The organism is Acinetobacter sp. YH12099, from assembly GCF_013419195.1.
GTDB classification, from domain to species: Bacteria; Pseudomonadota; Gammaproteobacteria; order Pseudomonadales; family Moraxellaceae; genus Acinetobacter; species Acinetobacter towneri.
The window spans coordinates 57,672-115,342 of record NZ_VPAP01000007.1 but is presented as its reverse complement, the minus strand read 5'-3'; the positions used below and the strand labels follow the sequence as shown (position 1 = coordinate 115,342).

Genomic DNA, 57,671 nt, shown 5'->3' with positions numbered 1-57,671 from the left:
ACCAATAAACCACAACCGTTTAAGCCCACAGGAGTATCGTCAGGCCACACACAAATTTCACAAATGAGTTGACGGCGAATACCTGTTTTAAACATTTTCTTTTCAAAACGTTCAATCATGGCGCGGTCTTTAATTGGATACCACACCGCAAATACGCCTGTTGGCCATTTTTTATGTGCAGCTGCCAATAATTCAACCAACTGAGGGAAATCTTTACGTTCCAATTCATACGGTGGATCAATCATCACCAAACCGCGTTTTTCTTTTGGTGGAATGACGCCCAATAAACCTTCGTAAGCATCACGCTCATGTAAACCTGCGCGTTTATCACGAATGTTATGACGCAATTGCTGGAATACATCGCGCTGCATTTCAAAAATAGTTGCTTTGTCGATGTCACGCATACCTTGTAAAGCAAACCATGGCGAACCGGGATATGCACCTTGCCCATCCGTTTCACGCATTGCTTCAACCAGTTTTAAATACTGCTGTACGCCTTCTGGTGCCTGACGTTTGATTGAATCATCTAGTTTCACTAAACGATGAATACCATTTAAAAATTCGCCCGATTTTTGTGCAGGTGCTAAAGATAAGTCATATTTACCCGCACCGCCATGTGTATCGACATAGCGATAAGGTTTATCTTTGGCATTTAAACGTGTCAGAATTTGCAGCAATAAAACATGCTTCATGACATCGGCAAAGTTGCCCGCATGGAAATGGTGACGATAATTCATGTTTGGTTCATTCCTAAAATCAACCGACATTTTAGCATGAAAAAAAGTTTCATTCAGGAGCTTGTATTCCTCTAAAATAATCAGCTTGTCTTGCATTTTGTCTGAGTATCTATTTTATGGACGCCACACTGCTTCCAAAATCTTGGAATATTGATCAAATTCTTGAAGATTTAGATTTGCATGGTTTTGCTATGCTGGATGATGCCTATTCACCTGAATATCAACAACAGGTTCTAGCAGAGTGTAGTCAAAATTTAGATCAATTTCGTGAAGCAGCCATACAAAATGGTGTGATCAGCAAAATTCGCAGTGATCATATTTTATGGATTCACGAAGATTTAAGCTTTGCCCAACAACATACCCAAACCCTTTTGGCTTTGGCTGAACAATTCAATCAGGCATTTTATTTAGGGATTCGTGAGGTCGAAGCACATTTTGCCAGCTACCAAGCAGGTTCTTTTTATGCCTTGCACCGCGATAACCCACAACAAAAAAATGATCGGGTGATTTCTGCTGTCTATTATTTACACCCTGAATGGCAGACAGATTGGGGTGGACAACTACGTTTACAAGACAAACATGGAGCATGGCAAATTATAGAACCACGCCCAAATCGGATTGCAATTTTCCAAAGTGATTTATTGCACGAAGTTTTGCCTGCGACACAGCAACGTCTTTCCATTACCGCATGGCTACGCAGCGGCAATCAACTTTGGTAAAAACAGACCGCATTTTTCAGACTATTGGCTTTAAAACTGTAAATTTGCCCCGATGTAGAGCAAATATTGCTATCAGGAATTCACCCATGCGCAACTCGACTCAACAGCTTATTCAACGTATTGGGGAAACCGACCAACTTTTTTTACAAGGCAATACGCCTGAATTGGCATTAGAACGTGCCGATTTACGCTTACAATTGGTGAGTTTGAGCGAGTTACGCCAAGAACAGATTTACTTTTTGCAAGAAGCCATTGTGCTGTTGGAACAAGGTCGGATTGAATTTGAAGAAATACCGTTGACGCTGTATATCAACTTGTCTTTGCATTTAGCCAAAGCCTATATGATGTATTTTGAGCTGACCCGCGATGCAAAATACGCCTTAATTACTCAACAAGTTTTAAAAGCCATGACTCATTATGCACATGGAGATATTTTCTTTTTCTTGGCCTATGCCAGTGCCAGTAAAAATGAAAGCGCACTGTGTCGCCACTGGTTAGGTAAGTACAGTAAAACTGCCGAATTTGATTTGGAACTCTTACAAATTCACCCTGCTTTTAACGCCTATCAAACAGAAGTCTGGTTTAAACAAATTCTCAAAAGCAGAATGCATTAAAAAAACGCCTCGTTCTGAGGCGTTTTTAATGAAAACATATTAAATATGACGATGACTTAAACCTAAACAGCTTGTAAACGATAAGCATCTAAATGCAATTGTTGATTGAGTTCATCAATCCAAATGGCCCAATCATCGTCTTGTACCAAATGACTGATTAAAAATTCACGTTGTGATTTATTCCAAAACGGCGCTTCATGTAAATTAATATGTGCAGGTAATTGATGCGTACGTACATACAATTCAATGGCTGCAGGGCTGCTGGCTAAACCGAGTTGGCTGAATAACATGGCTAATGATGGAGTATTTTGCATGAGCACCTTGCCCCCTTTTATTAGTTTCGTTGTAATTCCTTATTCAACCAACTTATAACACTTTGTATAAAAAACCCAGTCTTCCGACTGGGTTTGTTGTATCTTTTTGTGAGCACGCAGTTTACTGGCGCTTTTTAGATGAAAAGTATTTGATTTAACTTAAAAACTTTTAACTTAAATACCGATTAAACACTCGGATGTTGATCACTATGTAATTGCTCATTTAAGGTTTCAATCACAATGGCCCAATCATCATCTTTTTTCCAATGGCTTTGCAAAAATTGGCGCTGCCCTTCCGTCCAAAACTCGGCACAGTGTAATTTGGTTTCTGCAGGTAATTGATGCTCACGAATAAATTGATCAATTGCTGCATCGTCAGCATCTAGACCCAATTGTTGAAATAACAGTTCTAAAGTCGGTTGTTGGTCAAACATGGCATCCTCCTTTGATTCGTCTTGTACTTTTAATGACCTTAACCTGCTTCGAGCCGCAATTCAGCAGCAGCCGAGTTGCAGCATGTTATTTTTTGTACGATGCGATATACCTAAAGCATCCCACTCAATATTCTTAACACGATGACAGGCAACAAAAAAGCCAGTCAATGTAAACCGACTGGCTTTCATCTACTTAAATTAAAAGTTAGCAACCTGTTAGTTTTTCAGGCTGTGGCTTTTCATTTGGAAAGAAGATTGGGCGCAATTTCACACCAATGGCATTCCCCATAAATGCAAATACTAGCCATAACCAACCATGCACACTGCCCGAAGCAATTCCGCTAAAGTATGCGCCAATGTTACAACCGTAGGCCAAACGTGCACCATAACCAAGTAATAAGCCACCTATAACAGCCGCAACCAGTGAACGGCGTGGAATATTAAAGTTCGGGGCAAATTTTCCAGCCAAACTTGCAGCAAGCAATGCACCCAACATAATGCCAAAATTCATCATAGAGGTGATGTCATGCCACAATGAATTTGCCAATGCTTTAGCATTGCCTGACTGCTGCCAATAATCCCAAGCGCTTACATCTACACCCGCAAAAACAGCAACTTTTGCAGCCCAAACTGCAAGCGCAGAAGTCACGCCCCACGGACGACCAGCCAATACCAAGGTAGCAAAATTCAGCAGCGTTAAAATAAGCCCACCCCAAATTAACGGCCAAGGACCTTTGAGGAAACGCTTCCAACCATGGTACTGACTTTGCGGCTCGACTTCTAAACTGCCATGACGTTTCTTTTCAAAAAACACGGTTGCGGCAGCAATCACAGCAAAAATAACAAAGCTTAGAATAAGTGCAGGAATCACCCCAAAACTTTCGACAATCGAGATTGGCGCCAAATGCGGCAGATTAAACCACCAATCTAAATGCGAAGTGGCAATCAGTGAACCTAAGCAGAAGAAAAATAGCGTAACCAACATACGCGCACTGCCACCGCCTACCGTGTATAGCGTACCCGATGCACAGCCACCCCCCAACTGCATGCCAATACCAAAAATAAAAGCACCAATCATGACCGACATCGACACAGGATTGACATTGCCCTTGACGGGATTGCCAAACAACTCACCTGCACCTAAAGCAGGAAAGAACAACAACACCGCCAAGCCCAGCATAATCATTTGAGCCCGCAAACCACGACCACGACGTTCTTTAATAAACACACGCCAGCTAGAAGTAAAACCAAAAGAGGCGTGATACAACGTCATCCCCAAAGCACCGCCAATCAAAAATAACAGCGCTTGATTCAGACCAACAATTTGATAGGCACCCAAGGTACCCACAATTAACAAGATAAAAGCCACCCAAACCGAAACATTCGATCTTTGGGAAGCTGCAACAATAACAGACATGGAAGAGAGAATTTGAAAAAGGAAACCCGCGTATTCTACGCAATTTCCCCTACGCTGTAGGACTGACTGCTTATTTTATCGCAGATAATTCATTCTTATATCTGATAATAAATATAAGTAAGTTTGATTTATAAGTCTTATTTTTATAAGAAATATGAACATAGAAAACAAAAGGCCAGTCAATAAAATTGACTGGCCTAACTCGTAACCGAGTTTTTAATTTAATCTAGAAGATTAAATTATTTAAGCATGTCAGCAATTGCTGCGCGCTCTTCTTCAAGTTCGTTTAACGTGAAGTTGATACGCTCACGGCTGAACTCGTCGATTTCAAGACCTTGAACGATTTTGTACTCGCCATTTTCGCAAGTTACAGGGAAACCGAACATTACGCCTTCAGGAATACCGTAAGAACCATCAGAAGGGATACCCATAGTTACCCATTCGCCGTTTGTGCCAAGCGCCCAGTCACGCATGTGGTCAATTGCAGCGTTTGCAGCAGAAGCAGCAGAAGATAAACCACGCGCTTCAATGATCGCAGCACCACGTTTACCAACTGTTGGAAGAAATACGTCTTTGTTCCATTCTGCATCGTTGATTTTGTCTTTTAAGCTTTCGCCGTTTACATTTGCAAAACGGTAGTCAGCATACATTGTTGGAGAGTGGTTACCCCAAACTGTCATGTTTTTGATGTCAGAAACTGCAACACCCGCTTTTTGAGCAAGTTGAGTTAACGCACGGTTGTGGTCAAGACGTAACATTGCTGTGAAGTTTTTCGCAGGAAGGTCTGCAGCAGATTTCATTGCAATGTAAGCATTCGTGTTCGCAGGGTTACCTACAACAAGAACTTTAACGTCACGGCTCGCAACTTCGTTCAATGCTTGACCTTGACCAATGAAGATTTCGCCGTTCACTTTTAACAAGTCAGCACGTTCCATACCAGGACCACGTGGACGTGAACCAACTAATAAAGCGTAGTCAGCATCTTTAAATGCAACTTTAGGATCATCAGTACCGATCATGCCTGCCAATAATGGGAAAGCACAGTCGTCAAGTTCCATCATTACGCCTTTAAGCGCTTGTTGAGCTTTCTCAACAGGAATTTCTAACAATTGAAGAATAACTGGTTGGTCTTTACCCAACATTTCACCGCTAGCGATACGGAATAATAAGCTGTAACCAATTTGACCTGCAGCGCCAGTCACGGCAACACGAACGGGTTGCTTCATGTAATTATCTCCAGTTGAGGATAGTCAATGCGATTAAATAGTCAGTCCATTTAATCTAATAATCATAAACGCGAAAGATTGTACTCCAATCATTCAGCGGATGCATGCAAAAGCGCATCAAATTCCACAAAAGTCTGATAGAAAATATAAATAAAATATTTCCAAAAGACTCTAAACCACAAATTTAATGCGCTCAAAAACCTAGTAAGAACCTTTAATCACAAACTGACTTGGGCAATTTGACCCAATGTTGGCAGCACACTGCTTATAGTGCCCTGCACTGTTATAGCAAATTTTGATTTCGGTTAAATAACTGCTGCCCTGATGATTCGAGCATTGAAAATGAATGCTTTTGGATGACATACCTGAGTTGGATTTTAAGAACAGGCTACGCAACTGACCCAGTTGTACGGTTTGAGTGTCTTGGCCCGTCAATACCGCAGGCACGTTAATCCGATCTGCATTGTTAATGATCATGCGGAAATACTGACTGGCATTCATAGGTACACACCCACCTATACCCTGCCAAAGCTGTACTCGCGCAGCATCATCGGGCATGACTCGCGCCACTACCTTCGCTTGTAGCGGCGGCAACTTTGCCGATGAATGGGTACTACATTCACGCGTCGCGACTTCAGGATATAAACCCTCAATATTCAGTGAGTAACCTTCCAAACATTTACGCTTTTTGCTTTTGGTAGAATCAATTAAACATACGGCTGGAGTCATTTGAACCGACATCACATAGCCTTGTACAGGAGCTGAAAATGCGTTTTGTGTACACATGACCAAAGCTGCACCACCCAAACTGAGCAATGCAAAATGAATTGGCTGCAAAATGGTACCCATCCTCATTTTCAATGATTCTGCCCCCTTAACAGTGATTCGATGACAAATGGCATGCTTGAGTATTCCACTAACTATGGTGTATTGCGTGATGGAATACTTTGCATACGACTACTCATAGATTGTCCGCCTTGACCTAACATCAATCCATAATGTGTAGCATTGGTCATGACGTGTTTTACATAGTCACGTGTTTCCAACAAAGGAATACTTTCCGTATATTGGTCTGCCGCAATTTGCTGAAACTCTGGCTGCCAACGGCGTGCGCGGTTTGGCCCCGCATTGTACCCTGCTGTGGCCAGCACAGGACTATTGCTTAATTGTCGCTGAATGGTCGACAAATAAAATGTACCGTAGCGGATATTGGTATTCATATCACTGAGTGCAGCAGGATTATAAGTTTCACCCATTTGTCGTGCAACCAAACGTGCCGTGTCTGGCATAATTTGCATGAGTCCACCCGCACCGACATGCGAACGTGCCGTAGTATTGAAACGGCTTTCTTGACGCATCAAACCATAAGCCCAAGCAGGGTCAATACCTGCATTTTGACTGTGGCTCACAACATAATTACGATGTGGCATCGCATAACGGTAACTATAGTTGTGCTTATTCACAGTACGATCTGCTGCATAAATGGCACGATCATACCAACCCATATCGGTTGCACGCTTAGCCGCTGCTAAAATCAAACCATCATCCTGTCTTAAATACGCCTGACGTACCGCCCAGTTCCATTCACGGTTGATATAATTGGCAGGTGCATTAATTTCACGCAAGGCAAAGGCACGGTTAAAGTGAATATCCTGATTTAAACGCTGTAAATCATTGCTTGTCGGCTGGCTATTTACTGGAATGGCATTGTAACGCTGCCCAAGACGATCTTTTGCTAATAAGTTGTGATAATCATCGCCCTGTGCCAACTGTTTATAAATATTTTGCGCGCTGCGTTTCGATGCTGCATCACCACGTTGTTCTGAGGCACGAGCCAACCAGTATTGCCAACGGTCTTCTTGTTTCTGAGTCACACTCATGCTGTCTACTGCACGAATCACACTTTCCCATGCACCAAAGCGGATGGCCTGTCGGGCATAGATTTCTGCTTCTTCGGGGCTAAATGGCAAGCCATAACTGGCATCTAAGGCGCTTAACACTTCACGGTTGAAATTATTTTTCATCACCGTGGTGCCACCAATATAGCCTACTGCACGGTGCAACGCTTTTTGTACGGCATCGGGTGTACCCTCTGCGCTCCGTTTTAGTGAAGACAAGGCCGAATCCAGATCACTGTCAGCCAAACGACCTATGGCATAAATTAAATAAGCGTGATCTTCATTGCTGGCTTTTGGGGCCGACCACAAATAATTCAGTGGATTGGCTTGAATGCTGTTCAATTGTGCCAAACTGATATTCATACCTAAACTTTGCGCAGTCGCTAAAGCGAGTCCTGACTGCCCTGCACGCAATTGTGCCCATAAGCGTTGCTGCTTATCTTGCTGAGTCATTAACGGACTCGACAGCATCATTCGTCCCAAACCTGTACAAGATTCAGGTTGCGTATTGGTATTCAGCCACACATCCTTAAACTCTGCGACCACCAAAGGATCACCCGAACGGATACGGACTTGTGCTATGGCACAGCTTTCGGCCTGATCGGCATTACTCACATAGGCAAGCACAGGTTGGGCACTGCTAAAATCGGCCTGCTTCACTTTTTCTTCGATGTAATCGGCTGCGAGTTTTTCTGCCATCGCCGATTGTGGATGACGCTGTGCAAACTGCACAATAGCACTGGCAGGTTGCATACCCAAATTGGTGTTCAATGCCCAGTATTCAGGATAGTAACCCAAGACATCATTTTGCATGGCATGCTGATACTGCTGCAATAAATCGACATCGCCTGAATTGGCTGCGCGCAGTGCATCATTAAACTGTTCATTTGCGGCATGCGTACCTGTCATTACGGCAAGCGAAACCAGACTTAATACAAGCTTTTTCGTTAATTTATTATTTTGTTTCATCATTTGCAGCATTCGCTTGCCTTCAGTCATTTACTTTTGCCTCGAGGTCCGCATCTCATCTTTAGGTTTAGTTTAATTAGTCTAGAACCGCAGTTGTGTTCTGTTATGTAACCTTCTGATTAGACACTATTAATCTTACAACTCATGTTCAAACAAATTTCTTCATATTTCAATCAGCTGTTGTGCTGATTTAAGGCTGTCAGTTTAGCGTGAATTCCTGCTAAAATATGCGCCTTTCTTTTGTCTAATGACGTTTATTTTTTATAAACGATTTAGTGAACTATCTCTTAGGAGCCTACATGACGGTTCAAACCTTCATCCCCAATGGTGCCCAAGCTGCCTCAGAAAACACTGTTACCCAGCCACAGCACACCCCAGCCGACGGTTCAGTCAAAAAACTGTATATCGAAACGCAAGGGTGTCAGATGAATGAGTATGACAGTCACCGTATGGCAGACCTTTTAGGCGATTCTCACGGCTATGTACTGACCAGCAACCCTGCTGATGCCGATATTCTGCTCATGAATACCTGTTCGATTCGTGAAAAAGCGCAGGAAAAGGTGTTTTCTGAATTAGGTCGCTGGCGTAAGCTGAAAGAAAAAAATCCTGATTTGGTGATTGGCGTAGGCGGTTGCGTCGCTTCTCAGGAAGGCGACAATATTCAAAAGCGTGCCCCGTATGTGGATATGATTTTTGGTCCACAAACCTTACACCGTTTACCGCAAATGCTTGATCAACACCACGATCAGGTCGAAAAACCAAAGAAAGAAAAAATCAAACTGGTGGATATTTCTTTCCCAGACATCGAAAAGTTCGACTTCCTACCTGAGCCGCGAGTTGAAGGCTTTAAGGCCTTTGTATCGATTATGGAAGGCTGTTCAAAATACTGCTCATTCTGTGTCGTGCCATATACCCGTGGTGAAGAAGTGTCACGTCCTTTAGATGACGTCTTAGCTGAAATTGCGACTTTGGCTGAAAAAGGTGTACGTGAAATTAGCTTGCTCGGTCAAAACGTGAATGGCTACCGTGGTGAAACTTTTGACGGCAAAATTTGTACTTTTGCCGATTTACTGCGTTTGGTTGCCGAAGTACCTGGTATTGGACGAATTCGCTACACCACATCACACCCTCTAGAATTTAATGATGATTTGATTCAATGCTACCGTGATTTACCGCAAATGGTGTCGCATTTACACTTGCCTGTGCAAAGTGGTTCGAATGATGTGTTACAAGCCATGAAACGTAACCACACTATTGATGTGTATATCGATAAGATTGCCAAATTACGTAAAGTACGCCCAGACATGCACTTATCTAGCGATTTTATTATTGGCTTCCCTGGTGAAACCGATCAAAACTTTGAAGAAACTTATCAGTTTATTCAAGAGATGGATTTTGACCACTCGTACAGTTTCATCTATTCAAAACGTCCAGGTACGCCTGCATCTGAACTTGAAGACACCACACCTGAAGATGTGAAAAAAGAGCGTTTGGCCAAAGTCCAACAATGGATCAAACAATCGAGTATTGATAAGACCGATGCCATGCTGGGTACGGTGCAACGTGTCCTGATTGAAAATGTTTCTGATAAAGATCCGAACATTTTGGTCGGCACAGCAGACAATACACGTTTAGTAACATTTATTGGTGACCCTGCTTGGGTCGGACGCTTTGCGGAGATTGAGATTACCGAGATTAAAACTTTGAATTTAGTTTATGGTGAGCTCTTGAATCTTGAGCCTGACGTGGCGTAATGTAGGAGCTAAAGTCCAATAACAGATTAAGGAATTCTCTTGACTGCAGCGATTCGACGTACAGTAACTTTTCCTGGTATTTCAATGGAACGTTTAAAAAGCATGCTCGGTGCTTATAACGGACATTTGAAACAAATCGAACAACGCCTAGACGTCCAAATTTCCCATCGTGGTGACGCCTTTTTTATAGATGGGGAAATTGATGCAGTTGAGCGAGCCGAAACGCTCTTGCAACGCCTGCATGAAGAAGCGGAAAGTTCTGCACAAATCAGTGCAGACACGCTCCACATGATGATTCAAGGCAGTCAGACTGACCGTGAATTACAATCGGATGATGGGCAAGAGCATACTGGATTGGATGCTGTTTGGTTACAAACCCGCAAAGGCCGTATTAACCCACGCGGTGCCAACCAAAAGCGTTATGTTCAGCGTATTTTGCAAAGCGATATTTCATTTGGTATTGGCCCTGCAGGTACGGGTAAAACCTATTTGGCTGTTGCCGCTGCCGTAGATATGTTGGAACGCAATGAAATCCAGCGGATTCTATTGGTGCGCCCTGCGGTTGAAGCGGGTGAAAAACTGGGCTTCTTACCGGGTGATTTAACCCAGAAAATTGACCCGTATTTGCGTCCCCTTTATGATGCCCTGTATGAAATGCTCGGCTTTGAAAAAGTTGCTAAGCTGATTGAACGTCAAGTGATTGAAGTTGCACCACTGGCGTATATGCGTGGTCGTACCCTCAACCACTCTTTTGTGATTTTGGATGAAGCCCAGAACACCACGCCTGAACAGATGAAGATGTTCCTGACCCGTTTAGGGTTTGGTTCACGTGCAGTGATTACCGGTGATGTGACTCAGGTGGATTTACCACGTGGTCAGCAGTCTGGTCTGGCACATGCCTTACGTGTGATTGATAAAATCCCTGAAATTCATATTACTCGTTTCCATTCTCGTGATGTCGTGCGTCACCAGCTGGTTCAGAAAATTGTTGAAGCCTATGAAGGCTGGGACAGTGAGCAACAGCGTTTAAGTGCCGAAGCGCGTGCAGAACGTAAAGCGCGCCAGGAAGCATTAATTGCGGAAAATGATGCCGCAGCAGATGCACAGTACTAATCGCTGTGCGCTCTGCAACCTACTGAAGTATTAAGGATTCATTTTGAAATTAAGTCTCAGCCTGCAACAGGATATTCAAGCGCCTGAGCTGGTGTTAAAACGTGCCTATCTGAAAAAAGTAGTCGAAACCACTTTAAGACATATAGACACCCAAAGTGATTGTGAAATTGGAATTGCCTGTGTCGATCATGCCGAAAGTCACAAGCTCAATCTGGAATATCGCAAAAAAGACAAATCTACCAACGTCTTGTCTTTCCCAAGCGATTTACCCGATGAAATGGCACAAGTTTTGCCGAGCTTCCCTATTGGGGATTTGGTAATTTGTATTCCTGTGGTTTTACAGGAAGCTGCAGAACAAGCCAAAACACCATTAGCGCATTTCACTCACATGCTAGTACATGGCACGCTGCACCTTATGGGCTATGATCATGAAACCTCAGATGAGGATGCCGAAGAAATGGAAGCTTTAGAAGTTGAGATTCTTGCCAAGTTGGGTTTGGATAATCCATACATGGAAAGAGATTGAATTTTAAGTTTTAGAAAATCATAAAAATAGCGGGCTAAGGCTCGCTTTTTTGTTTAAAACTACTCCCTCCCAATGGGAGGGAGAACATTCATTAGAGTCCCATGATTGCTAAATACCAGAAGAACATTGCTGCGTAAAGCAGAGAGTAGATTCTTGTTACTTGTCCACAAAGTCCTCTCTCCCTTTGGGAGAGAGCCAGAGAGAGGGAAAAACTAGCGCACCTCAAACTCAGCTTCAGCAGGGTCAAAACGCCACGTCCGTACAATCCGCAATTCAGAAATATCTTTCATTTTGGCATCAAATGCACCAAAAGGTGCGGCTTTACGCACCGAAGCTTTGGCTGCTTCATCTAGCATGGCATGTCCTGAACTTTCAATTAAACGAATGGCACGAATCCCACCATTGTTGTTCAAAATCACCATTAAACGTACTTCGCCTGCCAAATTCTGTGCTTTGGCTTGTTCTGGATAATAACGGTTACCATAAAATTCGACTTTTTGACGGAATTTTTCCATATAACCAGCGGTGTTGTCTTGCTTGGCCTGAATCCCATCGATGGTTTTAATTTTTTGCTGACGGCTAAAATTTTGTTGGCGTTGTAAATATTGCGCTTCAATACTGGCGACCATGGCAGCCTTAGCTTGGAATTGGCTATTCAACTCCTGCATGGCTTTTTTGCGCTGATTTTCTGCAGCCTGTTTTTGCCAACTGAGCGTGGTCATCAATACTTTTTCTTCAAAGTTTAATTCACGCTGTTGCTGCATACGCTCTAAACTTTCCAATTGCTGCTCCCCTGCACTTTGTTCAGTCATGGGTGCAGGCATATCACTCGACATGCGATGTTCTTCACGAAACGTACCTGAACCTTGCTGATCGGCTTGGGCTAAGAAATCTGCATCTTCAACTTTTGCATCGCTCATGCGTACCGATACCGCAATCTCTTTGACCGCAGCATCGCTTTGTTGCGGTGCAGCAAACTGCACGGCCAAAATTAATGCGTGCAATACAGCAGCCACCAGCAACGCTGCAGCAAAAATAGGATCTTTCCACCAATCTTGCGTAGAAGGCATCAATTGAATTTTTTTTAGCATCACATTAATCCGACAAAACGTCTGATTCCCCAAGCCGCCAAATGCGGTATAAACTAAAGAGCATATTACTTTGCTCAGTTTTTGCTTTTCTGCAAAACTGCGAAGTTCATCAAAAAGCTGACTACTGAGCCTTAAAATCTTAAAAATGGTGCAACTTATTTTGCTAAACTGCAAGCTTCTATGCCTGTATTTTTAATACAATTCGACAAAATATTTGTATCTGTAAAGAATGAATGAACGACTTGGACGGCCGTATGCAAACCCTGATCACCAATATCTCTCAACGTATCCGTCAAGTGTACCAAAAAGCGGAAGGATTTATTGAGGATGAACGTGAATTTCCATTATCTCAGGTCTTCTTAAATGCGACTTTTCAGCGCTTTGTGACCGATAATGTGAAAATGTTGCAAGATCTGCACGCAGACTTACACGACGACTGGTTACGTCTTTATGCAACCCTAGATTACAACGGCTTGAACATCACTCTGTCTGTCGATTTAAAATTAGTACAGATGGAATTGAATAAAGATACTCAGCTGATTGTGTTTGAACAAATTAGTGACACGCAGGTGATTGAAGCAAGTTATCCAAGTTTTTTGCATAAAATCGCTGTGAAGTGCGCTTTATTTTACTATCAAAAAATACGCAATGATGACCCTTTAGGCATGATTTTAGAAAAACTCAAAGTCATTAAAGTCAAAGATGATTTGCTGCATTTAGATTTAAATCGCTGGTTGGGCAAAAGCCGCTCTATCATTGACACACTCAGCAAAGTTCATGTGAATCATGCGGTATTACGTGAAGCGGAATTGGTGCTCACTGGCAACGTCAATTTAACGGCGTTGTTCCGCAAAATGTCTGAAGAAAGACTAGAAGATGTGGAAGAATCTCTTGCAGATACGCAAGTCACACCGCTGAAACAAAAATAAAGCTAAGCTGAAACTTTAGAAGAGAATACATACAGGAAAACTACACAAGCCGCATAATTCCTAATTTTCTCTTCATATTCAACGCGTATAATGGCAACAAGCAAGTAAATTGCATCTCCCTACATACAGAGGAAATATCTCAGCAATGGCAAATCATGTATTGAAAAAAATGGGTATGGCAGCCGGTGTGTCTACAGCACTGTTTTTGGCTGGTTTCTCTAGCCAAACATTTGCCATGAGTCCTTTCCAAGCCAGTTATCAATTTAACTACAATGGTAAAAACTTAGGTTCTGCAACACGTACTTTAAGCCAAACAGGTAACCAATGGAGTTATGTGTTTGCTGCCAAAGCAGGCGTGATTGCCTCTGCTACAGAAACTAGCCGTTTTAGTTTTAATAATGGCAAAATTGGCTCATCTAGCTTTAGCCGCAGCAGTAAGATTTTGGTGCATAACAACACCATGAGTATTAACTTCAATCCTTCGGCGAAAACCATTAACACCAAAAAGGACAGCGACACCCGTTCTTTTGCGTGGAAAGCGGGCGTGTTGGATGAGTTGAATGCGGAACTGCAAATCCGTGAAGACTTAAAAAGTGGCGGTTTAAAATCGAGCTACTATATTGCCGATAATAAAGAGGTGGAATCACGTCGCTTTATTAAGCAAGGTTCAGAAAAAATCAAAACCAGTTATGGTACTTTTGATACCATTAAAGTGGTGCTGAAACACAACAAACCAAACCGTGATACGATTTTCTGGTTGGCACCAAAACTTGACTACTTGCCTGTCAAAGTTACCCACCAAGACAAAGACAAGTCTTATGGATTATTACTCACAGGCTATAAAGGCCCGACCAACTAATTTAGAATATAACTACTGAGCAAAGCTTGGCAGTTATTCACCATTTGGTAAATTGTTCTTGCATTTTTTCAAGTGCTTTTTAAAATACGCTTTTGCTTTGAAAAGCACCTGCTCTTGAGGATTCTCCCGTGCATGCACTAGAACAGAAAATTTTAGCCGAAGGTATCGTTCTATCTGAAGCGGTTCTAAAAGTCGACTCTTTCTTAAACCATCAAATTGACCCTGTGATGATGCAGCAAATTGGTCAAGAATTTGCGCGTTTGTTTAAAGATGCAGGCATCACCAAAATTATTACCATCGAAGCTTCTGGCATTGCACCAGCTGTGATGGCAGGTTTAGAGCTTGGTGTACCTGTAATTTTTGCACGTAAATATCAATCTTTAACCTTAAAAGATGATTTATACCGCTCTAAAGTATTTTCATTTACCAAGCAAACTGAAAGCACGATTGCCATTTCAAACAAACATATTAGCGCTAGCGACAAAGTCTTGGTGATTGATGACTTTTTGGCAAATGGTCAAGCTGCACTCGGTTTAGCAGATTTAATCCATCAAGCCAATGCAGAAGTCGTGGGTATTGGGATTGTGATTGAAAAGTCATTCCAGCCGGGTCGTGAATTATTGCTTGAAAAAGGCTATCGCGTTGAATCATTGGCACGAGTAAAGTCTTTGGCAAACGGTACAGTTGAATTTGTACGCGATTAAGGTCGATTAAAACTGATGTTGGTTCATCATTTAAACCCGATGATCAAAGAGTGCTTAGGCGCTCTTTTTTTTATGCTTTTTTTAAACTTAAACAACTCATTTACATATATTGAATTTACAAAATAGCCGCGCTACGCCATTCTGCACTTGAAATAACAGTGATTCAGCAGTCTAGTTTTTCTGATTGCAGCTCTAGACAGCACTTTTTAGATCGTCTGCGTGCATTGATGCATGCGGCATGAGCATAAGGCAATTTACAGTCATGACACAAGACAATCCGTTGATGCAACACAGTATCACCTGTCCGAAATGTGGTTCAACTCAAGTTGAAAAACGCAACCATCAACAAAACTTACAAAAAATTGGTGGCGTGTTATTAGGCTCTGCAGGTACAGCAGCAGGTACTGTGGGCGGCGCAGCTTCGGGAGCTTCTATTGGTGCGGCAATTGGTACAGCCGCAGGGCCATTGGGCGTGATTATGGGCGGCACCATTGGAACATTTGTCGGGGCAATTAGCGTGGGAATCACAGGCGGTTTTCTTGGGCATCGCTTTGGTAAAAAAGCAGGTGTAATTGTCGATCAGAATATTTTTCTAGATTTTCAATGCCTCAAGTGCAAACACCGCTTTAAAGAAAAAGTTGAAACAGCCAAGCAGCTCTAAATAGCCCTAAATCAATTTCAAAAAAGTGCTGCACATTGCAGCACTTTTTTGATTACATCTTTTTTTATTTTGCAGTACTGCTTGCAGAAGTCATCACAGGCTTTTGTGCCGCTAAATACTGTGCTTCCGCAGGTTGTTTTTCAATACGTTGTTCTTCTGGAAAGCTCAGACTATGCACAATTTCAGTCGCTGCAACACTCGACAATGAATATCCTAAACTCAATAGACTTAACCCAATCAGCATCCACTTATTCATTTTCACTTTTCCTCACTCTCTCATTTTTACAGCAGTCCATTGTGCTCAATACATTAGGGTCTGTTGACAATTCGTCTATGTTTGCGGCATGAGAGATATATCTCGCAAGGTTTTTTAGCTGATATAAGGCATGGGACAGGAAATTTAGTCATTCTAAATGACTGGCACATAACGCAATAGCAGCAAAAAATATGCTCGCCCCGAAAGGCTGTGGCTAAAACTTTCTCAGATTGCGTTATGAAACTTAGCAATAATCTCGCTATTCCTTGCGTTTCATGCCTGATCTGCTCAGTTTTAGCCTACAGCGCAAGCCATTTATGAAATGTCAACAGACCCTAGCCTGCAAAAAAAATGCTGCGTGAACCGTGACAGAAAACTCTGCTTTTAAAGCGGTTATTAGACGTGAAAAGAGAAAAACTGAATATCACTGCAAATGGTGATTTTAGGTGAAAAGTGAACTTATTTTTTAGCACGCTCAATGCTACATAAGCCAATCGAATTCAAGTACAAAAGATAAAAGCGTAAAACGATATCCACATTTTACGCTTCATCTTAATTAAAGAAAGAATCTCACATGCCCTGTAATTTTTTTACCATTTCACCTAGGCGTTGTCCTTGCGCTTCACAAAGGATTTTTTCATCCTGACTCAAAGCCTGATCGTGGCGCGGGCCGCTCACATGCGTTGCACCATACGGCGTACCGCCCGTTTTGGTATTTGATAAAGCAGGATGCGCATTATGCAATCCCATAATCATCATTCCGTGGTGAAACAATGGCGGCAACATGGTCAATAAGGTACTTTCCTGTCCACCATGCATCGAACCCGATGAGGTAAAAACGCAGGCAGGTTTATTGTGCAATGCGCCATTCAGCCACAGACTAGTGGTTTGATCCCAGAAATATTTCATTTCAGATGCCATATTGCCAAAACGTGTAGGTGAACCTAAAGCCAAACCTGCACAATTGGCCAAGTCATCCAAAGTACAATAAATATCACCTTCGGCAGGAATACTTGGCTCGGCTTGTTGCACCACGGTCGAGATATTTGGCACAGTTCTAATTTTAACGGGCATGCCACTAGCCTCTACCCCGTTGGCAATTAAATGTGCCATTTCTTTGGTAGAACCATATTTACTAAAGTACAAAACCAGAATATATGCTTGCATCATGCTAAGAAATCAGACTAAAAATGAAAACTATACGGTATTTTGCTGCTTTTTTGGTTAAGCTTAACCATGAAAACAGATAAAGATGATTAAAAAAGTTGAGACAGCCACTGTATGATCGTTGAGTATTTAAAGAAACTGCCTTTTTATGACAAACAATGGTTTCAATTTGTCTTATTTGTGCTGCGTCGCTTTGAAGCAGATCGCTGCCGTGAACAAGCAGGCTCTTTAACCTACACTACCCTGTTTGCCGTTGTACCTATGCTCACCGTATTTTTGGTGATCATCTCATCCATTAAGGCACTCGAACCTGCACGGCAACAATTACAACAACTGATTTACAGCAACTTTTTACCTAAAACCACCATCGCCTTTGATAAAGCCTTAAATGCCTTTACCGACAAATCTAGCAACTTAACCGTCATCGGGATTTTGTTTTTATTCGTGACCACGGTGATGATGCTGACCAGTATTGAAACTGTGTTTAACCGAATTTGGCGGGTTAAGGAAACCCGTGGCGGCATTATGGGTTTTATGCGTTACTGGACCATTATCTCATTAGGCCCTATTTTACTGGGCAGTGCTTTTGTCATTTCCTCAACTTTGGCATCTATGAATGTGCTGAGTAATAACTTTGCAGGTTATGAACTCAATGGCGCATTTATTTTATGGCTGATTTCATTTGCCCTAACCATTTTAGGTTTTTTTATTCTGAATTGGACCATTCCCAACCGCAGTGTACCTATTAAAGCCGCATTAATTGCGGGGGTTTTCAGTGCTGTTGTATTTGAATTTTTGAAAAACCTGTTTGGTTTTATTATGTCCAACTTCACCAGTTATGAAATTATTTATGGTGCTTTTGCTGCCGTACCTATTTTCTTACTGTGGATTTTCCTGTCTTGGAATATTGTGCTGTTAGGTGTTGAAATTAGTTATGCGTTGACCGCTTTTGAAGCCAGTCGCGAAAAAAAATGCCATCCGCTGCTCATGCTATTGGACTTACTGGAATTGTTTTACAAAAAACAAATGCGCGGAGAAAGTGTCACTGAAGCTGAAGCCTTAGATGTATTGGGACGTAATGAAATTGGGCGCTGGCCGTCTTATGTGCTGATGCTAGAACAACAAAATTTAATTAAACGTACTGAAAATGATGAATTTGTTTTGGTGCGCAATTTATCTCAGGTAGATTTTTGGAGTTTTTATTCACAGCTACCGTATTCATTGCCACGTCGTCAGGACTTGGCCAATGTCTATCCTGATGATGAATGGATGCAAAAACTTGGCCCCGTACTCAGTGAAACCGATGACTATTTGGCTGCCAAATTGTCGATTCCGCTCTCTAAGATTTTTGAAGAAAAATAATCTTGTACGCGCTCGCTAGATTTTAAATATCACCCATCTTCAAATTTAAACCCGTATTGAGCTACTAGGTTATTTGAAGATGATTTTTACATGACAACATTGCTGATGTTGAGTCTTGCTCAAGTTCATGGAAAAGCTGCAAATACTTATTTTCTTTTTAGTACTTGGGTTTTATGTTTAAACCAACATTGAGCATTCACCATCAACACCCCCAGCATGACCAAAACAGCCCCAATCATAAAACTTTGGCTCAAGCTTTCATTCAACAACCATACACCAAACAATACGCCAAATAATGGCGTTAAAAATGAAAACACGCCTAAACTGGATGCTAAATATTGTTTCAGCAACCAAAACCAAGCGAGATAGCTAATAAACGAAATCAATACCGCATGAAAAATCAAACTGCCTATGGCTAAGGCTGTCCAATGAATTTCAGCCTGTCCCATCCACCATGCCATCGGCAGTAAAATCAAAAAACCACCCATCAATTGGTAAAACAAAGTTTGTGTTGCAGGGGCTTCCGATAAACGACTTAGACGTACCGCAACAGTTGTGGCAGCCCAAAGTATGCCTGCACTCAGCGCAAGTAAATCGCCAAAAAGCATCTGGCTGAAGTTTTGGTGGCTCTCTTGTTGCACAGTATCACGCCATAAAAAAGTCACCGCTATGCCAGCAAAAGACAACAGAATCCCGCCCCATTGCAAGCGAGATAAACGCTCTGCAGGTAGTTTCCAATGCAACGCTAAAGCCACAAAAATAGGCGCGGTATATAGTAAAACCACCACATGCGACGCAGAAGTATATTGAATCGCCTGCCCTAACATAAAAAATTCTGCGGCAAATAAAATACCCACCAATATGCCTGCAGGCAGATATTCAGTCGAAGCCCATTGTGTATTTCTTGCAAGCAATAACAAAGGCAACACCATCACAGCAGACAAGCCTGAACGCAGTGCCAATTGCATCAAGGGTGAAATATCTGCCGCAGCAACTTTTAGCACCACTTGTTGCAGACCCCAAAAAACACACAAAATTAGCATCATACTGCTGGCTTTTGCATCAAGTGCTTGGCGTGAACTCATGGCTGAACCTGATCTGAGATAAAAAATAGACTTTAAAGTAAGCAGCGGACTCAACCTAAATCTTTTGGATATTCAACATCATTGAGTACTTGAGGAGTTTTGGCATTATGCGCGACTTTGCATAAAAAAAGCGACCTAAATAGATCGCTAATTTTTAAGGATTAACTTAATCATCTGTTGCGAAAGCAATATCACTGAGTCCGGCTTCACTCGCACGTGACATCACTTGCGCCACAGTATCATAACGCGCATCTTTATCTGCTCTTAACACCACGGTTGGCTGTTGAGCTTGCTGACTAGCATCATTAAAGCGGGTTTGCAACTCATCTAAACTAATGATTTGATCATCCCACGCCACTTCACCATTGGCATTGATACTGACCTGAATTTGCTCAGGCGGTAAATCAACAATTTCTGCGCTGGTTTGCGGTAAGGTTAATGGTATAGATGGGTTGGCAACGGTCGCTGTCACCAAAAAGATGATCATCAATACCAACATAATGTCGATCAGGGGAATAAGGTTCATCTCATTCATGCCTGAATCGTTGTCTTCACCCAATTGAAAAGCCATTAAACCTGACCTCCCACTAAACTTTGTTGTGTTGCATTCACTTCAGTTCTTTGAACAGAAGAATCTTGTTGCAACATGGTGTCAATCAACAAACTATGTGCATGATCTTGCAAATTTGTAGATAAGGTACGGTTCACACGCGAACAAATGTTGTAAGCAATCACGGCAGGAATCGCCACCGCCAAACCGAAGCCCGTCATAATCAACGCTTCACCAACAGGCGTTGCCACTTGAGCCAATCCCGCCTGACCGCTTTTTCCAACCGCAACGAGTGCATGGAAAATACCCCAAACTGTACCAAACAAACCCACAAACGGTGCTAATGACGCAATTGTACCCAGTACCGATACGCCTTTTTCTGCCGATGCTTTTTCTACCGAAATTTGACGCAATAAGGCTTGCTCAGCAACCGCTTTACGCTGCTCAAAATTTAAAGGCACCAGTTTTGCTTTAAGCTGATTTAAAGCCTGTGACAGTTGAGCATAAGCTTGTTGCTTCAATTGGCGCGTGCCTATCAAACGTAATGCGAAGATGGTCCATGTCGCAATCGACATCGCCAATAACACGAAATACAGCGTTTTGCTGACTGCATCTGCGTGTTGCCAATAGACGGAAAAGTTCATACTCGAACTCCTGTTGAAGGTTAGCCGTTAGGGTTCAATGTCAATTCAAAAGGCTGCTCAGCACGAATTGGATAAGCCACGCCATTTTCTTTGTACGGTTTGAATTTTGCACTACGCACTGCGCGTAAAATCTTTTGATCTAAAGCAGGTACACCACTAGAACGCGTAATTTGAGCATCGGTGATCACGCCTTTTTCATTTGCTTCAATCCGAACCACCACGTTACGGGTTTCTCCCTGTAAATCACGATTGGTATAAGAAGGTTTTGGAGAACGACTCCATTGCACGCCTGAGCCGCCAATCGACACTGTTTTTGGAGCAGAAGGTGCGACAGGAGCAGGTGCTGGCGCAACAGGTGCAACTGTCGGTTTCGGTGCAGGCTGTACCACTTTAGTTTCAGTCACCGTTGCTACAGGTGCAGGTTGCACCACACGTTCGACTGGTTTTTCTACGGGCTTCGCCACGGGTTTAGGGGCTTCTGCTTTTTTAACTTGCTGTACTTTTTCTACTTTTTTCGGTGGCGGTGGCAACGGTTTTTCTACTACAGGCACTTCTTTTACAGGCTGAGGCTTGGGTTTTTCAGGCTGTGGTTCAGCCTTAGGTTGCGGTGGTAACGGTTTAGGCTGTTCTTGAATTTTTACAAAGCGTACTTTTAAAGGTTCTTTTTCTATGGGCTTTAAGGTCGGAGTTTGCATTTGCCCCAATGCCCACAACACACCGACATGACCTAATGCAACCACAGCTAAAGCCGTCACAACTTTCTTTTTCATGGCATTGGGCATTTGTAGCATAGCGTTGGGAGATTGGTTCATTAAAGTCAGCGACCTTCAAAAGCAATTGCCAAACCATCACAGTTCCGAACGATCAAACTGATCGGTTAGCACAATTAAAGTAACGCAATAATAAATGAGAAGTGTTTTCATTTGCAACTATTTTTTAATAACAAACGTGAATCATCCAATAAATTTGCTATTTTAAAAACAGTTTAAATAAATGTTATAACATTACAATTTTAGCATAAAAAAACATGCCATGTCGGCATGTTTTAATTCGATTTTTAGATAGCTTTTACCCTATTGAAATACAACAGTTTTGTTGCCATCTACAATAATACGGTCTTCCAAATGCCATTTAACTGCACGTGCCAGTACATTACGTTCCACATCCTGACCCAATTCACGCAGTTGATCTACCGTAAAGTCGTGGTTTACACGCTCTACATCTTGCTCAATGATCGGACCTTGATCTAGGTCTGCTGTTACATAGTGTGCAGTTGCACCAATCAGTTTTACACCTTTTTCATAAGCTTGTTTATATGGATTTGCGCCCACGAAAGCAGGCAGGAATGAATGGTGAATATTGATCACTTTCATTTCCCACTTAGAGACAAACTCTTCATCCAAAATTTGCATATAACGCGCCAATACCAACAAATCATTGCCTTGCATCAATTCATCAATTTTAGCGTAAGCTTCACGTTTATTTTCTTTATTAACAGGCACTACTTCAAACGGAATACCAAAGTTTTCTACCGCTTCACGCAAGGTGTCATGGTTCGACACCACTTTGGTAATTTCACATGGTAAACCACCACGTGAATGACGCCATAATAGTTCGAGCAAAGCATGATCAACTTTAGACACCAAAATGCCGACTTTTTTCACATCGCTGACCAAAGCCAAACGCCATTGCATTTCATAACGCTCTGCCACGTTAGAAGCAAAGGTTTGCAATAAGCTTTCTTTACGGCTTTGCAAGTGATCCAGTTCAAACTCAACCCGCATGAAATAACGCCCGCCCTGAGCTTCTGTTGCGTATTGATCAAGCGCGGTAATGTTGGCTCCTTGATGATACAAAAAGCTCGATACAGCCTGCACAATACCTGGCTTATCTTCACAGGTAATCAGTAAACGTGCAGTATTCGCAGTCGTCATATTCATGTTGTTTTTAGTCACTACTTGGTTAAATTGAAAAACAAGCCGAGTATTCTAGCGCGTTTCTCAGACATTCTAAATAGCCATTCTCAGTCTCTTAGTCGGCTTGAGTATTTTTACTGGATGATAAACTCTCAAACAGTTCAGATGTGCCTAGTGTTTCTAGTAAACGCTCATAGGTTGCACGACTTTCACCCCGTAAATATGCCCCTTCAAGGAACAGCATTTGACGTAAAGCCTGCCAAATCCATTTTTCTTCCAAATGGTTTGAATCGGTAATGTGACCCGACATATATAAGAAGTTCGTCCAGTTGGTCAGCACAATCCAAATATTGATAATCAAGGCTTCAATTTCTGACTCAGTCATTTGCATCAGACCCGCATCCACAAAGGCCTGATAAATTTTTTGTCCCTGCTGCATGACCTGTCCTGCAAAACGTGGATACATTTTGCGGAAATCTTCATTGGTTTCGACCAGGTGATAGACATCACGATGCAAAAAACGATAAGCCCACAGCTGACTACTGAGAACCTGAAAATAACGAATTTTGTCATTGGCATCTAAGCCACGATTTTCAGGCAAAGCCAGCATTTCTAAAGTTTCTTGCTGATATTGTTCCATCAGCTCTTTAATAATTTCGTTCTTATTGCGGAAGTGGTAATACAAGTTTCCTGGGCTCATGCCCAGTTCTGCCGCAATATGATTGGTTGTTACCGAACGCTCACCACGCTCGTTAAACAATTGCAAACTCAATTGCAAAATACGTTCTTTGGTTTTCAACGTTTTGGTTTGAGACATCCTAAAAACAACCATTCTTTAAAATTTGAGGGGCATGAAAACATAAAGTCACTTGACTGATTAGAGTAAATACTCTAAAAATTAACTTATATTGCTTTTATTGAATGGTAACATGCCATGAACAGTCAAACAAAAACAACTTCAATGACCCCACATTCACCCGATTTACAACGTCTGGATGATATTTTGGCATTGCAGAAATATGCCTATCAGCGTCATCCTGTCCCAAGTGCCAAAGAACGCATTGAACGCTTAGCCCGCTTAAAACGTGTGATTGTGAAATATCAGGATCAATTTGCCGAAGCCATTAACCGTGACTATGGCAACCGCGCCATTGCAGAAACCAAAATTGGTGAATTACTTACCTGCTTGGAACATATCAAATATTACAGCAAAAACCTGACCGACTGGATGAAGCCATCTAAACGTCAGGTTGGTATTATCCACCAACCTGCAAAAGCATGGGTACAGTATCAACCTTTAGGGGTAATTGGCATTATTGCACCTTGGAACTATCCGCTGCTGTTGTCTTTAGGCCCACTGATCTGTGCTTTGGCTGCAGGCAACCATGCCATGATCAAAATTTCCAGTGCTTCTGCGCATTTTGGTAAAGTACTGGAAAACGCCATGAGCGAAGCATTTCCACAGGAATTGGTGGCAGTAATTAATGGCGGCGGTATTATTTCCGATGCGTTCTGTCATTTGCCTTTTGACAAAATTATTTTCACAGGCTCTACCGAAGTCGGCAAAACTGTAATGGCTGCCGCGTCACAAAACCTTGTGCCTGTCATTTTAGAACTAGGTGGAAAATCCCCTGTTTTGGTGCATCCATCTAGCGATATGGTCGATGTAGCGCAGCGTATTGCGGTAGGTAAACTCTGGAATGCTGGACAAACCTGTGTTGCACCCGACTATATGTTCTTGCCTAAAGGCAAAACTGCCGAATTTATGGAGCATTTCGAGCAATTTGTGACCGAAATGTATCCGCATATTCGTGATAACCAAGACTACACTTCTATTATTAATGACAAACAATATCGTCGCTTACAGGGCTATTTAGAAGATGCACGTGAGCGAGGTGCAAATATTATTGAAATTAATCCGCAAAGTGAAAATGTGGCTGCAACCCGTAAAATGGCACCAACGGTACTGACCAATGTCAGTCCAGACATGCAAATTATGCAAAATGAGATCTTTGGTCCAGTCCTGCCAATCTTAGAATATGAACAAATTGATGATGTAATCGAGTTTATTAATAGCCGACCGCGTCCTCTTGCTTTATACTATTTCGACTTTGATCAGGCGCGTGCCGACTATGTCGCACAGCGAACCCATTCAGGGCATTTCGGACTCAATACTGTATTGACCCACGTTGCACAAGATGACTTACCATTTGGTGGTGTTGGTGCATCGGGCATGGGGAAATATCACGGTCCAGAAGGTTTTTTCAGCTTGTCACATGAACGGTCGGTAATGTCTAATCCGAAGCTTTACAGCTTGAAGTTCATTCTCCCCCCATTTGATAAGCCGATTCATCGATTGATTTCGAAGACGCTTCTTCGTTAACTGATCAAGGCATGAGCTATCAAACACGCTCATGCTGTTTTTGAAGAAAATCGCTTGTCTTTTAAGCGTATTTTTGATATAAAACGCCCCTTGAATGAATTCATCCGTTTATTTTTGACTGGCCATACAGATTTGCTGTTGGCTAAATCAATGGAGTTACACCATGTCTAAGGTTTGCCAAGTTACCGGCAAGCGTCCAGTCGTTGGTAACAACGTCTCACACGCCAACAACAAAACTAAGCGCCGGTTCGAGCCGAACCTGCACAACCACCGTTTCTGGTTAGAAAGCGAAAAACGTTTCGTACGTCTTCGTTTAACCACTAAAGGTATGCGTATTATCGACAAATTGGGCATTGAAAAGGTTGTTGCTGACCTTCGTGCTCAAGGTCAAAAGATCTAAGTAAGGAGTCAGGACAATGCGTGATAAGATTCGCTTAGTTTCTACAGCTGGTACAGGTTATTTCTATACCACTACTAAAAACAAACGTACTATGCCGGAAAAAATGGAAATCAAAAAATTTGATCCAAAAATCCGTCAACACGTAGTTTTCAAAGAAGCTAAAATCAAATAATTTTAGCTTTTTTAAAAAACGACCTTATTCAGGTCGTTTTTTTTTGCACTTTTTTTGCCTCACTTGTTAAAATTTCCTCGTTTTCTTTTTTGGCACTATTTGTGCTTGTCTTATTTCAGTCTTTTGACCGCACCTTCACCATGGCTTAGGAGTTTCTCGTGCCTCATGATGTAGAACTCATCATCTTACTTGCCGTTGGTTTTAGCTTGGCACTGGTATTTGGCTATATCGCTGCGCGCTTACGCCTTCCACCGCTTATGGGCTATCTGATTGCAGGTGTCATCATTAGTCCCAACACACCGGGCATTGTGGCAGATATTCATCTTGCCAACCAATTGGCAGAACTTGGGGTCATGTTCCTCATGTTCGGTGTTGGCATGCATTTCTCGCTAAATGATTTAATGCAGGTACGACGCATTGCTTTGCCTGGTGCAGTATTGCAGATCGCCGTGGCGACCCTGCTCGGTGTAGGCGTGTCGATGATGTGGGGTTGGAGTTTTGGTTCTGCCTTAATTTTTGGCTTAAGTCTGTCTTGTGCCAGTACCGTTGTGCTCTTAAAAGCATTGGGTGATCGTGGCCTGCTCGACTCCGTGAACGGTAAAATTGCCGTAGGCTGGTTGTTAGTTGAAGACTTAGTGATGGTCTTAGCATTGGTGCTTTTGCCTGCCACAGCTGTATTACTGGGTGGACAAGCTATCGACAATGCCAGTGATGAAAATATTTGGCTAACACTCGGACTGACTTTATTAAAAGTTTCAGGCTTTATTGCCTTTATGCTGATTGTTGGCAAACGCCTTGTGCCCTTCATTATGCAAATTGTGGCTCGCTTAGGCTCGCGGGAACTGTTTACCCTGACTGTGGTCGCTGCTGCGGTATCAATTGCCTTTGGTGCTTATAAAATCTTTGGCGTGTCGATGGCACTTGGGGCGTTCTTTGCGGGGATGGTGGTCAAAGAATCTGATTTCAGTCATCGCGCCGAAGAAGAAACTTTACCCTTACGTGAAATTTTCTCCATTCTATTTTTCGTTGCTGTGGGCATGCTGTTTGACCCGCGTATTCTGATAGAAGAACCACTGCACGTTTTAGCGGTCGTCGGCATTATCATGGTGGGTAAAACCATTGCAGCCATGGCATTGGTCTTGTTCTTCCGCTATCCACTCAATACAGCCTTGACCGTAGGCGCGAGCTTGGCACAAATTGGTGAGTTTTCCTTTATTTTGGCAACGCTAGGTGTATCTTTACAACAGCTGTCACTAGAAGGACAAAACCTGATTTTAGCAGGCGCACTCATTTCAATTACCCTCAATTCCTTTGTTTTTTCTGCGATTGAGCCTGTGCAAAACTGGATTCGGGAACGCTCTTATTTGGCGCGTTTGCTTGAACGCAGCAATGACCCTTTAGCCATGCTGCCCGATGAAGTTTCTCAAGATTATTTACGTGATCAGGTGGTGATTGTTGGACATGGTGAAGTCGGACGCCGCATTACTCAAAATTTAATGGCTGAAAATATTAAGGTCGTGATTGCGGAAGAAAACCGTGAAATTGTCGAAGACTTACGCGAAAAAGGCATTGCTGCAGTCAGCGGCATTGCCACAGAAACGGGTGTACTGATTCAGGCACATATTCAACATGCACGACTACTCGTTCTCTCGCCTATGGACATTTTGGATATTCATAAAATTGTGGATATTGCCAAAACCCTAAACCCTGAAATTCAGGTTTTGGTGTGTGCAGAAAGCAAAGCCGAAGCGGAAGTAATTCGTAAAGACAACATTGGTGAAGTGTATTTTGCCAAAGAAGAAATGGCGAAAAATATGAGCAATTATATTTTAAATCAAATTGAAATTGCCCATCATCAGCCACCAACGCATTGAGTATCATTCATCTAAAACCCATAGCCAAAATCACAAAAAGCGCACCGTTTAAGCTGCGCTTTTTTTTGTTGACGTATAGATTGGCTTTCATTGTGTTGATGAAAAACTATCTAATAATGTCCATGATTTTAACCAAAGCAGATAGACAATCTATTCATTAAAGATAGCTCATCACCGAAAGACCTTTTCGGATTAACTCATAAATTGCGGCTGTTCATCCACAATTTCGGCATGCCATTCATTGACCTGCTTTTCCAACAAGCCAAATAATGCCGCCTGAATCATGTGCTGTGCCACAACAGCCGTCTGATCGCCCAATATGGCTTTGACTTCGTCATTGAACTGGATTTTGACCAATGGCTCTTTCTCTGAGCCTGCATTACGCAATGCCAACTCGCCACCTTCAAGCTGAACCAGCTCTAAAATTGCTTCCTGATTACCAAATAATTCTTTCAATTGCTCTATAGACATATATCCTCCATGCTCGACATGGCGGCAAAGGCGCTTGCACTTTGCATCGTTTAGAATATTTATATCGGGCTGATCAGATTTTTTTCAAGGGCGTTTGGTCGGCTTAAAATTCCACCATTTCATTACGAAAACCATCAATCAACTGGGTTAAGTCACGATGCCATTCGCGCAAAATTTTCGTATCTGGTAGCCATGCTTGCGGAGATTGCGTGACTTTAATAATCAAATTGGATGACGTTTCCTGTTCAGGTTCTGGTGCACTTGGCTCGGGCGTGTACTGACATAAACGATAAGCGCGCTTTAACTCTGCAATAAAACCCGATTTGCTCAGTTGCTCCAAAATTGCCACTTCAGGGGAAATCTGCCCTTTGGCTGCCATCAATTCTTCAATTGATTTAAGGGTTGGATTACTGTCACTTAAACGATAATACCGCACCAATTCCTGCAAAAAAGCCAGCACCGCGCCATTTAAATGAAACACCGCAGCTTCACGATGTGCCTGCGCTTGCTGAACATGCTCGGTTTGCTCGGCCTGCTGACATGAAAGACGGGCGAAATATAATTTCTGATTGGTACGATCTGCATGAAAACGAGCAACACGGGACATGAGCATTTCCTCAATTTAGCGTTCTAAGAAGCTTAGATTAAACCGATTTTCCTGCAACACCCAATAAAAAATACACTATTTTTACTGCGATAAAATCGCGCACCAATGCAGTGCCAATCTCGTATTTTTACTAAAAATCACGCATAAAAAAGGAGCATTTTTTGCTCCCTTTGAACTATTTTGATGCAGGTTTATCTTCTGCTGCTTTGACACGTATTCCATGACCATGCAGACGCAAAGTATTCAGCGCTTTAATGGCTTTTACTGCCTCACGTGCATGTGGCATTTCTACAAATGCAAAACCTTTAGATTTTCCTGTTGCAGCATCCAACACCAAATTACAAGATTCTACAGTGCCATATTCCTGAAAAAGCTTTAACAATTCTTCTTCAGTCACTGTACGCTCTAAACTACGAACTAAAATTTTCATCTTACAACCTTAAAATAGGCAAAAAACATCAAAAAGCACTCGCCTACTCTACTTTTTGCAGGAAACCTTGTGGCATAGTTTAATCGAGATCAATGCCAAAATCTAAATTAATCGCTTGGCGTTCCACCAAGGCACTTTTCACAGTTTGCTGACGGGTACGGTGATGAGTTTCCATCGTACACAACTGCCGTGTCAGATCATTCAAAAAATAACTGTCCAGTTTGCGCCCTTGTTCATCTACCGTATCACGCGCCCATAAATTAAAATTTTGCTTGGTTAAAATCAGTTCATTTTGGGCACGGGTCAAAGCCACGTACAGCACTCGACGTTCTTCTTCAATATCATCAAAACTGCCCTGCGCCCGTGCATGCGGGTACTGCCCTGCAGTCACATTCGCCACATAACAGACTTTTTGCTCCGTACCTTTGGCAGAATGGATGGTGATTAAAGTGACCACATCGGTATCGGACTGGCGTTCAATTTCAGAAATAGACACAGGATCGAGCACATATTCTTCTAAAAACTCACTTAACTGCGCATGCTTACCCGCCAGTTGTTGCACCAACTGAAAATCACCCTGACGACGATTCCAGTCTTTTTTATAGTTATCAGCCAATTGTTCCTGAATCGCTTCAATGCCTAAACCGACGCAAGCTGCAACTTCATGGCGTAAGACATCCATTTGCTTCATGATCAATAAAGTTTTTTCTGGCAAGCGTCCAAATTTTTCCAGCTTTTCAATCACCTTATCCATTGTGGGTTCAAGTAACAATTGCTGCGCCAACTTACTCGCACCGACATCACCCACGCCATTCCATAAAGTGAGAAAACGCATCCATGCAATATCATCTAAAGGATTGGCAATAACGCGCAATAAACTAAGTAAGTCTTTCACATGCGCAGTTTCCAAGAGCTTCATGCCGCCAATAAAACGATACGGCACACTTGCCGCAATACAGGCGGCTTCAATATGTCGCGCTGCAAAACTCGAACGCACCAAGACCATGTGATCTGACCACGGCGCGCCTTGCAAGAAATGTCGCTCTTTAATATCAATCGCAATCCATTTGGCTTCATCAAATTCATTCGGGAAAATATGCATTTTGGGTTTGATGCCATCACCACGATGCGCCTGCAACCGTTTGTTATAGCGAATCTCACTTTGATCTAACAACCAATTGGACAGGTCTAAAATTTCCTGCGTAGAACGGTAATTTTGCTCTAATTTGAAAATTTGAGCATTGGGTACGCGCTCTGTGAAATGATGAATATTTTCAAAATCTGCACCACGGAAACCATAAATCGATTGTGCATCATCGCCCACACAAAACAAACTGACCCGATCTTTTAAAGGCTCAAGCAAAGCCCATTGCAAAGGATTGGTGTCCTGCATTTCATCGACCAGAAGATGCTGACAAATTGACGCGACATAATCGACCAGACCTTCCGACTGCGCCAATGCCGATGCCACCACAGCCAAAATATCGTCATAATCGAGAAAGCCACGTGCACGTTTACGGCTTTCGTATTCCTGCATAATTTCAGCAATTTGATCTTTTAATGCCAAATATTCAGGCTGTTGCTTTTCTAAAGCCACACTCAGTTTTTGACGGGTATTCCGCGCAAAAGAATACAAATCACATAATTCTTGAGGCTTAGGCAACTGACTTGGATTTTTCTTATCATCTTTTCCGCGAATGAGGCGAAACATCATCAACTGATCATCACGATCAATAATAGAAAATTGTTCCAAGCCAAAAGCTTTAGGAATACGTCGTAACAAGTACATACAAAAAGTATGAAAGGTCGAAGCACGTAAGCCTTTGGCTTGCTCGCCCAGTGCCAACTCCACCCGTGCGACAATTTCACTCGCCGCACGGCGGGTAAAGGTCAAAATTTGAATTTGATTGGCTGGAATACCCTGATCAATCAAGTACGCTGCACGTGCCACAATGGTTTTGGTTTTGCCACAGCCTGCGCCAGCCAAGACCAGACTATGTTGATGTGCTGTCGTGGCTGCTTGTTTTTGCTGGGGATTCAATTCATAAATTAGGCTGGCTAAACTCATAGTGACTCATCGTACTGGGTGGATGAATAGTTTAACAGATCGGTTTAGGAATAAACCCATGAATATAAATGGCTCGGTTCATGCCTAAACACATACTTTTACACAAGCTCTATTGTAGAGATGTGGATAAGTACATGCTTATCCACATTATTTCCAGCCCAATTCTATGGCAGTGATTTCGTTAATACGTGTCTGTTGTAGCGAGTCAGGCATCTTACTTTTGTTTTGCGAAAGTGGCACATAAGCTGCCATCAGTTCAGCCTGTCGTTGTGGATATAACGGTTGCTGATTTGGGTCTGCATAACCAATCGGATAAATCGGCTGACCTGTGCTCAAATCATATTTATCTGTGGCACCAAAGGTATGCAGTAATTCATGCACCATCACCATGGTATTACGCTCACTGTGTGCAGCAGAAGCAAATAAATTCACCGAGCCAATTTTACCTTTTTGTAAAGCGGTGGAATGCTTCAAAATTTGAGTTTGACTCGGATCATAATAATTCAGGTACAGCGTCACGGTTGCCGTACCATCACTGCTTTGTCGTTGCTGCCAAGCGTAAAATCGGAACTTTAAACTCCAAAGTACAGTATTAAGTAGTGATGCCTGCTCAGGCACTTTTGGTGGCAACTGCTTTAATTCTCGCCCCTGTTTGAAATAAAGCGCAATGGGTTGCCCACGGTACTGCAAAGAAGCTTGTTTTAGATAGTCTTGAGCAGAATTTAAATTATTGATATTTAATGTATTGATATAGTTTTGGGTATTTGATCGTCCATCGGCATTGATTGGGTGTAACAATACGATGATGGGCTTATTCCAGTCTTGGTTCTGATCACGCCAAGCATTGACTGCGACGACCAGCAAAACCAGCAATAAGCATAAAATTCGGATTTTTTTCCACATACTTTAAATATCTTTAGGCAATCACTTTACCGAGTTTAATCTTATTATCTTTAAACTCGACCCCCACATCGGATTAAGATTCACAAAACCTCTCTGTTTTTTATTTTTCACATTTCAAATTATATGATTTAAAAAAATGCTGACCGAAGCCAGCATTTTGTAATTTGGATAATTAAGCCTCAACCCATTTACCATCTTGGTAAACCAATGACCATTTGGTTTGTTTGCCTTCAGGCGTTTCCGAACCAATATATTGCGCTTGATTCTTACGGCTGAATTTCACTAATGTTGGATTACCCTCTGGGTCTGCATCAGGTGCTTGCAAAATAAATTGATATTTTGGATCAAGCTGTTCTGCAACAGTACGCAATTCCGCGACTTTCGGTGCACGGGTTTCACGTACTTTCGGGAACTTACTGGCTGCCAAGAACAAGCCTGCTGCACCATCACGCAACACAAAGAAATCATCGTGTTTGGTTGAACGTAAATGTTCCATTTTAATTGGATCAACACGCGGTGGCGCAGGCTGACCATTCTTGAGTACTTTTCGCGTGTTTTCACAGCTGGTGCAGGCAAAATAAGGGCCAAAACGACCTGTTTTCAACTGCATTTCGCCATCGCACTTGTCACACGGAATGGTTGGGCCATCATAGCCTTTAATTTTGAACTCGCCTTCTTCTAGCTCAAAACCTGCACAGTCTGGGTTATTCCCACAAATGTGCAGTTTACGACCACCATCAATCACATAGCTGTCCATGGCAGTTTCGCAAATTGGACAGCGTTTTTTAGACATCAAATCTGCAGTTTCAGCGGTATCATCATCCGACAATACAGCAAGCGACTCGACAGGAGTTAGGTTCAGCGTTCCCTTGCAACGTTCTTTTGGCGGCAAGTTATAGCCTGAGCAGCCTAAGAATACGCCTGTCGTACCTGTACGAATCTGCATTGGTCGTGAGCATTCTTTACAATGTACTGCATCGACCTCTACAGGCAAGTTACGGCGCATGCCTTGTTCGCCCTGTGCATTGGTTAAACGCTGTTTGAAATCGCCATAAAAACTGTTAAGCAAATCTTTCCAGTTACGTTCTCCATCTGCAACTTTATCCAGCTGACCTTCCAAGTCTGCTGTAAAATCGTAGTTCATCAGGTTATTAAAACTTTCATCCAGACGATCTGTAACAATCTCACCCATTTTTTCGGCAAACAGACGACGGTTTTCCAGTTTGACATAACCACGGTCTTGAATAGTTGAAATAATCGCAGCATAGGTCGATGGACGTCCAATACCTTTTTTCTCAAGCTCTTTCACCAAAGAGGCTTCGGTAAAACGCGCAGGCGGTTTGGTAAAGTGTTGTGATGGATCAAGCTTCTCTAATTTAAGAATTTCACCGACTTTAACTGCAGGCAGTAACACATCATCATCCGATTTGTTTTGCCCACGCACTTTGGTAAAGCCATCAAAAACTAGCGTACGACCTTTGGCTTTTAACTCGACACCATTGGCATCAACCAAAATGGTCGATGATAAATATTCGGCTGGTGTCATTTGGCAAGCGACGAACTGACGCCAAATCAGATCATATAAACGCTGTGCATCGCGCTCTACACCCACCAAACTGTCGCCTTTAAGCGCAACATTAGATGGACGAATCGCTTCGTGCGCTTCTTGTGCGCCTGCTTTATTGCCATAACGATTTGGTTTAGCAGGCAGATATTTTTGACCAAACTCCGCTTCAATATGCGTACGCACCATATTGACCGCGTCATCACTCAGGAAGGTCGAGTCTGTACGCATATAGGTGATAAAACCTGCCTCATACAAACGCTGTGCTAGCATCATGGTTTTCTTGACTGAAAAACCAAGACGGGTACTCGCAGCCTGTTGCAGCGTTGACGTGATATACGGCGCACTTGGGTTGACTTTGGTCGGCTTATCTTCACGTGCAGATACGGTGTATTGCGCATCTTTAATCAAGTTCAGTAAAGCATCGGTTTCAGCTTTGTTGCGTAACTTGAGGGTTTTACCCGCTTGCTTAACCGCTTCTAGACGAATGTCATCTTTTTCAGATTTAGTATCTGCAAAGACTTGCCAATATTCTTCGGGTACAAAGGCGCGAATTTCACGCTCGCGCTCCACAACCAGCTTCACCGCAACTGACTGCACTCGTCCTGCCGATAAACCACGGGCAATTTTTTCCCAGAGCAGTGGCGAAATCATAAAACCCACCACGCGATCTAAGAAACGACGTGCCTGTTGGGCATTGACTTTGTTGGTATCTAAACGCGCAGGATGCTTAAAGGCTTCTTGAATCGCATTTTTGGTAATTTCGTTAAACACGACACGTTGATAACGTGAGTCATCTCCACCAATGACTTCTTTTAAGTGCCACGCAATCGCTTCCCCTTCACGGTCCAAGTCCGTTGCGAGATAGACTTCATCGACCTGCGATGCCAGTTTTTTTAATTCAGCGACTACATTTTCTTTGCCTGGCAGCACTTCATAGTGTGCTTTCCAGTCATGTTCAGGATCAACCCCCATACGGTTGACTAATGCTTGTTGAGCTTTTTCAGCTTTCTGAGCCTCGGTCAGTTTGGTTCGGGTGGTGGTTTTCTTTTCTGTGGTTTTTGCGCCACCACTGGTTGGCAAATCACGCACGTGACCGACCGAAGACTTCACAATGTAGTCCGAACCAAGATATTTATTGATTGTTTTCGCTTTTGCAGGCGACTCCACAATCACTAAAGCACGTTTGTGACCAGCTTCAGATTTGGCTGCAGTGCTTTTGGATGTGGACCGAGGAGCGTTCGCCATAAGTAACCGTATTTCCTATTTAATGGTTTAAAAATTAACGTTCAGCCAAGCTATGTAAAAAGGCTTTCATCTCATCTAATTGAGTTGCGCGAAGATCGGCTTCTTCATCCCAATAGATTCCTACACAGTTTGCCTGCATATCAATAGCATAAATGCCCTTTAATGCAATGGGTAAGCCTTGGAATTTCTCATCGCCATGCAACAGCTCTAGCTTTTGATCTGTCACTAAAGCACGCATTAACGGTAAACGTGCATCGGCAATGAGTACGCTGTAATACGCCACCATACTGGCACGTGATTCCGTAGCTTTGGGGATTTTTGTCCAATCAGGTGCAACCACCAAACGAGGGTGTAGTCCCATTTTTCGGGCTTTTTCACGCATCAATCCTAAAGCTTTTTCTCTTGGGCTGACACGCAGACCAAAAATAGAGCCCATCACAAATATAATGATGGCAACGGCAACCCAAATTCCAGTATTTTCCATAGTACAACCTTTCTATTCTTATATTAGAGTTGCATAAGCACAATATAAAACGCAAGTACCACCGACTAAAATCAACTGGCTTTATCAGAAGCTTATACTGTTTATGACAAAACTTCCGTATTAGGTTGTTCCATCAAACTTGTCTGAATTATTGTTGTATTCAAACAAGTTTTGTCTAGACTTGCCCAAGCCTCAATCAAGGAATCGTTATATATTAGTTTAGTACTTTCTTGCTTAACAATATTTTGCTTTATTAAAATATTGATAAAGTCTTGAGCCAATTGCTGAGCGTTTAACTTTAATACAGATTGAATCGAATTCAGTAAACTATTTAATTTTGCAGGTTTATTATTGCTAATTTTACTTAGATAATCACAATACTGTTTCACTCTTTGCAAGTGCGGCTTAATCTGAATTTCATCAACTGACGGTAAAGCTTTACTCAAAGCCTGTACCTCACCTTTTTCTCTAAATTTAAGAGCATCTTTCATCCGAGATAGCTCATAACTTACAGTCTGATCTTTAATTTGGATCAATTGATAATCTTTTAACTGCTCAATAATCTTTCTGGTATTGCTTGTATATCCTTTTAACCAAGACTTTAGAGCATTGTTTAATGAATTAAATTGTTTGGGTTGATTTTTTAAAAGTAATTGGATTGCAAACAGTAAAGGTTTCAGTTCATCAGAACTTAAATCAGTTTCTTGATTTATTAATTTGAACTCTTTGCTAGGTGAAGATAAGAGATCCCTTTTTAACTGTTGAGACTTAAAACCCATTACTGTCAATAAATCAACAATATATTCAATTTTCTTGTCATTAGACATTACATCAAATTCAACATTTGATTTATCCATTTGAATAGATAACTGACCAGCTAAGAAAGCTAATCCAAAATCTGCAGCATCTGGGCCAATCTTAGGCATTTTAATAAGAACAAGCTTTTTCTTGCTCACAAAATCAGAAAGCATCTGCAAACCATCTAAGCTTAAATTTATAGGTGATTTTGCATATACCAAATACACGAATTGATATTCAGATAAATATTTTAGAAGTTCTTTTTCTGATTTATGTAAATTTTCAATATCCAACAACAAGACTTTTTTCATACACTCTCACAATCTTTTAACTCAAGAACATCTCATGACTATATAGCACTTCATGTCCATTCCAATAAATATAGCCTTTTTCAATCAGTTCTTTGAGCAATAAACGAATATCAGACTTTGGAAATAACCGCTCTAGTAAATCACGCAACTCATAAATATCTTTCGGTTTTTCACCCTTTAGCTCACGTAACTTTTTGGCAACTTCCCATTGCACAGGGTCAATTTGGCTAAAGTTTTTAAATAAACTGTGCTGAGGATGTGGCTCTACGGCTTCAGTTTGCGCCACGATTGTAGAAGTGACTGTCGCCTCTTGCGTAGATTCTTCCACAGCATCCAAGTCAAGTTGAACCCACTGCTTCAGTACTTTTTTACGAAAGCTAATTTGCTCATCCACCCGCTTTACAATTTTCAGGTTCATCAACATACCAACCACATGCTGCACTTTGTCGGCCTCAAGTTGCAAAATATTGGCAATCGAGTTTTTTAAAGCCTCTACGTTGGTTGGCTTGCCTGACATTTTTGCCAACGCATCACAATACTTTTTTACCAACAGCAATTCAGGTTTGTTGCGAATTGCCATTGGGCTTGGTAAACGATTTTTGCTTTTCCCAGACTGCGTTTCAGGCTGAATATGAATCAGGTGACAGGCAATTTCAGATGCTTGCAACATTTCCATTAAAATCTGAATACTATCAGCCGCAGAAATCACTTCAACTTGTGTTTCTGGCTCTAGCAGTGCCATCAGTTGCCCAACTACCACTGCATATTCAAACTCTTTAAACTCTGCGCGCGGGCTGTCTAAAATCATAAGTTGACCCGTACTGATCCAGCCAGCGAGTTCAGTTAAATCCTGCAAGTTATATTCAAATTTTCCTGCACAATTAAACAGATACACACTCGGATGATGCTCAATAATTTCTCGCAACAAAGTCGCGGTAGGCTGGTTGTTTTCAAGGTCAAGTAACACAACTTTAAAGGACATAAACTTTAGCGGACACAATAGGGTTTAAAAGATTCAGGCACAGCAGCCGAGCATTACAGCGGGAAGTACAGCAAAGGTCAAATTAAAATCAGCACGGAAACCAATACCGTTGATTAAGTACGATTGATTAATAGTGTGGTGGGCGATTGGTCATCGGGTCAAATGGTGCAATCCCATCCGACAAATCTGCCGACTCTACCCGCTGATATAACAACTGCATTTGTTTCTTTAAATCAGCAATTTCCAGACTTTGATGAACCACTTGTTCATTCAATTGCTCAACTAAATCGTCCAAAAATGCAATTCGCACTTGCAAATCTTCAATGGGTGCGGAAAATGACGCCTGATCATCTATACTTTGTTTAGTCATTTCAAATCCTCATTTGAGATTTTTTAGGAAACACTATGGCCTATATTACTTTAAGGGATGTCCAACTCGCATTTGGTGGACCTGCCTTGCTCGACGGCGCGAATTTTAACCTAGAACGTGGCGAACGAGTGTGTTTGATTGGCCGTAATGGAGAAGGTAAGTCTACTCTACTTAAACTGATTGAAGGAAGTTTACTGCCCGATGCAGGTGAAGTGTCTATTCAAAATGGCATCACCATTGCCATGTTGGCGCAAGATGTGCCCATGGATTCAGGCAAAGTCGCCGATATTGTTGCTGATGGTGCAGGCGAAGCTGCTGCAGTATTAAAAGCCTATCACGAAGCCAGTGATGCCTGTGTATTGGGCGATATGGATGCCTGTGACCGTATGGGGAACTTGCAACACAAGCTAGATCAGCTTGATGGCTGGGCGCTAGAAAATAAGGTCAATGCCATTTTAAGTAAAATGGGACTTGATCCAAATGCCGACTTGGCCGATTTATCGGGTGGACGTAAACGTCGTGTGTTGTTGGCACGTGCCCTACTCACCCAACCTGACGTATTGTTGCTAGATGAGCCGACCAACCACTTAGATGTGGAAAGTATTGAATGGCTAGAAAAATTTTTACTCGATCAAAATAATTTAACTCTACTGTTTATTTCGCATGACCGTGCTTTTGTCGATAGTATCGCCACCCGCATTGTCGAGTTAGATCGTGGTGTATTACGCAGCTACGAAGGCAACTATTCGCGTTATTTAGATTTAAAAGCGCAGCAACTTGAAGCTGAAGAAAAACAAAATGCGCTGTTTGATAAAAAACTGGCCGAAGAAGAAGCATGGATTCGTCAAGGCATTAAAGCACGTCGTACCCGCAACGAAGGACGTGTGCGTGCTTTAAAAGCCTTACGTGAAGAATCCAAAGCACGTCGCTTCCAACAAGGCAAAGTCAATATGGCAGCGCAGGAAGCCAATCGCTCAGGTAAACTGGTCTTTGATATTGAACATTTACAAGTGGCCTTTGGCAATCAAGCTCCAATTATCAAAGACTTTTCAACATTGGTATTACGTGGCGACCGTATTGGTTTAGTTGGTGATAACGGTGTCGGTAAAACCACTCTGATTAAAGCCATTTTAGGTGAAATTGAGCATGGTGGCTCTGTCAAAACAGGCACACAACTGGAAATTGCCTATTTCGACCAATTACGCAATGTCTTGGATTTGGAAAAGTCGGTCAAAGATAACGTGTCTGAAGGTTCAGATTTTGTTGATGTGAACGGACAACGTCGTCATATCTATAGTTATTTACAAGACTTTTTATTCTCACCAGAACGTGCACGCACGCCGGTTAAAGCTTTGTCTGGCGGTGAACGCAACCGTATTTTACTGGCAAAATTACTACTCAAACCATCTAACCTAATTGTGATGGATGAGCCGACCAACGACTTAGATATGGTCACTTTAGAGTTGCTTGAGGAAATGCTCAGCGACTATAAGGGTACTTTATTGCTGATTTCACACGACCGTGCTTTTATGGACAACGTGGTGACCTCGACTTGGGTATTTGATGGCAAAGGCAATATTGATGAATATATTGGCGGCTATCAGGACTACTTGCAGCAACGCCCAGACCAAACTGTAGTTGATCAAAAAAGTGATGTTAAAAAAGCCGTTGCCAAAGCCGAAGCAGCTGCAGCAGCGCCAACGGCCAAAAAAGTAAAATTGAGCTATAAAGATCAACGTGCTTTAGAGCAGTTGCCAGGTGAAATTGAAGCACTGGAACAGGAACAAACCGAATTGGCTGAAAAACTGGCGGATGGTTCTTGGTTTGTAACAGATGCCAATGCAGCCACCAAAGCCTCACAGCGTTTGGCTGAAATTGATGAAGAACTGCTGAAAAAACTAGAGCGTTGGGACGAACTGGAAAACTTAGCGAATGGTAACTAAGCATATTGGCTTAAGTGATTATTCCTAACTTTTTAAGCACAGGACTTGTCCCCAATACCAAAGCTTTGCAAAACCATTTTAAGCATCTTTCCCATTGGACGTATGCTTTTAAATTTTAAAATCGGTTCGTGCTAAACTGCAACGATACAACACTTTACACGGTCATTATGAGTCAACACACTGAATATCCACCAGGCGAATTTCAATGGTCTTTCCTGTTGCCAAAATATTGGGGCATCTGGATTGGCATTGTCTACCTGATGATTTTAGCCATTTTGCCGTGGGCGATTCAGTATCGTTTGGCGCAGCTTTTAGGCAATCTTGCCTTTAACAGCATGAAGTCACGTCGCGTAACTACGTTACGCAATTTGGAAGTGTGTTTTCCTGAATGGAGCGAGGCTGAAGTACATGAAAATGCTCGCCAAGTCTTTGTTGATCAAATGCTGGGCGTATTTGAAACCTTAAATGCATGGTACTGTCCACAGTGGTTTAAAGGACGCACTCAGGTTGAAGGTTTGGAACATATTCAGCAAGCCCAAGCAGATGGTCGCGGGGTTTTATTGTTAGGCACACATTCTACTCTGCTAGATGCAGGTGGCTATGTCTGTGCACAATATTTTGACCCCGATGTGGTCTATCGTCCACAAAACAATCCCTTACTGGACATGCTGATTTACCGTTGTCGCGCCACCATTTACGGTCATCAAATTGACCACGATGACATGCGTGGTTTAATCCGCTACTTAAAAAATGGTCGTGCCATTTGGTATAGCCCAGATCAGGACTTTGGTTTAAAACAAGGTGTTATGGCGCCATTTTTTGGCGTGCCTGCTGCGACAGTTACAGCGCATCGTCGTTTACTTAAAATGACCAAAGCCGCAGCAATTCCGTTATATTTTTACCGTACAGGTGAGCTTTCCAACCCTCAATATAAAGTCTTGATTGAACCTGAACTGCTGGATTTCCCAAGCGCAGATGAAGTTGCAGATGCAACGCGCACCAATTTCATTATTGAGCAGCAATTACGGATCGCTCCTACCCAATATATGTGGTTTCATCGTCGGTTTAAGAGCCGCCCCGAAGGTTATGACAGTATTTACTAATCTGTACGGCAGAAGGAAAGATTCATGAAAGTCATGCAGTTATTACCCGAATTAAACAGTGGCGGTGTAGAACGCGGTACGCTCGAAATCGCCCGAGCCTTGGTCGCTCAAGGACATACGTCATTGGTGGTGTCGAATGGCGGACGGATGGTTAACCAACTCGAAGCTGAAGGTTCCACTCATTTAAAGTTAGCCATCCACAAAAAATCATTATCAAGCTTGTGGCAAATCCGTCCTTTACGCCAACTGATTATGCAACATCAACCTGATATTGTGCATGTACGTTCCCGCGTACCTGCATGGCTAACTCATTTTTCCCTAAAAGGTATTCCAGCCGAAAAACGTCCACACTTAATTTCAACTGTACATGGTTTTTATTCAGTTAACCGTTACAGCCAAATTATGACCCAAGCGGAAAAAGTGATCGCAGTTTCTGACAGTGTAGTCAAATACATTCGTGATCATTATCAAAACTGTCCACCTGAAGATATTGTCCGTATTTATCGTGGAATTGACCCTGCTGCATTTCCGCACGGGTATCAACCTTCGGCACAATGGATGCAACAAACCTATCAAGATTTCCCAGAACTTGAACATAAGTTTTTAATTTGTTTGCCGGGACGTATCACCCGCTTAAAAGGTCATGAAACATTGATTGATCTAATTGCGAAATTAAAAACCCAGTATCCACAGATTCATGCTGTTGTTGTAGGCGGTGCAGATGTTAAAAAAGCAGCTTATTTACAGGAACTGGAACGCAATATTCGGGATAAACATCTGACCGAAGCGATAACCTTTGTTGGACACCGTTCTGACATTCGCGAGTGGCTTGCGTTTAGCGATATTGTACTTTCACTTTCCAATCAGGCGGAAACCTTTGGACGCACTGCACTTGAGGCTTTATCTGTAGGAACACCTGTGATTGGCTGGAACCGTGGTGGTGTGGCTGAAATTTTGTCACAACTGTATCCGCAAGGGCTCATCGCAGCAGATGACCAAGTGGCTTTATTCAATGCAGTGCAATTGCATCTGGAAATACCGCAAAGTGTCACCCCTGTTGAATTGTTCAGCTTGGCAGATATGTGTCATCAAACCTTAGATTTATATCAGCAAGTTTTGCAGTCAAAACACACCTAAAGCCTTAAAACTGAATCGAGCTGATTGAAATTTAATTTGTTTAAAAACAATGAGAATGAAAAAATAAGCCCTAAAAAATCATCGCCCGAGTTCTACATCCTGTAAAACTCGGGCTCATGAGGTTGTGCTTTCAAAACTTATTGTTATTTTATTGTATGGCGTTCCTTACCTACATCATATCCTTGATGTTTATCCGTCAGCGTCGTCTTCCTTAATGGGATATTCCGTTCCCGAGTCCTTGTGCTGATGAATTAATCTTAACCAGATCAGTCAGAATAAACCATGCGTCATGTGCCTAAATCCGTGTAAGCCATTTCGTACACTTTTCGTTTAATTTCTAAACCGATTTATCCTGTGCTTTATACGGTTGTGCAATTTCATCGGTCACCAGTTTTTCTTCTCGCTCTGCTTTTTCAATCCCCTCCTGAATCGCCTGTTGTGCTTCCTGCTCATCGGCATCAGTTTGGGGCAGCTCTTCCTGAATTCGATCAAACACCCGCCCAGTTTGCAATACCACATACACAGGAAAATGGTCTGAACCGATATGCGCCAAACGCTGCATATCCACCAATGCAAAATCGGTACTATGAAATACATGGTCTAATGACCAACGCAGTAAAGGATAATCGGCATGAAAGGTATTGATATAGTGCCGCCCTACGCGCGGGTCGAGCAAGCCACTGATTCTTTGAAACAAGCGCGTAGTCCGCGACCACGCCACATCGTTTAAATCACCCATTACGATACAGCTTTCATCTAAATCTTTGATTTGATCGCCTACAATCAACAATTCGGCATCTCTTAAAACTGAATCTTTGGCTTCGGTAGGACTTGGTGGTTTAGGATGCAAACAATACAACTGTACAGGCTGCCCCGAAGGCAAAATCACACTGGTATGAATGGATGGAATTTCATCGCTGAGAATAAATTTGATCTCAGTGTCTTTTAATGGCAAACGGCTATACAAATGCATGCCATATAAATTATCTAAAGGCACAGCGACCCGATAAGGATAATCGGCTTCAATCACAGACAAGGCTTTCTGCCATGCCAAATCAGTTTCTAAAGTCAATACCAAGTCTGGTTTTAAGGCTTGAATATGTTCAATCAACAGATGATATTTCTGATTTGGTGTCAGAACATTGGACACGATTAATGAAATTTGTTTTTCAGGATTTAGCTGTTCTGGACGAACTTGTTTGACCTGTTTTTTCCACAGCAAGGTGTAGGGCAAGACCATTTTGAGCTGATAAGCCAAAGCCGCAATCAGTCCAATTAAAATCACTTGGCTAGACACATCCCACGTCTGCTCCCAAATCAGTAGCAAAACAAAGGCAATGATGCCTAAAACCAAGATCTGTAAACGTGGAAAATCTGCGCCCCGAATCCACCATTCATCACGTGGAATCAGTGACCAAAAACTTAACCAAATGACTAATATTGCAAGCCCTTTTACCCAAATCATCTTGCTTTACTCTTTTGTATTTTTTGTCGTTTTTACATGAAAACCAAAGTTATCAATTTTGTATGTAACACAAACAAGAGATTTCACTCAATAATACTCATGTTTTGTTCATGTAATGCTTGCAGTTGCGCCCCCTTTTGATAGACTTATATTCCTTTATTGTTTTTTAACGCACCGAGGCAAAGTGGCATGAAAGTAGGTCTGGTCGGTTGGCGCGGGATGGTGGGTTCCGTCCTTATGCAACGTATGGTTGAAGAAAATGATTTTGCTCATTTTGAACCATTCTATTTCTCTACCAGTAATGCTGGTGGTGAAGCACCAGCATTTGGTGGTAAGACTGCCCCAGCACTTATGGATGCAACAGATATTGAAAGTCTGAAGCAAATGGATGTCATTATTACCTGTCAAGGTGGTGATTACACTTCTGCCGTTTTCCCGAAGCTTAAAGCTGAAGGATGGAATGGTTACTGGATTGATGCTGCATCTACCCTACGTATGGATGATGAAGCGATTATCGTACTTGATCCAGTCAACATGAATGTCATTAAAGATGGCTTGGTGAATGGCACCAAAACATTTGTGGGCGGTAACTGTACTGTTTCACTCATGTTGATGGGCTTGGGTTCATTATTCCAAAACAATTTGGTGGAATGGGCAACTTCAATGACCTATCAAGCAGCTTCTGGTGCAGGTGCGCAAAACATGCGTGAGCTGATCACAGGCATGGGCTACTTGTATAACAACACCAAAGACTTGTTGGATGACCCACGTTCACCAATTTTAGACATCGACTCTAAAATTGCCGAATTACAACGCAGCGAAGGTTTCCCATCGGCAAACTTTGGTGTGCCTTTAGCGGGTTCTCTCATTCCATATATCGACAAACAGCTTGAAAGCGGTCAGTCAAAAGAAGAATGGAAAGGTCAGGTTGAAACCAACAAGATTTTAGGCAATCAGCAGATTGTTCCAATTGATGGTCACTGTGTGCGTATTGGCGCAATGCGTTGTCACTCTCAGGCAATCACATTGAAGCTGAAAAAAGACGTTCCACTGAACGAAATTGAAGATATGATTCGTCAATCAAGCCAATGGGCAAAAGTGGTACCAAATACACGCGAAGCATCAATGACCGATCTTACCCCAGTTGCAGTTACAGGGACTTTAACAGTACCTGTTGGTCGTTTACGCAAAATGAACATGGGTAAAGAATACCTTGGTGCATTCACTGTAGGTGACCAATTACTTTGGGGCGCAGCAGAGCCATTACGTCGTATGTTACGCATCTTAATTGATTACAAAAATGCTTAAGCTTCGTCTTGAGCACTGAATCATTTTTGATTCTGTGATCAATCTCAACAAGCCAGTCAAATTTGACTGGCTTTTTTATGTAATCAACGTGTTAATATTTTACAATCGACCTACAACTCGCTACTCTATCCTTTTCGCCTTGCGATAAATGACCGAGCTAACAATTAAGATGACTGTATATAACAAATTAAAGATCGCCATTTTATCTATTTTGGCTTCACAGCAAATGTATGCAATGAATGTTGACCCGATTCAAATTCAGTCAACAACTGGGGAATTGCTCTATGCCGAAATCAACTTTCGTCAATCCAATATTAATGAACCGATTGATGTAAGTTTGGCTACAGCAGAAGATTTAATGTCTATTGGTGCAAGCCATCGTCCACCGGGCCATCTTAACTTTTTTACCCGCCGCAATGGCAATGGTACAGGGGTCATTACCATTACCTCCTCACGACCTTTGACAGAGTCTGAGCTTAATATTGTGGTTAAAATTAAAGAAGGCAATGCAACTCGTTTACAGCATATTCGTACACCATTAAAGCGCAGCACACCTGCCCCGCTCGCCACAACGCAGCGCAGTAATGAACAGGCTTTAACCCCTGTGATGATCGTGAATGAGCAAGATATTGCCTTAAATTTACCTGTAAGTACTCATTACCAAGTTGAGACACCAAAGGCGATTGAGCGCAATGCATTTGAAGCACCACTTACCATTCAACGCAGTGCTCCTCCTGCTCTCAATCAACAGCAAGTGACTGTAGTACAAACTGCACCAAGCCGCAGCACAACACCAAGTAACACCGTGGTTAACACAACACCAGAGCAACAAGTCAGCAATTCCACAACACCTAAAACGACGACCACAACATCCTCTGTGACTGTGGCACAACAATCGGCTGATCCTTTGGTTCAAAAATTTGCTGCCGAACAGCGTGCAAAACAAGCAGCTCAAGCTAAACCCGAATCACCAGCCAGCAAAGCTGCTCAAACAGCAACAACCAAAGCAAAACCAAGCGTGACAGCACCAAACAAGACTCAACATGTGGTGCAATCAAATGAGTCTTTATGGGCAATTGCCTCACGTATTGCGGGTGAAAATAACCAGCCTGTTGCAAAAGTCATGCAACAAATTAAAGCCAATAATGAGCATGCTTTTATTCAGGGAGATGCCAATCGTTTACGTCGTGGTGCAACCCTAAACCTACAGACACAAGCAGGTACAAAAGCCCAGAAAAAAGCAACGATTCCAGTGCCTGAACAAGCCACTGCAGCACAATCTGGCAAAGCCAAATATCGTTTGAATCAGGCTGAAATGAGCCTTGTCGCTGAAAATCAACAAGACTCCACCCATAGTTCTGCGAAAAAGAACACACAATCCACACAAACTTCGGGTGACTTGTCATTAAAAGTTATGACATCCCGCGAGAAAACCGTTAAATTACAAAAGAACGTAACAGAATTAGAATTGGCATTACGTCAGAAGGATCACAGAATTCAATTACTCAATGCGCGCTTGGCTGAACTGCAACAACAATTGCAAAAACAACAAGCAGCAAATAAGCCAAAACACTAAATGTTACTTACAATGATTTTTTTGGGATATAAGGTCAAACCCGCACCACATCCTCAAGGGGTATAAACATGCTGATTTATGTGATTCCGTTTATTTTGCTACTGGTGATCGCAATTTTCTTGAAAAAGCGTGAAGCAAGTAAAGAAGCTGAACCAACCACCAAAAAAGCAGCAACGCCAGCAAAAAGTAGTGCAAAAAAAACCACGACTACAAAAAAAACGGCACAAAAATCAGTTGCTGTTGAAGATGTGGTACCTGCAGCACAGCACTCTACCCCTGTACCTGTTAAAATTCAGACGAATATTGAAAATCTGATTAAGGAACGTAATTTCTTTGCTGCAGAAGCACAGATCAATCAGGCCTTAAAACGCGATAATTCTTTACACGGTCTGTATTTATTCTTGCTCGACATTCATTTACAGCAAAAAGATGAGTTTGCGATTGATCAATTGCTGAATCATTTACGCTCTTTAGAGTTAGATGATATTTTGACGCAGGCCGAAGCGAAAAAGGCCAGCTATGTACGTGAGAGCATTGAAGAAAAATCAGCTGACGAGACCTCTCAATCCGCTTCTAATGCTAGCTTAGACTTCACTGCACCATCTAGCACACCTAATCAAACTGCATCATTTGACCAGTTACAACACGAATTAACTTCAAATAAAACTACAGATACTGCAGCTGGCTTAGAATTTGATACCTCATCATTAAACTTAAGCCCTGCTGCACCTGTAGAAAAAGCAGCTGAGCCTGAAGTAAAAGCAGAACCTGCGGCACTGGATTTTAATTTCTCACTCGATTCCACAGCAGCAGAAGCAAAAACTGAAGCGCCTGCAATTACAGCTGAACCAAGTGTAAGCCCTGCAGAGGAAGTTAAACCGCTCGACTTCACGTTTGATTTAACACCAAGTCCAGCTGAAACCACAGTAGCACCAGAAACAGCAGCCCCAGAATCAACAATAAGTGAAGCTGCTGCAGTCGAAGCCCCAAGTCTAGACTTCAATTTTTCTACACCAGAAAGTGCACCTGCAGTTGAAGCAAAAGCTGAACCTGCAACGCCTGATTTTAATTTCACATTTGACAGTGCGCCTGCTGAGGAAACCAACCTTCAGCCTGCAATTGAACCTGAAGTCATTGCTGCACCAAGTATTGCACTTGAACCTGCTGCAACCGTTGTCAGCACAGATGTTGATCTAAATGATCCATTGGTGAAATCATTCCCAGACTTATCTCAAGTAGATGAAATTCAGTTGAATTTAGACTTGGCGAGCCAATATGTGGAATTGGGCGCTTATGATGCTGCGAAAGCTTTACTTAGCGAACAAGGCGCAAATTATTCTGCTGAACAACGCCAACGTGCCGATCAGTTACTGAATCAAATCGCTTCTTAATTCAAATCAGATTAAGATAAAGCAGTCATTCTTGACTGCTTTTTTTATGATGAAAAAAATTGCGTTAATCTATATGGGCGGCACTTTTGGCTGTGTCGGTGAACCACTAAGCCCAATGCCTGCCGAGCAATTCCTGCCACGCTTGGCACAGGTCTTGCCCCTAAATTTAGAGATTGAATGTTTTGTTGCCCCTGTCATTAAAGACAGTAGTGCCTGCACAGCAGCAGACTGGTTACAGCTCATTCAATATATTCAAAAATTACAACAAGATAATTTTCAACATTTCGTCATTTTACATGGGACCGACACCCTCAGCTACGCCTGTGCAGTCTTGGCACGTTTTTTAGCGCAAAGTACCCATGTCATTCTCACGGGTAGCCAATATCCCTTACTCAATGCCCAAGGCACAGATACCCGTGAATTTAGTGATGCCTTGGACAACCTGAATTTTGCTTTACAACAGATTCATCAAGTGACTCAGGGCGTATATCTCGCCTTCCATCATCAACTGATTCATGCCGCAACGGCACTGAAACAACACACCACCGAGTTAAATGCATTTATAGGTCAATCCGCTTTGGTTTGCACGGAGAGCAAATCGCAGAATGAGCCAGCATTCAACATTAGCTCTCAACATATTGAAAAAGCCCAGCACTTTAACTGCCTGAATTGGATGTTGCAGCCAATTGCCATTTCTGCTTTGGTCGATAATTTAAAAGCCTTACAGCAACATCCCCCACACTGCCTGATTTTACAGAGTTATGGCACAGGCAATATGGCAGTCAATGCCGAAGTGATTGCGTTAATTCAGGCCTTGCAAGCTCAACAATGTGCCGTCATTCTCACCACACAAGTCACTTTTGGTGGCATGCAACAACGCTATGCGATCAGCCAGTGGTTACAGGACAGTAAAATTTTAATCAGTGATTGCCAAAGTCACGCAGATCTTTATGCCAAAGCCTTAAAAATGTATTTACAATACGACAGCCTTGCACAGTGGTATGCGCATTGGCAGTCTTCAGTGTGATTTGAGGTGATTATGCAGCGTTTTGCAATCGGAATTGAGTTTTGTGGCATTCGGTATCGGGGTTGGCAAACCCAGCAAGCAGGCGTACCTAGTGTGCAGGAAACCATTGAAAAAGTTCTGAGCAAAATTGCCGATGAACCCATTATTTTACATGGTGCAGGACGTACCGATGCAGGCGTGCATGCAACCAATATGGTGGCACATTTTGATACGCATGCCATTCGCCCTGAACGCGGTTGGTTGATGGGTGCCAACAGCCAACTACCCAAAGACATTGCAATTCAATGGATTAAAACGATGGATATGGACTTCCATGCTCGTTTTAAGGCTCAGGCACGGCGTTATCGCTATGTCGTGTATAACAATCCACAACGCCCTGCCTTGCTGCACAAACAAGTCACTCACGCTTATTATCCCTTAGATGTCGATAAAATGATTGCGGCTGCGCAGAAATTTGAAGGGACACATAATTTTGAAAGCTTTCGTGCCGCAGCGTGTCAGTCCAATCAGCCTGTCCGTCATGTCAGCCATTGCCGCTTAATTCGTCACGGCAATTATTTAGTGTTAGATATTCAAGCCGATGGTTTTTTGCATCACATGGTTCGCAATATCATGGGTTGTCTATTGGAGATCGGGCAAGGTTTGTATGACATTGCACATATTGACCAAATTTTTGCAGCTCAAGACCGTAAAGCAGCAGGAATTACTGCCCCGCCAGATGGCTTGTATTTTATTCAGGCACATTATCCTGAACAGTATGATTTACCGAAAGTTCCTTTAGGGCCACATTGGTTAAACATGCCGGAATAATTTAATCCCTCCCGACCTCCCTTTTCCAAAGAGAGGAGCTCCATTTCGAGGCGTTAAAAACGAAAGTCCCCCCCTTTGAAAAAGGGGGATTTAGGGAGGATTCTGTTTAGGAAAGGTTTTAAATTTTCAAACTTAACGCTGTTTACGTTTTCTATATTCCACTGGAGTTTCATTGGTCCAGCGTTTAAAAGCACGATAAAAAGTACTTGGCTCTGAAAAACCCGTTAAGTACACAATCCGCTCCACGCTTTCATTGGTATTCGATAATAATCGTTTAGCCAAACGACATCGATAATCGGACAGAATTTGCTGAAAACTGGTATTGGCTTCACTCAATTGGGTACGCAAACGACGTGGCGTGATATTCAATTGTGCCGCCACTGTTTCTAGTGTCGTTTCTCCACTTTCTAAGGTCGAACCAATGGCACGGCGCACTTCACCAACCAAATCATAACGCGCCAGTTCCTGCAGTTTTTCCAATGCCAACTGTTCGTGTAATTGCAATAACTCAGGTTCTGCCTGCCACAGTGGATAATCCAAAATACTCGGATCAAAATACAAACGCGTTTCTTTCTGCCCCAAACTCACAGGACATTCAAAGACACGGAAATATTCATCATCTGCAGCACCATCACTAAAGTTAAAGTCAATATAAATAGGCTGAAAACGACCTTCGGTAATGAATTTAAAGAAGCGTAAAACACCCGACATGGCGCATTCAGAAAAATGACGATTGACGATATTTTCTGACCACGGCTGCACGCCATTGGTTAAATAGCAGCGTCCATCTTCCACCACCAATTTGGCATCAAAAGCATCACTAATCAGGCGTTGATAAGCCAAAGCACGTTTTAGGCCTTCACCAAAGTTTTCTGAAGAAATAAACAAATGTTCAATCACTTGCCCGCGATAAAGTGGCAAATGCTCCCCCAGATGTAAACCAATATCAGGGTCTTTACTGACTTCCTCAGCCGCAACCCAAAACGCATATTGTGCATTTAAAGGCGTACGTTCATTGGCTTCGACCTGATTTAAGGCCACACCTGCTTTTGTTAAAATATCTTCGGCTGGCAACCCCGCACGACGAATCGCTTGGTAGCCTAAACGCAATACAACCGATGCATCAGTTAGCTGACCCACGCAAAAACCTTCCTTGTATGTACTTCATTTATACTTAAAAAGATTGAAATTAGATTAACTGCGATTGACCAAACTGACAACCTACCCAAGCCCATTTTTACAGAAAAAGTATAAACCGATGATTCGCTTATTTTACTAACAGATGTGCTGTGTATAGGGTAAAGCATCTTGTTTTTTTCAGAAAAATTGCCTATAATTTGCGCCTTTCCAATTTGATACTCAGGTAGGCTATGGCCAATAAAGAGGAACTCATCGAGTTCGAAGGCGTTGTCACCGAAACGCTTCCTAATACTATGTTTCGTGTACGTTTAGAAAACGGTCATGAAGTGATTGCTCACATTTCTGGTAAAATGCGTAAACACTATATTCGTATTTTAACAGGCGACAGTGTGAAAGTTGAAATGACACCTTACGACTTAACCAAGGGTCGCATCACTTATCGCGCACGCTAAGTTTTAGAGTAAGCTAAAGCCACTTTCGGAGTGGCTTTTTTACGTTCACTTAAAAAAATTCTGTTTAGCCTTTAATTCGTCCCCGCCGCTTATCGAATCACCACATTCTTTTCTTGCATTGCCTTCTACAATAAAGTTTTGAGCAAGGGAGAAAAAGCATGTTATTTCGATCCTGCGTTGCTTGTATAACAGGTCTTTTTGCGCTCAGTTTAGTGGCGTGTAGTAGTAATCCACCGCATTCCACTTTAAACCGCGATGCGTATTTACAGCAATTTATTGGTCAATCTAGCCAATATATCCTGACCCATTTGCAATTAAGCCAAATTGGCTATCAACAGCTTGGTACAGCTCAAGCTACCCCTCAATTGCTACATTACCGTATCATTATTCGTCCTGTACGTGTTCCGATCCCTATGGCGCAGCATCCCACTACAGGTATTGGTGCTGTTCCGTTAAATATCGGTATCCCGAGTCATGAAAGTTACGATGTTGCACTGACTTGTGATTTGTATTTTCGCCTACAGCAGGGTATTGCTACCGCAGTGTATGTTTCGGGACAACGCTGTTAAGTCTCCTAGCTAAAACACTCTGAAAGTACAAAACCAATAAAAAAACGCAGCCCGAAGACTGCGTTTAATGATTTGATTTTGAGCTGTAAGCGATAGGTTAAATCGCTTAAATTTTTAGTTGAGTGCCGTAACGACTGCTTGACCCATTTCAACAGTACCAACTTTATTCATGCCTTCAGACATAATATCGGCAGTACGTAAACCTTGATCTAATACATTGCCTACTGCATCTTCAATGGCTTTTGCTGCCGCTTCTTCGCGGAAGGTGTAACGTAACATCATTGCCACAGAAAGAATGGTTGCCAATGGGTTTGCCAAGTTTTGACCTGCGATATCTGGCGCTGAACCATGGCAAGGCTCATACATACCTTTGCCATTTTCGTCTAAAGATGCAGATGGCAACATACCAATAGAACCTGTCAACATCGCCGCTTCATCAGACAAGATGTCACCAAACAAGTTACCTGTCACCAATACGTCAAATTGTTTTGGCGCGCGTACCAATTGCATCGCTGCGTTATCGACATACATGTGCGACAAGTTGATTTCTGGGTACTGTTCTGCATGTAACTGAGTCACGGTTTGCTTCCACAATTCAGTCACTTCCAGTACGTTGGCTTTATCCACCGAACATACTTTACCGCCACGCAATTTCGCCATTTCAAACGCTACTTTTGCAATGCGTTTGATTTCTGACTCAGCATATACGTCGGTATTAAAACCTTGTTTTTCACCATTTTCTAATTCACGGATACCACGTGGCTGACCGAAATAGATACCACCTGTCAATTCACGCACGATTAAGATATCTAAGCCTGATACGATTTCAGGTTTTAAGCTTGAAGCATCTGCCAATTGTGGATACAAAATTGCAGGACGTAAGTTAGCAAATAAATTGAGTTCTGAACGCAATTTTAATAAGCCACGCTCTGGACGGATTGAACGCTCAATGTTGTCCCATTTTGGACCACCAACTGCACCCAATAAAATTGCATCGGCTTTTTTCGCTTGCTCAGATGTCACTGCTGGGTACGGTTCGCCATGTGCATCAATTGCAGAACCACCCAATAAACCTTGTTCCCAAGTCAAACCCAAATTGAATTTTTCATTGACACGTGTCAGCACTTGTTCAGCAGCTTTCACAATTTCTGGACCAATGCCGTCACCAGCTAAAATCAAAATATGTTTTGACATGAGAGTTTCCATTGTTCATGACAGTCAAAGACTGTGGGATTAAATTTTTTGTTCTACAAACTCACCCAAGCCATTTAAGACATTGTAGGGTTTGCAAAAACGTCGAATGGTTTTGTTGTTTTGCACCAAATCTACACATAAAGGATCTGGCGCAGACACATTTAATAAGCTGCCTTTAGTACGACTTCGATCACGATACATTCTAAAGGTATATTTTTGCTTGGCATTAAACTTATGAATTACATGCAGTTTTTCTGCACGATCTTTAGAAATGGGATAAAAGCGAATCACCAATTCATGTTGTTTAGGCGGTACAGATAAATACAAGGCATTGGATTTATTTAAGGATGATTCCTGTAAACGCACTAAACCCTCCTGAATGGCAGCACGTGTAACACGATGTTTTTCTGCATCGACAATTGTGACCGTATTTAAACGCTCAAACTCACAATCATCTGTACCCGCACAGTAAATCAGTGCATTGGATTTGCTTTGTTCAGTTTCTTTCACCTGTTTAATGCGTGCTGTATTCCACGTTTGGCATGCGCTTAGCATGGTGATACATAATCCAATGACAGCAAGCCGACCGAAAATTTTAGTCATTGTTCGCGCCCAACCTCACCTGTTAGATACAAAATATAAAAATTATTATGTGCCGATGTTAGCAAGAGTTAGGCAGCGATGCTATGACAAATTTCAGCGAATTTATGCCTGAATTTCGGCAAAAACCCATGGACGCGACTGCTTAGTTTTCTCTTCATAAGCACGAATGTCATCGGCTGCTTGTAATGTTAAGCCAATATCATCCAAACCATTCAATAAACAGTGTTTACGGAATGGATCTACTTCAAATTTAAATGCCGTACCGCTTGGTGTACGTACTTCTTGTGCGTCCAAGTCGATGGTTAATTGATAGCCTTCAGTCGCCGCACACTCTTTAAATAATTGCTCGACCTGCTCTTCAGACAAGATCACAGGCAACATGCCGTTTTTAAAGCAGTTATTGAAGAAAATATCGGCAAAGCTTGGTGCAATAACGGTACGGAAACCATATTCATTCAATGCCCAAGGTGCGTGCTCACGGCTTGAACCACAACCAAAGTTGGCACGTGAAATTAAGATTGAAGCACCCTGATAACGCGGCTGATTCAATACAAACTCAGTATTAATCGGACGTTTTGAGTTGTCCTGACCCGGATAACCTTCATCTAAATAACGCAATTCATCAAATAAGTTATCGCCAAAACCTGTACGTTTGATAGATTTCAAAAACTGTTTTGGAATGATTAAGTCTGTATCGACATTGGCACGGTCTAATGGTGCAACGATACCTTGTTCAACGGTATATTTTTTCATGTTTAATTCTCACTGAATCCGTAACCTCTCCCTTGCCCTCTGCTATAGCGAGAGGGAACGCCATCTCTCTGAGAGAAGGCTGGGATGAAGGCATAACTTAGAATGAACGTACGTCTACAAAATGACCTGCGATTGCTGCCGCAGCTGCCATTGCTGGACTCACCAAATGGGTACGACCACCGTTACCTTGACGACCTTCAAAGTTACGGTTTGAAGTCGATGCACAGTGTTCACCCGGTTGCAATTTGTCTGCGTTCATTGCCAAGCACATTGAACAACCTGGTTCACGCCATTCAAAGCCTGCTTCTACAAACACTTTGTCTAAGCCTTCTTGTTCCGCTTGTTGCTTAACTAAACCAGAACCTGGAACCACCATCGCCTGTTTAATACTTGCTGCAACTTTACGACCTTTAATCACTTCAGCGGCTGCACGAATATCTTCAATACGCGAGTTGGTGCATGAGCCAATAAATACGCGGTCTAATTGAATATCTGCCAAAGACTGACCTGCAGTTAAGCCCATATATTGATAAGCACGCGTCCAGTCATTGCGCTGTACATCATCTTTCGCCTGCTCTAAAGTTGGTACGGCTTGTGATACTGGAATGACCATTTCAGGTGAAGTTCCCCAAGACACTTGCGGCTCAATTTCTTCGCCTTGTAATACCACTACGGTGTCAAAGTGCGCGCCTTCATCTGAGTGTAAAGTATTCCAGTAAGCAACTGCTGCATCCCATTGCTCGCCTTTTGGTGCATAGTTACGACCTTTCACGTATTCAATGGTTTTGTCATCCACAGCGACCATACCTACGCGCGCGCCTGCTTCAATCGCCATATTACATACTGTCATACGTCCTTCAATCGACATATCACGGAATACTTGACCACCAAACTCAATCGCGTGACCTGTACCGCCTGCAGTACCAATTTTACCAATGATCGCTAAAACGACATCTTTCGGTGTAACACCTTGACCTAATTTGCCATCTACACGCACTAGCATGTTTTTCATTTTCTTTTGAACTAAGCATTGGGTTGCTAATACGTGTTCAACTTCAGACGTCCCAATACCATGCGCTAAACACCCAAATGCACCGTGAGTCGCTGTATGTGAGTCACCACACACTACGGTCATACCTGGCAAAGTTAAGCCCTGCTCAGGCCCAACCACGTGCGCAATCCCCTGACGGATGTCGTTGATGTCAAACTGCACCACGTTAAAGGTTTTACAGTTGTCATCTAAAGTTTGTACCTGAATACGTGAGGTATCATCTTCAATACCTGCAATACCGTCTGCACGTTCTTTCTTAGACGTTGGTACGTTATGGTCAGGCGTTGCCACGTTGGCACTTAAACGCCACGGCTTACGTCCTGCAAGTTGCAAACCTTCAAAGGCTTGTGGAGAAGTCACTTCATGCAATAAATGACGGTCGATGTACAATAAAGCCGAGCCATCATCACGTTGAGTGACCAAGTGATCATCCCACAATTTGTCGTACAAAGTTTTTGCAGTTGAATTTTGTGCTGGTTTGTTTTCGCCTGCCATGTCAGATCTACTCCACTGGACTGGGTAATTTTTTCATTCATTTGATTATAACCGCGAATTTATATAAATCTAATTTATCATTTTTATTAGTTTAAAAACTTTTTGGAATTGTTATATTTGCAGAAGATATTCTTATTAATAGCTAATTCTTTAGCTGAAAATCGATCATAAAACTTTAAAATAGGTAAAGCAGAAAGAATATCTATCTAATACACTATAAAGTATTAGATAGATGTTTCCATGTTAGTTCTTTAATGACCCTATACCAGTAATTTTCTTGTACTCATTTCCGAAATCTGAAAAATTTGGTTGTACTTTATCTTCAAGAATTTCATCAAAATAATCTCGACAAGGTTTTTCAATAGATTTTTCTTTTTCTTGTAAAGCTTTCACAATTATCTGAGTATTTGGGTTGTATCTATCGAAATAAGACACGATATTAGACTCTTTCAGAGCTTCTTTAACCTCACTATTGTCTACTCCGAAATATTTTGCTGCGGATAATCGAGCAGGATAAGTGACTAAATTAAATTTAGACTCAGGAATTTTATCAAGTAATTCAGGATTTTCTGATAAGTTATTTTCATACTCTTTCAAATAACTTCGAATTCCTCTCAAGAATTCTTTATCTCGTTTTTCCTTGTAACGGTAGGTACGTTCTAACTCTTGCATAAACAAACTAGCATCTAGCTGGTTACCCATATTAGCCATACCATAAGCACCACAAATTTGAAGTTTCAATTCATTTTCGAAGTCATAACGCTGAGCGTCTAAAGCTGCCTCTAAAAGATCATTTTCAGGAAATTCTTTCAGATACTTATTTTGTCCACAACCGATTACCATCAAACAACTAATTAATAAAAATAATTTTTTTTCAAAATCACCCTCCGATTATTTTTTCATTTAAAAGACCTCTTGCGAAAGTATCGTTTACCTAATTTTTGAACAGGCTAAAACCTTATTAAATGTAGCTTTAGGCTGTTTAAATTTTGACTAACGCAAGAAGTCTAAAAATATTAATTGAAAAGTGTCTATAAATACAACATCTATTTTCCCGATTGTTTTATTCAAAATATACGTATTTACAATGCAAATAAGAATAATTATCCTTTAGCTATCCACACAGAAAACGAACAAAGCAGCATAAGGAGTATTCACATGAGCCATATTCAAAAATTTGTCGCCAACAATCAACGCATGTTCAAAAAAACTTTAAGCTACTACATCATGCACATCACTGTAGCGATGGTGGTCGGTTATATAGTCACAGGCAATATTTGGATGGCCATTACCTTAAGTTTGGTCGAACCGACAGTACAAGCTGTTGCGTATTTCATTCACGAGCGGATTTGGGAAAAGAAAGCACAAACGCAAGATTCTAAAATTATCGCTTAATGGTTTTATAGATTCTGCTTGTGAATATTCCATTTCAGTTTGAGATCATCTTGGTTGCAGCCCACGATGATCTTTTTTTATCTCTGCTGTATCTCTACAAGATCATCCCGAATGCATAGTTTAAAAATAAGTAGAATTTGTTTTGATTAATTCTAATTTTTTCTAAATAATAAGCACAGTAATAAAAAATCTTTATGGATGGTGCAAATGAATCTTGCAGCCTTTGAAGCCTTTGTTAAAGTCATGGAA

General features: G+C 42.1%; 59 protein-coding genes (2 of these 59 cut by a window edge). 26 read left to right on the top strand and 33 right to left on the bottom strand.

What is annotated here, in order from left to right; translation table 11 throughout:
* A protein-coding gene (locus FTU39_RS06445; RefSeq protein WP_026438537.1) for a 23S rRNA (adenine(2030)-N(6))-methyltransferase RlmJ crosses the window boundary here: on the bottom strand, positions 1–737 show its 5' portion. The gene continues 121 nt to the left of window position 1, outside the view; the window shows 737 of its 858 coding nt (coding positions 1–737); the start codon lies at positions 735–737; its stop codon lies off the left edge, out of view.
* 116 nt (positions 738–853) lie between these two features.
* Between FTU39_RS06445 and FTU39_RS06440 the strand changes: the two genes are divergently transcribed.
* Complete coding sequence (locus FTU39_RS06440) at positions 854–1,456, top strand: 2OG-Fe(II) oxygenase (RefSeq protein WP_179990503.1); 603 nt, start codon at positions 854–856, stop codon at positions 1,454–1,456.
* 86 nt (positions 1,457–1,542) lie between these two features.
* Positions 1,543–2,070, top strand: a complete 528-nt coding sequence (locus FTU39_RS06435; protein ID WP_180051891.1) for a hypothetical protein — start codon at positions 1,543–1,545, stop codon at positions 2,068–2,070.
* A gap of 62 nt (positions 2,071–2,132) precedes the next feature.
* On the opposite strand, the gene FTU39_RS06430 is transcribed toward FTU39_RS06435, so the two are convergent.
* The 6 genes from FTU39_RS06430 to FTU39_RS06405 all read right to left on the bottom strand — a co-directional run bounded on the left by FTU39_RS06430 (position 2,133) and on the right by FTU39_RS06405 (position 8,268).
* Positions 2,133–2,390 (bottom strand): DUF2789 family protein, encoded by a 258-nt coding sequence (locus FTU39_RS06430; RefSeq protein WP_026438086.1) that lies wholly within the window; start codon positions 2,388–2,390, stop codon positions 2,133–2,135.
* A 179-nt stretch (positions 2,391–2,569) separates the two neighbouring features.
* On the bottom strand, positions 2,570–2,818 hold the full coding sequence (locus tag FTU39_RS06425; protein WP_096901745.1) for a DUF2789 family protein: 249 nt from the start codon (positions 2,816–2,818) through the stop codon (positions 2,570–2,572).
* Positions 2,819–3,023: 205 nt separating this feature from the next.
* Complete coding sequence (locus FTU39_RS06420; RefSeq protein WP_180051890.1) at positions 3,024–4,235, bottom strand: YeeE/YedE family protein; 1,212 nt, start codon at positions 4,233–4,235, stop codon at positions 3,024–3,026.
* 239 nt (positions 4,236–4,474) lie between these two features.
* Positions 4,475–5,461, bottom strand: coding sequence for a malate dehydrogenase (locus FTU39_RS06415; protein ID WP_168461095.1), 987 nt, complete (start codon positions 5,459–5,461; stop codon positions 4,475–4,477).
* Between the two features lie 201 nt (positions 5,462–5,662).
* Complete coding sequence (locus FTU39_RS06410; protein WP_180051889.1) at positions 5,663–6,310, bottom strand: ribonuclease I; 648 nt, start codon at positions 6,308–6,310, stop codon at positions 5,663–5,665.
* Between the two features lie 71 nt (positions 6,311–6,381).
* The gene (locus tag FTU39_RS06405) at positions 6,382–8,268 is read right to left on the bottom strand and encodes a lytic transglycosylase domain-containing protein (RefSeq protein WP_180051892.1); all 1,887 of its coding nucleotides are present in this window, start codon (positions 8,266–8,268) and stop codon (positions 6,382–6,384) included.
* A gap of 359 nt (positions 8,269–8,627) precedes the next feature.
* On the opposite strand from FTU39_RS06405, the gene miaB reads away from it, so the two are divergent.
* From miaB to ybeY, 3 genes are read left to right on the top strand one after another with little or no spacing between them, the layout of a single operon-like run.
* Entirely contained in the window at positions 8,628–10,082 is a 1,455-nt protein-coding gene (gene miaB, locus FTU39_RS06400) for a tRNA (N6-isopentenyl adenosine(37)-C2)-methylthiotransferase MiaB (RefSeq protein WP_168418537.1), read from the top strand.
* Positions 10,083–10,121: 39 nt separating this feature from the next.
* A complete protein-coding gene (locus FTU39_RS06395; protein ID WP_180051888.1) occupies positions 10,122–11,195 on the top strand; it encodes a PhoH family protein in 1,074 nt (357 codons plus the stop codon).
* Positions 11,196–11,238: 43 nt separating this feature from the next.
* Entirely contained in the window at positions 11,239–11,721 is a 483-nt protein-coding gene (ybeY, locus tag FTU39_RS06390) for an rRNA maturation RNase YbeY (RefSeq protein WP_004976192.1), read from the top strand.
* 212 nt (positions 11,722–11,933) lie between these two features.
* Here ybeY and FTU39_RS06385 read toward each other — a convergent pair whose 3' ends face one another.
* Complete coding sequence (locus FTU39_RS06385) at positions 11,934–12,791, bottom strand: energy transducer TonB (protein WP_171062604.1); 858 nt, start codon at positions 12,789–12,791, stop codon at positions 11,934–11,936.
* Between the two features lie 275 nt (positions 12,792–13,066).
* On the opposite strand from FTU39_RS06385, the gene FTU39_RS06380 reads away from it, so the two are divergent.
* From FTU39_RS06380 to FTU39_RS06365, 4 genes are all read left to right on the top strand, one after another.
* Positions 13,067–13,741, top strand: coding sequence for a hypothetical protein (locus tag FTU39_RS06380; RefSeq protein ID WP_004976182.1), 675 nt, complete (start codon positions 13,067–13,069; stop codon positions 13,739–13,741).
* 145 nt (positions 13,742–13,886) lie between these two features.
* A complete protein-coding gene (locus tag FTU39_RS06375; RefSeq protein WP_004976176.1) occupies positions 13,887–14,600 on the top strand; it encodes a DUF3108 domain-containing protein in 714 nt (237 codons plus the stop codon).
* A gap of 128 nt (positions 14,601–14,728) precedes the next feature.
* Entirely contained in the window at positions 14,729–15,304 is a 576-nt protein-coding gene (locus FTU39_RS06370; RefSeq protein ID WP_004976172.1) for a xanthine phosphoribosyltransferase, read from the top strand.
* Positions 15,305–15,566: 262 nt separating this feature from the next.
* Positions 15,567–15,965, top strand: a complete 399-nt coding sequence (locus FTU39_RS06365) for a hypothetical protein (RefSeq protein WP_180051887.1) — start codon at positions 15,567–15,569, stop codon at positions 15,963–15,965.
* Positions 15,966–16,029: 64 nt separating this feature from the next.
* Here FTU39_RS06365 and FTU39_RS06360 read toward each other — a convergent pair whose 3' ends face one another.
* Both FTU39_RS06360 and wrbA read right to left on the bottom strand, forming a co-directional pair.
* On the bottom strand, positions 16,030–16,221 hold the full coding sequence (locus tag FTU39_RS06360) for a hypothetical protein (protein WP_180051886.1): 192 nt from the start codon (positions 16,219–16,221) through the stop codon (positions 16,030–16,032).
* Positions 16,222–16,791: 570 nt separating this feature from the next.
* On the bottom strand, positions 16,792–17,388 hold the full coding sequence (gene wrbA / locus FTU39_RS06355) for an NAD(P)H:quinone oxidoreductase (protein ID WP_026438329.1): 597 nt from the start codon (positions 17,386–17,388) through the stop codon (positions 16,792–16,794).
* 114 nt (positions 17,389–17,502) lie between these two features.
* Between wrbA and FTU39_RS06350 the strand changes: the two genes are divergently transcribed.
* On the top strand, positions 17,503–18,750 hold the full coding sequence (locus tag FTU39_RS06350; protein ID WP_131261034.1) for a YihY family inner membrane protein: 1,248 nt from the start codon (positions 17,503–17,505) through the stop codon (positions 18,748–18,750).
* A 146-nt stretch (positions 18,751–18,896) separates the two neighbouring features.
* Here FTU39_RS06350 and FTU39_RS06345 read toward each other — a convergent pair whose 3' ends face one another.
* From FTU39_RS06345 to FTU39_RS06320, 6 genes are all read right to left on the bottom strand, one after another.
* On the bottom strand, positions 18,897–19,835 hold the full coding sequence (locus FTU39_RS06345; RefSeq protein WP_136144062.1) for a DMT family transporter: 939 nt from the start codon (positions 19,833–19,835) through the stop codon (positions 18,897–18,899).
* 166 nt (positions 19,836–20,001) lie between these two features.
* Entirely contained in the window at positions 20,002–20,406 is a 405-nt protein-coding gene (locus tag FTU39_RS06340; protein WP_004976158.1) for a biopolymer transporter ExbD, read from the bottom strand.
* Positions 20,406–21,029, bottom strand: coding sequence for a MotA/TolQ/ExbB proton channel family protein (locus tag FTU39_RS06335; protein WP_096901723.1), 624 nt, complete (start codon positions 21,027–21,029; stop codon positions 20,406–20,408). Before FTU39_RS06335 ends, FTU39_RS06340 begins: the two co-directional genes overlap by 1 nt.
* A gap of 20 nt (positions 21,030–21,049) precedes the next feature.
* The gene (locus FTU39_RS06330) at positions 21,050–21,841 is read right to left on the bottom strand and encodes an energy transducer TonB (protein WP_104853035.1); all 792 of its coding nucleotides are present in this window, start codon (positions 21,839–21,841) and stop codon (positions 21,050–21,052) included.
* Positions 21,842–22,102: 261 nt separating this feature from the next.
* A complete protein-coding gene (gene purU, locus FTU39_RS06325) occupies positions 22,103–22,969 on the bottom strand; it encodes a formyltetrahydrofolate deformylase (protein ID WP_004976151.1) in 867 nt (288 codons plus the stop codon).
* Between the two features lie 91 nt (positions 22,970–23,060).
* On the bottom strand, positions 23,061–23,762 hold the full coding sequence (locus FTU39_RS06320; RefSeq protein WP_004976150.1) for a TetR/AcrR family transcriptional regulator: 702 nt from the start codon (positions 23,760–23,762) through the stop codon (positions 23,061–23,063).
* Positions 23,763–23,879: 117 nt separating this feature from the next.
* Here FTU39_RS06320 and FTU39_RS06315 point away from each other — a divergent pair, with 117 nt between their 5' ends.
* The 4 genes from FTU39_RS06315 (at position 23,880) to FTU39_RS06300 (ending at position 27,774) form a co-directional block, all read left to right on the top strand.
* Positions 23,880–25,328, top strand: coding sequence for a coniferyl aldehyde dehydrogenase (locus FTU39_RS06315; protein WP_004976148.1), 1,449 nt, complete (start codon positions 23,880–23,882; stop codon positions 25,326–25,328).
* A 163-nt stretch (positions 25,329–25,491) separates the two neighbouring features.
* Positions 25,492–25,728: a 50S ribosomal protein L28 gene (gene rpmB, locus FTU39_RS06310; RefSeq protein WP_004976147.1), complete on the top strand. Its 237-nt coding sequence runs from the start codon at positions 25,492–25,494 to the stop codon at positions 25,726–25,728.
* Positions 25,729–25,744: 16 nt separating this feature from the next.
* A complete protein-coding gene (rpmG, locus tag FTU39_RS06305; protein ID WP_004976146.1) occupies positions 25,745–25,900 on the top strand; it encodes a 50S ribosomal protein L33 in 156 nt (51 codons plus the stop codon).
* 158 nt (positions 25,901–26,058) lie between these two features.
* Positions 26,059–27,774: a cation:proton antiporter gene (locus tag FTU39_RS06300; protein WP_180051885.1), complete on the top strand. Its 1,716-nt coding sequence runs from the start codon at positions 26,059–26,061 to the stop codon at positions 27,772–27,774.
* 192 nt (positions 27,775–27,966) lie between these two features.
* Here FTU39_RS06300 and FTU39_RS06295 read toward each other — a convergent pair whose 3' ends face one another.
* The 10 genes from FTU39_RS06295 to FTU39_RS06250 form a co-directional block, all read right to left on the bottom strand.
* A complete protein-coding gene (locus FTU39_RS06295) occupies positions 27,967–28,245 on the bottom strand; it encodes a hypothetical protein (protein ID WP_131261040.1) in 279 nt (92 codons plus the stop codon).
* Between the two features lie 103 nt (positions 28,246–28,348).
* Positions 28,349–28,852: a DUF6586 family protein gene (locus FTU39_RS06290; protein WP_180051884.1), complete on the bottom strand. Its 504-nt coding sequence runs from the start codon at positions 28,850–28,852 to the stop codon at positions 28,349–28,351.
* A 175-nt stretch (positions 28,853–29,027) separates the two neighbouring features.
* Complete coding sequence (locus FTU39_RS06285) at positions 29,028–29,282, bottom strand: RNA-binding protein (RefSeq protein ID WP_004976139.1); 255 nt, start codon at positions 29,280–29,282, stop codon at positions 29,028–29,030.
* Between the two features lie 79 nt (positions 29,283–29,361).
* Positions 29,362–31,350, bottom strand: coding sequence for an ATP-dependent helicase (locus tag FTU39_RS06280; RefSeq protein WP_180051883.1), 1,989 nt, complete (start codon positions 31,348–31,350; stop codon positions 29,362–29,364).
* 147 nt (positions 31,351–31,497) lie between these two features.
* A complete protein-coding gene (locus FTU39_RS06275; protein WP_180051882.1) occupies positions 31,498–32,253 on the bottom strand; it encodes a hypothetical protein in 756 nt (251 codons plus the stop codon).
* A gap of 172 nt (positions 32,254–32,425) precedes the next feature.
* Positions 32,426–35,065, bottom strand: a complete 2,640-nt coding sequence (gene topA, locus FTU39_RS06270) for a type I DNA topoisomerase (protein WP_180051881.1) — start codon at positions 35,063–35,065, stop codon at positions 32,426–32,428.
* A 34-nt stretch (positions 35,066–35,099) separates the two neighbouring features.
* On the bottom strand, positions 35,100–35,549 hold the full coding sequence (locus tag FTU39_RS06265; protein WP_004976129.1) for an ammonium transporter: 450 nt from the start codon (positions 35,547–35,549) through the stop codon (positions 35,100–35,102).
* A gap of 101 nt (positions 35,550–35,650) precedes the next feature.
* Positions 35,651–36,658, bottom strand: coding sequence for a PIN domain-containing protein (locus FTU39_RS06260; RefSeq protein WP_096901707.1), 1,008 nt, complete (start codon positions 36,656–36,658; stop codon positions 35,651–35,653).
* A gap of 16 nt (positions 36,659–36,674) precedes the next feature.
* Positions 36,675–37,640, bottom strand: coding sequence for a hypothetical protein (locus FTU39_RS06255; protein ID WP_004976124.1), 966 nt, complete (start codon positions 37,638–37,640; stop codon positions 36,675–36,677).
* A gap of 127 nt (positions 37,641–37,767) precedes the next feature.
* The gene (locus tag FTU39_RS06250; protein ID WP_004976120.1) at positions 37,768–38,010 is read right to left on the bottom strand and encodes a SlyX family protein; all 243 of its coding nucleotides are present in this window, start codon (positions 38,008–38,010) and stop codon (positions 37,768–37,770) included.
* Between the two features lie 35 nt (positions 38,011–38,045).
* Here FTU39_RS06250 and FTU39_RS06245 point away from each other — a divergent pair, with 35 nt between their 5' ends.
* From FTU39_RS06245 to FTU39_RS06235, 3 genes are all read left to right on the top strand, one after another.
* Entirely contained in the window at positions 38,046–39,953 is a 1,908-nt protein-coding gene (locus FTU39_RS06245) for an ATP-binding cassette domain-containing protein (RefSeq protein ID WP_179990480.1), read from the top strand.
* Between the two features lie 167 nt (positions 39,954–40,120).
* The gene (locus FTU39_RS06240) at positions 40,121–41,056 is read left to right on the top strand and encodes a lauroyl acyltransferase (protein ID WP_180051880.1); all 936 of its coding nucleotides are present in this window, start codon (positions 40,121–40,123) and stop codon (positions 41,054–41,056) included.
* 24 nt (positions 41,057–41,080) lie between these two features.
* Positions 41,081–42,193: a glycosyltransferase family 4 protein gene (locus FTU39_RS06235; protein ID WP_004976117.1), complete on the top strand. Its 1,113-nt coding sequence runs from the start codon at positions 41,081–41,083 to the stop codon at positions 42,191–42,193.
* A 337-nt stretch (positions 42,194–42,530) separates the two neighbouring features.
* Here FTU39_RS06235 and FTU39_RS06230 read toward each other — a convergent pair whose 3' ends face one another.
* A complete protein-coding gene (locus FTU39_RS06230; protein WP_180051879.1) occupies positions 42,531–43,658 on the bottom strand; it encodes an endonuclease/exonuclease/phosphatase family protein in 1,128 nt (375 codons plus the stop codon).
* A 189-nt stretch (positions 43,659–43,847) separates the two neighbouring features.
* On the opposite strand from FTU39_RS06230, the gene asd reads away from it, so the two are divergent.
* The 5 genes from asd (at position 43,848) to truA (ending at position 49,770) form a co-directional block, all read left to right on the top strand.
* Entirely contained in the window at positions 43,848–44,966 is a 1,119-nt protein-coding gene (gene asd / locus FTU39_RS06225; protein WP_180051878.1) for an aspartate-semialdehyde dehydrogenase, read from the top strand.
* Between the two features lie 169 nt (positions 44,967–45,135).
* Positions 45,136–46,542: a FimV family protein gene (locus tag FTU39_RS06220; RefSeq protein ID WP_257224398.1), complete on the top strand. Its 1,407-nt coding sequence runs from the start codon at positions 45,136–45,138 to the stop codon at positions 46,540–46,542.
* Between the two features lie 68 nt (positions 46,543–46,610).
* Positions 46,611–47,933, top strand: a complete 1,323-nt coding sequence (locus FTU39_RS06215; protein ID WP_180051876.1) for a fimbrial protein FimV — start codon at positions 46,611–46,613, stop codon at positions 47,931–47,933.
* Between the two features lie 46 nt (positions 47,934–47,979).
* Entirely contained in the window at positions 47,980–48,960 is a 981-nt protein-coding gene (locus FTU39_RS06210) for an asparaginase (RefSeq protein WP_154321069.1), read from the top strand.
* Positions 48,961–48,972: 12 nt separating this feature from the next.
* On the top strand, positions 48,973–49,770 hold the full coding sequence (truA, locus tag FTU39_RS06205) for a tRNA pseudouridine(38-40) synthase TruA (protein ID WP_154321070.1): 798 nt from the start codon (positions 48,973–48,975) through the stop codon (positions 49,768–49,770).
* A gap of 132 nt (positions 49,771–49,902) precedes the next feature.
* Here the strand turns inward: truA and FTU39_RS06200 are convergent, their stop codons facing one another.
* Entirely contained in the window at positions 49,903–50,910 is a 1,008-nt protein-coding gene (locus FTU39_RS06200) for an AraC family transcriptional regulator (protein ID WP_131261054.1), read from the bottom strand.
* A 230-nt stretch (positions 50,911–51,140) separates the two neighbouring features.
* Between FTU39_RS06200 and infA the strand changes: the two genes are divergently transcribed.
* Complete coding sequence (gene infA / locus FTU39_RS06195; protein ID WP_001284370.1) at positions 51,141–51,362, top strand: translation initiation factor IF-1; 222 nt, start codon at positions 51,141–51,143, stop codon at positions 51,360–51,362.
* A gap of 158 nt (positions 51,363–51,520) precedes the next feature.
* On the top strand, positions 51,521–51,931 hold the full coding sequence (locus FTU39_RS06190; protein WP_167845758.1) for a hypothetical protein: 411 nt from the start codon (positions 51,521–51,523) through the stop codon (positions 51,929–51,931).
* A gap of 114 nt (positions 51,932–52,045) precedes the next feature.
* Here the strand turns inward: FTU39_RS06190 and leuB are convergent, their stop codons facing one another.
* From leuB to FTU39_RS06165, 5 genes are all read right to left on the bottom strand, one after another.
* Entirely contained in the window at positions 52,046–53,125 is a 1,080-nt protein-coding gene (gene leuB / locus FTU39_RS06185; protein WP_004976098.1) for a 3-isopropylmalate dehydrogenase, read from the bottom strand.
* Positions 53,126–53,164: 39 nt separating this feature from the next.
* On the bottom strand, positions 53,165–53,728 hold the full coding sequence (locus tag FTU39_RS06180; protein ID WP_154321072.1) for a hypothetical protein: 564 nt from the start codon (positions 53,726–53,728) through the stop codon (positions 53,165–53,167).
* A gap of 102 nt (positions 53,729–53,830) precedes the next feature.
* The gene (leuD, locus tag FTU39_RS06175) at positions 53,831–54,481 is read right to left on the bottom strand and encodes a 3-isopropylmalate dehydratase small subunit (RefSeq protein WP_004976094.1); all 651 of its coding nucleotides are present in this window, start codon (positions 54,479–54,481) and stop codon (positions 53,831–53,833) included.
* A gap of 97 nt (positions 54,482–54,578) precedes the next feature.
* Positions 54,579–56,027, bottom strand: a complete 1,449-nt coding sequence (gene leuC, locus FTU39_RS06170) for a 3-isopropylmalate dehydratase large subunit (RefSeq protein ID WP_180051875.1) — start codon at positions 56,025–56,027, stop codon at positions 54,579–54,581.
* Between the two features lie 243 nt (positions 56,028–56,270).
* Positions 56,271–56,870, bottom strand: coding sequence for a hypothetical protein (locus FTU39_RS06165; RefSeq protein ID WP_180051874.1), 600 nt, complete (start codon positions 56,868–56,870; stop codon positions 56,271–56,273).
* A gap of 315 nt (positions 56,871–57,185) precedes the next feature.
* On the opposite strand from FTU39_RS06165, the gene FTU39_RS06160 reads away from it, so the two are divergent.
* Both FTU39_RS06160 and FTU39_RS06155 read left to right on the top strand, forming a co-directional pair.
* On the top strand, positions 57,186–57,422 hold the full coding sequence (locus FTU39_RS06160) for a DUF2061 domain-containing protein (protein WP_004976091.1): 237 nt from the start codon (positions 57,186–57,188) through the stop codon (positions 57,420–57,422).
* 207 nt (positions 57,423–57,629) lie between these two features.
* Positions 57,630–57,671, top strand: the start of a protein-coding gene (locus tag FTU39_RS06155) for a LysR family transcriptional regulator (RefSeq protein ID WP_180051873.1). Its footprint extends 840 nt past the window's final position; the window shows 42 of its 882 coding nt (coding positions 1–42); its start codon is at positions 57,630–57,632; its stop codon lies beyond the right edge, outside the window.

What these genes read in the sequence shown, in the direction of transcription:
- FTU39_RS06440 (WP_179990503.1), top strand. Translation starts at nt 854, where the DNA reads ATGGACGCCACACTGCTTCCAAAATCTTGGAATATTGATCAAATTCTT.
- FTU39_RS06435 (WP_180051891.1), top strand. Translation starts at nt 1,543, where the DNA reads ATGCGCAACTCGACTCAACAGCTTATTCAACGTATTGGGGAAACCGAC.
- FTU39_RS06425 (WP_096901745.1), bottom strand. Translation starts at nt 2,818, where the DNA reads ATGTTTGACCAACAACCGACTTTAGAACTGTTATTTCAACAATTGGGT.
- FTU39_RS06420 (WP_180051890.1), bottom strand. Translation starts at nt 4,235, where the DNA reads ATGTCTGTTATTGTTGCAGCTTCCCAAAGATCGAATGTTTCGGTTTGG.
- FTU39_RS06415 (WP_168461095.1), bottom strand. Translation starts at nt 5,461, where the DNA reads ATGAAGCAACCCGTTCGTGTTGCCGTGACTGGCGCTGCAGGTCAAATT.
- FTU39_RS06410 (WP_180051889.1), bottom strand. Translation starts at nt 6,310, where the DNA reads ATGGGTACCATTTTGCAGCCAATTCATTTTGCATTGCTCAGTTTGGGT.
- FTU39_RS06405 (WP_180051892.1), bottom strand. Translation starts at nt 8,268, where the DNA reads ATGACAGGTACGCATGCCGCAAATGAACAGTTTAATGATGCACTGCGC.
- miaB (WP_168418537.1), top strand. Translation starts at nt 8,628, where the DNA reads ATGACGGTTCAAACCTTCATCCCCAATGGTGCCCAAGCTGCCTCAGAA.
- FTU39_RS06385 (WP_171062604.1), bottom strand. Translation starts at nt 12,791, where the DNA reads ATGCCTTCTACGCAAGATTGGTGGAAAGATCCTATTTTTGCTGCAGCG.
- FTU39_RS06380 (WP_004976182.1), top strand. Translation starts at nt 13,067, where the DNA reads ATGCAAACCCTGATCACCAATATCTCTCAACGTATCCGTCAAGTGTAC.
- FTU39_RS06375 (WP_004976176.1), top strand. Translation starts at nt 13,887, where the DNA reads ATGGCAAATCATGTATTGAAAAAAATGGGTATGGCAGCCGGTGTGTCT.
- FTU39_RS06365 (WP_180051887.1), top strand. Translation starts at nt 15,567, where the DNA reads ATGACACAAGACAATCCGTTGATGCAACACAGTATCACCTGTCCGAAA.
- FTU39_RS06360 (WP_180051886.1), bottom strand. Translation starts at nt 16,221, where the DNA reads ATGAATAAGTGGATGCTGATTGGGTTAAGTCTATTGAGTTTAGGATAT.
- wrbA (WP_026438329.1), bottom strand. Translation starts at nt 17,388, where the DNA reads ATGCAAGCATATATTCTGGTTTTGTACTTTAGTAAATATGGTTCTACC.
- FTU39_RS06350 (WP_131261034.1), top strand. Translation starts at nt 17,503, where the DNA reads ATGATCGTTGAGTATTTAAAGAAACTGCCTTTTTATGACAAACAATGG.
- FTU39_RS06345 (WP_136144062.1), bottom strand. Translation starts at nt 19,835, where the DNA reads ATGAGTTCACGCCAAGCACTTGATGCAAAAGCCAGCAGTATGATGCTA.
- FTU39_RS06340 (WP_004976158.1), bottom strand. Translation starts at nt 20,406, where the DNA reads ATGGCTTTTCAATTGGGTGAAGACAACGATTCAGGCATGAATGAGATG.
- FTU39_RS06335 (WP_096901723.1), bottom strand. Translation starts at nt 21,029, where the DNA reads ATGAACTTTTCCGTCTATTGGCAACACGCAGATGCAGTCAGCAAAACG.
- FTU39_RS06330 (WP_104853035.1), bottom strand. Translation starts at nt 21,841, where the DNA reads ATGAACCAATCTCCCAACGCTATGCTACAAATGCCCAATGCCATGAAA.
- purU (WP_004976151.1), bottom strand. Translation starts at nt 22,969, where the DNA reads ATGAATATGACGACTGCGAATACTGCACGTTTACTGATTACCTGTGAA.
- FTU39_RS06320 (WP_004976150.1), bottom strand. Translation starts at nt 23,762, where the DNA reads ATGTCTCAAACCAAAACGTTGAAAACCAAAGAACGTATTTTGCAATTG.
- FTU39_RS06315 (WP_004976148.1), top strand. Translation starts at nt 23,880, where the DNA reads ATGAACAGTCAAACAAAAACAACTTCAATGACCCCACATTCACCCGAT.
- rpmB (WP_004976147.1), top strand. Translation starts at nt 25,492, where the DNA reads ATGTCTAAGGTTTGCCAAGTTACCGGCAAGCGTCCAGTCGTTGGTAAC.
- rpmG (WP_004976146.1), top strand. Translation starts at nt 25,745, where the DNA reads ATGCGTGATAAGATTCGCTTAGTTTCTACAGCTGGTACAGGTTATTTC.
- FTU39_RS06295 (WP_131261040.1), bottom strand. Translation starts at nt 28,245, where the DNA reads ATGTCTATAGAGCAATTGAAAGAATTATTTGGTAATCAGGAAGCAATT.
- FTU39_RS06290 (WP_180051884.1), bottom strand. Translation starts at nt 28,852, where the DNA reads ATGTCCCGTGTTGCTCGTTTTCATGCAGATCGTACCAATCAGAAATTA.
- FTU39_RS06285 (WP_004976139.1), bottom strand. Translation starts at nt 29,282, where the DNA reads ATGAAAATTTTAGTTCGTAGTTTAGAGCGTACAGTGACTGAAGAAGAA.
- FTU39_RS06280 (WP_180051883.1), bottom strand. Translation starts at nt 31,350, where the DNA reads ATGAGTTTAGCCAGCCTAATTTATGAATTGAATCCCCAGCAAAAACAA.
- FTU39_RS06275 (WP_180051882.1), bottom strand. Translation starts at nt 32,253, where the DNA reads ATGTGGAAAAAAATCCGAATTTTATGCTTATTGCTGGTTTTGCTGGTC.
- topA (WP_180051881.1), bottom strand. Translation starts at nt 35,065, where the DNA reads ATGGCGAACGCTCCTCGGTCCACATCCAAAAGCACTGCAGCCAAATCT.
- FTU39_RS06265 (WP_004976129.1), bottom strand. Translation starts at nt 35,549, where the DNA reads ATGGAAAATACTGGAATTTGGGTTGCCGTTGCCATCATTATATTTGTG.
- FTU39_RS06260 (WP_096901707.1), bottom strand. Translation starts at nt 36,658, where the DNA reads ATGAAAAAAGTCTTGTTGTTGGATATTGAAAATTTACATAAATCAGAA.
- FTU39_RS06255 (WP_004976124.1), bottom strand. Translation starts at nt 37,640, where the DNA reads ATGTCCTTTAAAGTTGTGTTACTTGACCTTGAAAACAACCAGCCTACC.
- FTU39_RS06250 (WP_004976120.1), bottom strand. Translation starts at nt 38,010, where the DNA reads ATGACTAAACAAAGTATAGATGATCAGGCGTCATTTTCCGCACCCATT.
- FTU39_RS06245 (WP_179990480.1), top strand. Translation starts at nt 38,046, where the DNA reads ATGGCCTATATTACTTTAAGGGATGTCCAACTCGCATTTGGTGGACCT.
- FTU39_RS06240 (WP_180051880.1), top strand. Translation starts at nt 40,121, where the DNA reads ATGAGTCAACACACTGAATATCCACCAGGCGAATTTCAATGGTCTTTC.
- FTU39_RS06235 (WP_004976117.1), top strand. Translation starts at nt 41,081, where the DNA reads ATGAAAGTCATGCAGTTATTACCCGAATTAAACAGTGGCGGTGTAGAA.
- FTU39_RS06230 (WP_180051879.1), bottom strand. Translation starts at nt 43,658, where the DNA reads ATGATTTGGGTAAAAGGGCTTGCAATATTAGTCATTTGGTTAAGTTTT.
- asd (WP_180051878.1), top strand. Translation starts at nt 43,848, where the DNA reads ATGAAAGTAGGTCTGGTCGGTTGGCGCGGGATGGTGGGTTCCGTCCTT.
- FTU39_RS06220 (WP_257224398.1), top strand. Translation starts at nt 45,136, where the DNA reads ATGACTGTATATAACAAATTAAAGATCGCCATTTTATCTATTTTGGCT.
- FTU39_RS06215 (WP_180051876.1), top strand. Translation starts at nt 46,611, where the DNA reads ATGCTGATTTATGTGATTCCGTTTATTTTGCTACTGGTGATCGCAATT.
- FTU39_RS06210 (WP_154321069.1), top strand. Translation starts at nt 47,980, where the DNA reads ATGATGAAAAAAATTGCGTTAATCTATATGGGCGGCACTTTTGGCTGT.
- truA (WP_154321070.1), top strand. Translation starts at nt 48,973, where the DNA reads ATGCAGCGTTTTGCAATCGGAATTGAGTTTTGTGGCATTCGGTATCGG.
- infA (WP_001284370.1), top strand. Translation starts at nt 51,141, where the DNA reads ATGGCCAATAAAGAGGAACTCATCGAGTTCGAAGGCGTTGTCACCGAA.
- FTU39_RS06190 (WP_167845758.1), top strand. Translation starts at nt 51,521, where the DNA reads ATGTTATTTCGATCCTGCGTTGCTTGTATAACAGGTCTTTTTGCGCTC.
- leuB (WP_004976098.1), bottom strand. Translation starts at nt 53,125, where the DNA reads ATGTCAAAACATATTTTGATTTTAGCTGGTGACGGCATTGGTCCAGAA.
- FTU39_RS06180 (WP_154321072.1), bottom strand. Translation starts at nt 53,728, where the DNA reads ATGACTAAAATTTTCGGTCGGCTTGCTGTCATTGGATTATGTATCACC.
- leuD (WP_004976094.1), bottom strand. Translation starts at nt 54,481, where the DNA reads ATGAAAAAATATACCGTTGAACAAGGTATCGTTGCACCATTAGACCGT.
- leuC (WP_180051875.1), bottom strand. Translation starts at nt 56,027, where the DNA reads ATGGCAGGCGAAAACAAACCAGCACAAAATTCAACTGCAAAAACTTTG.
- FTU39_RS06165 (WP_180051874.1), bottom strand. Translation starts at nt 56,870, where the DNA reads ATGGTAATCGGTTGTGGACAAAATAAGTATCTGAAAGAATTTCCTGAA.
- FTU39_RS06160 (WP_004976091.1), top strand. Translation starts at nt 57,186, where the DNA reads ATGAGCCATATTCAAAAATTTGTCGCCAACAATCAACGCATGTTCAAA.